Origin of the sequence: Rhizobium rosettiformans (assembly GCF_016806065.1) — a bacterium.
Taxonomy (GTDB): Bacteria; Pseudomonadota; Alphaproteobacteria; order Rhizobiales; family Rhizobiaceae; genus Allorhizobium.
The window spans coordinates 165,513-223,183 of sequence record NZ_CP032405.1; the positions used below are offsets into that span (position 1 = coordinate 165,513).

At 61.6% G+C, this 57,671-nt stretch carries 49 protein-coding genes and 1 tRNA gene (2 of these 50 cut by a window edge); 32 read left to right on the top strand and 18 right to left on the bottom strand.

The window, feature by feature from the left end:
* Positions 1–1,388, bottom strand: partial view of a pyruvate kinase gene (gene pyk / locus D4A92_RS00920; protein ID WP_203017489.1) — the 5' portion only. The gene continues 52 nt to the left of window position 1, outside the view; 1,388 of the gene's 1,440 nt are visible here — the first part of the coding sequence; its start codon is at positions 1,386–1,388; the stop codon falls past the left edge of the window.
* Positions 1,388–1,777 carry a DUF1036 domain-containing protein gene (locus D4A92_RS00925; RefSeq protein ID WP_246754067.1) on the bottom strand — a complete coding sequence of 130 codons (390 nt, stop codon included), beginning with the start codon at positions 1,775–1,777 and terminating at the stop codon, positions 1,388–1,390. The genes pyk and D4A92_RS00925 overlap by 1 nt, the downstream gene beginning before the upstream one ends.
* 302 nt (positions 1,778–2,079) lie before the next feature.
* Between D4A92_RS00925 and D4A92_RS00930 the strand changes: the two genes are divergently transcribed.
* The 3 genes from D4A92_RS00930 (at position 2,080) to D4A92_RS00940 (ending at position 3,578) form a co-directional block, all read left to right on the top strand.
* Positions 2,080–2,889 carry an N-formylglutamate amidohydrolase gene (locus D4A92_RS00930; protein ID WP_203017493.1) on the top strand — a complete coding sequence of 270 codons (810 nt, stop codon included), beginning with the start codon at positions 2,080–2,082 and terminating at the stop codon, positions 2,887–2,889.
* 11 nt (positions 2,890–2,900) lie between these two features.
* The gene (locus tag D4A92_RS00935) at positions 2,901–3,206 is read left to right on the top strand and encodes a DUF1244 domain-containing protein (protein WP_203017495.1); all 306 of its coding nucleotides are present in this window, start codon (positions 2,901–2,903) and stop codon (positions 3,204–3,206) included.
* A 105-nt stretch (positions 3,207–3,311) separates the two neighbouring features.
* Positions 3,312–3,578, top strand: coding sequence for a DUF2312 domain-containing protein (locus tag D4A92_RS00940; protein ID WP_006726882.1), 267 nt, complete (start codon positions 3,312–3,314; stop codon positions 3,576–3,578).
* Positions 3,579–3,657: 79 nt separating this feature from the next.
* Here the strand turns inward: D4A92_RS00940 and D4A92_RS00945 are convergent, their stop codons facing one another.
* Positions 3,658–5,490 (bottom strand): DUF882 domain-containing protein, encoded by a 1,833-nt coding sequence (locus tag D4A92_RS00945; protein WP_203017497.1) that lies wholly within the window; start codon positions 5,488–5,490, stop codon positions 3,658–3,660.
* A 188-nt stretch (positions 5,491–5,678) separates the two neighbouring features.
* Positions 5,679–7,196, bottom strand: coding sequence for a sigma-54-dependent transcriptional regulator (locus tag D4A92_RS00950; RefSeq protein WP_203017499.1), 1,518 nt, complete (start codon positions 7,194–7,196; stop codon positions 5,679–5,681).
* A gap of 255 nt (positions 7,197–7,451) precedes the next feature.
* Here D4A92_RS00950 and D4A92_RS00955 point away from each other — a divergent pair, with 255 nt between their 5' ends.
* From D4A92_RS00955 to D4A92_RS00965, 3 genes are read left to right on the top strand one after another with little or no spacing between them, the layout of a single operon-like run.
* Entirely contained in the window at positions 7,452–9,299 is a 1,848-nt protein-coding gene (locus D4A92_RS00955) for a M3 family oligoendopeptidase (protein WP_425958568.1), read from the top strand.
* Positions 9,300–9,321: 22 nt separating this feature from the next.
* Positions 9,322–10,485, top strand: a complete 1,164-nt coding sequence (locus tag D4A92_RS00960) for an aminodeoxychorismate synthase component I (protein ID WP_203017503.1) — start codon at positions 9,322–9,324, stop codon at positions 10,483–10,485.
* Positions 10,470–11,093, top strand: coding sequence for an aminotransferase class IV family protein (locus D4A92_RS00965; protein WP_203017505.1), 624 nt, complete (start codon positions 10,470–10,472; stop codon positions 11,091–11,093). The genes D4A92_RS00960 and D4A92_RS00965 overlap by 16 nt, the downstream gene beginning before the upstream one ends.
* Positions 11,094–11,099: 6 nt before the next feature.
* On the opposite strand, the gene D4A92_RS00970 is transcribed toward D4A92_RS00965, so the two are convergent.
* Positions 11,100–11,453, bottom strand: a complete 354-nt coding sequence (locus D4A92_RS00970; RefSeq protein ID WP_246753999.1) for an Atu4866 domain-containing protein — start codon at positions 11,451–11,453, stop codon at positions 11,100–11,102.
* A gap of 11 nt (positions 11,454–11,464) precedes the next feature.
* Positions 11,465–12,187: an SDR family oxidoreductase gene (locus D4A92_RS00975; RefSeq protein ID WP_203017507.1), complete on the bottom strand. Its 723-nt coding sequence runs from the start codon at positions 12,185–12,187 to the stop codon at positions 11,465–11,467.
* Positions 12,188–12,297: 110 nt separating this feature from the next.
* Here D4A92_RS00975 and D4A92_RS00980 point away from each other — a divergent pair, with 110 nt between their 5' ends.
* From D4A92_RS00980 to D4A92_RS01025, 10 genes are all read left to right on the top strand, one after another.
* Positions 12,298–13,182 carry a LysR family transcriptional regulator gene (locus D4A92_RS00980; protein WP_203017509.1) on the top strand — a complete coding sequence of 295 codons (885 nt, stop codon included), beginning with the start codon at positions 12,298–12,300 and terminating at the stop codon, positions 13,180–13,182.
* A gap of 64 nt (positions 13,183–13,246) precedes the next feature.
* The gene (locus D4A92_RS00985; protein WP_203017510.1) at positions 13,247–14,134 is read left to right on the top strand and encodes a heme-dependent oxidative N-demethylase family protein; all 888 of its coding nucleotides are present in this window, start codon (positions 13,247–13,249) and stop codon (positions 14,132–14,134) included.
* Positions 14,135–14,270: 136 nt separating this feature from the next.
* Complete coding sequence (locus D4A92_RS00990) at positions 14,271–15,713, top strand: homospermidine synthase (protein WP_203017512.1); 1,443 nt, start codon at positions 14,271–14,273, stop codon at positions 15,711–15,713.
* 186 nt (positions 15,714–15,899) lie between these two features.
* On the top strand, positions 15,900–16,265 hold the full coding sequence (gene omp10, locus D4A92_RS00995) for an outer membrane lipoprotein Omp10 (protein WP_203017514.1): 366 nt from the start codon (positions 15,900–15,902) through the stop codon (positions 16,263–16,265).
* Between the two features lie 203 nt (positions 16,266–16,468).
* A complete protein-coding gene (locus tag D4A92_RS01000) occupies positions 16,469–18,418 on the top strand; it encodes a 5'-nucleotidase C-terminal domain-containing protein (RefSeq protein ID WP_203017516.1) in 1,950 nt (649 codons plus the stop codon).
* Positions 18,419–18,539: 121 nt separating this feature from the next.
* Positions 18,540–19,574 (top strand): ferrochelatase, encoded by a 1,035-nt coding sequence (gene hemH / locus D4A92_RS01005; protein ID WP_203017517.1) that lies wholly within the window; start codon positions 18,540–18,542, stop codon positions 19,572–19,574.
* A gap of 410 nt (positions 19,575–19,984) precedes the next feature.
* Positions 19,985–20,593, top strand: coding sequence for a hypothetical protein (locus D4A92_RS01010; protein WP_203017518.1), 609 nt, complete (start codon positions 19,985–19,987; stop codon positions 20,591–20,593).
* A gap of 79 nt (positions 20,594–20,672) precedes the next feature.
* Positions 20,673–22,634, top strand: a complete 1,962-nt coding sequence (locus D4A92_RS01015) for a methyl-accepting chemotaxis protein (RefSeq protein ID WP_203017519.1) — start codon at positions 20,673–20,675, stop codon at positions 22,632–22,634.
* Between the two features lie 192 nt (positions 22,635–22,826).
* Positions 22,827–23,828: an SPFH domain-containing protein gene (locus D4A92_RS01020; RefSeq protein WP_203017520.1), complete on the top strand. Its 1,002-nt coding sequence runs from the start codon at positions 22,827–22,829 to the stop codon at positions 23,826–23,828.
* 5 nt (positions 23,829–23,833) lie between these two features.
* The gene (locus D4A92_RS01025) at positions 23,834–24,292 is read left to right on the top strand and encodes an NfeD family protein (protein ID WP_203017521.1); all 459 of its coding nucleotides are present in this window, start codon (positions 23,834–23,836) and stop codon (positions 24,290–24,292) included.
* A gap of 7 nt (positions 24,293–24,299) precedes the next feature.
* On the opposite strand, the gene D4A92_RS01030 is transcribed toward D4A92_RS01025, so the two are convergent.
* Positions 24,300–25,295, bottom strand: coding sequence for a KpsF/GutQ family sugar-phosphate isomerase (locus tag D4A92_RS01030; RefSeq protein WP_203017522.1), 996 nt, complete (start codon positions 25,293–25,295; stop codon positions 24,300–24,302).
* 154 nt (positions 25,296–25,449) lie between these two features.
* On the opposite strand from D4A92_RS01030, the gene D4A92_RS01035 reads away from it, so the two are divergent.
* Entirely contained in the window at positions 25,450–26,985 is a 1,536-nt protein-coding gene (locus D4A92_RS01035; RefSeq protein WP_203017523.1) for an outer membrane beta-barrel protein, read from the top strand.
* Between the two features lie 23 nt (positions 26,986–27,008).
* On the opposite strand, the gene galU is transcribed toward D4A92_RS01035, so the two are convergent.
* A complete protein-coding gene (gene galU, locus D4A92_RS01040; RefSeq protein ID WP_203017524.1) occupies positions 27,009–27,896 on the bottom strand; it encodes a UTP--glucose-1-phosphate uridylyltransferase GalU in 888 nt (295 codons plus the stop codon).
* A gap of 195 nt (positions 27,897–28,091) precedes the next feature.
* Between galU and D4A92_RS01045 the strand changes: the two genes are divergently transcribed.
* Both D4A92_RS01045 and D4A92_RS01050 read left to right on the top strand, forming a co-directional pair.
* Complete coding sequence (locus tag D4A92_RS01045; RefSeq protein ID WP_203017525.1) at positions 28,092–29,303, top strand: lytic murein transglycosylase; 1,212 nt, start codon at positions 28,092–28,094, stop codon at positions 29,301–29,303.
* Between the two features lie 111 nt (positions 29,304–29,414).
* The gene (locus D4A92_RS01050) at positions 29,415–30,635 is read left to right on the top strand and encodes an SGNH/GDSL hydrolase family protein (protein WP_203017526.1); all 1,221 of its coding nucleotides are present in this window, start codon (positions 29,415–29,417) and stop codon (positions 30,633–30,635) included.
* A 70-nt stretch (positions 30,636–30,705) separates the two neighbouring features.
* On the opposite strand, the gene D4A92_RS01055 is transcribed toward D4A92_RS01050, so the two are convergent.
* Genes D4A92_RS01055 through gltB form a run of 4 tightly spaced genes read right to left on the bottom strand, consistent with a single transcriptional unit; the run spans position 30,706 to position 37,629 of the window.
* Positions 30,706–32,160 carry a glutamate synthase subunit beta gene (locus tag D4A92_RS01055; protein WP_203017527.1) on the bottom strand — a complete coding sequence of 485 codons (1,455 nt, stop codon included), beginning with the start codon at positions 32,158–32,160 and terminating at the stop codon, positions 30,706–30,708.
* A 24-nt stretch (positions 32,161–32,184) separates the two neighbouring features.
* Complete coding sequence (locus D4A92_RS01060; RefSeq protein ID WP_348649885.1) at positions 32,185–32,571, bottom strand: type II toxin-antitoxin system VapC family toxin; 387 nt, start codon at positions 32,569–32,571, stop codon at positions 32,185–32,187.
* A gap of 8 nt (positions 32,572–32,579) precedes the next feature.
* Positions 32,580–32,852 (bottom strand): antitoxin, encoded by a 273-nt coding sequence (locus D4A92_RS01065; protein ID WP_203017528.1) that lies wholly within the window; start codon positions 32,850–32,852, stop codon positions 32,580–32,582.
* A gap of 58 nt (positions 32,853–32,910) precedes the next feature.
* Positions 32,911–37,629 (bottom strand): glutamate synthase large subunit, encoded by a 4,719-nt coding sequence (gltB, locus tag D4A92_RS01070; protein ID WP_203017529.1) that lies wholly within the window; start codon positions 37,627–37,629, stop codon positions 32,911–32,913.
* 413 nt (positions 37,630–38,042) lie between these two features.
* Between gltB and D4A92_RS01075 the strand changes: the two genes are divergently transcribed.
* The 5 genes from D4A92_RS01075 (at position 38,043) to D4A92_RS01095 (ending at position 41,900) form a co-directional block, all read left to right on the top strand.
* A complete protein-coding gene (locus tag D4A92_RS01075) occupies positions 38,043–39,089 on the top strand; it encodes a threonine aldolase family protein (RefSeq protein ID WP_203017531.1) in 1,047 nt (348 codons plus the stop codon).
* Positions 39,090–39,234: 145 nt separating this feature from the next.
* On the top strand, positions 39,235–39,537 hold the full coding sequence (locus D4A92_RS01080; protein ID WP_203017533.1) for a BufA1 family periplasmic bufferin-type metallophore: 303 nt from the start codon (positions 39,235–39,237) through the stop codon (positions 39,535–39,537).
* 101 nt (positions 39,538–39,638) lie between these two features.
* Entirely contained in the window at positions 39,639–40,523 is an 885-nt protein-coding gene (bufB, locus tag D4A92_RS01085) for an MNIO family bufferin maturase (RefSeq protein WP_203019780.1), read from the top strand.
* The gene (locus tag D4A92_RS01090; protein WP_246754000.1) at positions 40,513–41,292 is read left to right on the top strand and encodes an HvfC/BufC N-terminal domain-containing protein; all 780 of its coding nucleotides are present in this window, start codon (positions 40,513–40,515) and stop codon (positions 41,290–41,292) included. Before bufB ends, D4A92_RS01090 begins: the two co-directional genes overlap by 11 nt.
* 8 nt (positions 41,293–41,300) lie before the next feature.
* Positions 41,301–41,900, top strand: coding sequence for a DoxX family protein (locus D4A92_RS01095; RefSeq protein ID WP_203017537.1), 600 nt, complete (start codon positions 41,301–41,303; stop codon positions 41,898–41,900).
* A 27-nt stretch (positions 41,901–41,927) separates the two neighbouring features.
* Here D4A92_RS01095 and D4A92_RS01100 read toward each other — a convergent pair whose 3' ends face one another.
* On the bottom strand, positions 41,928–42,398 hold the full coding sequence (locus D4A92_RS01100; RefSeq protein ID WP_203017539.1) for an Hsp20 family protein: 471 nt from the start codon (positions 42,396–42,398) through the stop codon (positions 41,928–41,930).
* A 399-nt stretch (positions 42,399–42,797) separates the two neighbouring features.
* Here D4A92_RS01100 and D4A92_RS01105 point away from each other — a divergent pair, with 399 nt between their 5' ends.
* A complete protein-coding gene (locus D4A92_RS01105; RefSeq protein ID WP_203017541.1) occupies positions 42,798–43,790 on the top strand; it encodes an alpha/beta fold hydrolase in 993 nt (330 codons plus the stop codon).
* Between the two features lie 10 nt (positions 43,791–43,800).
* Here D4A92_RS01105 and hisN read toward each other — a convergent pair whose 3' ends face one another.
* Together hisN and D4A92_RS01115 are read right to left on the bottom strand one after the other, a co-directional pair.
* Positions 43,801–44,577 carry a histidinol-phosphatase gene (gene hisN / locus D4A92_RS01110; RefSeq protein WP_203017543.1) on the bottom strand — a complete coding sequence of 259 codons (777 nt, stop codon included), beginning with the start codon at positions 44,575–44,577 and terminating at the stop codon, positions 43,801–43,803.
* A 326-nt stretch (positions 44,578–44,903) separates the two neighbouring features.
* Complete coding sequence (locus D4A92_RS01115; RefSeq protein WP_203017544.1) at positions 44,904–45,779, bottom strand: N-formylglutamate amidohydrolase; 876 nt, start codon at positions 45,777–45,779, stop codon at positions 44,904–44,906.
* Between the two features lie 198 nt (positions 45,780–45,977).
* Here D4A92_RS01115 and cpdR1 point away from each other — a divergent pair, with 198 nt between their 5' ends.
* Positions 45,978–46,340: a response regulator CpdR1 gene (cpdR1, locus tag D4A92_RS01120; protein ID WP_006726917.1), complete on the top strand. Its 363-nt coding sequence runs from the start codon at positions 45,978–45,980 to the stop codon at positions 46,338–46,340.
* Between the two features lie 95 nt (positions 46,341–46,435).
* Positions 46,436–46,510: transfer RNA gene (locus D4A92_RS01125), tRNA-Val, on the top strand.
* Positions 46,511–46,659: 149 nt separating this feature from the next.
* Here D4A92_RS01125 and D4A92_RS01130 read toward each other — a convergent pair.
* The 3 genes from D4A92_RS01130 to D4A92_RS01140 all read right to left on the bottom strand — a co-directional run bounded on the left by D4A92_RS01130 (position 46,660) and on the right by D4A92_RS01140 (position 48,112).
* Positions 46,660–46,878: a hypothetical protein gene (locus D4A92_RS01130; protein ID WP_203017545.1), complete on the bottom strand. Its 219-nt coding sequence runs from the start codon at positions 46,876–46,878 to the stop codon at positions 46,660–46,662.
* Between the two features lie 111 nt (positions 46,879–46,989).
* Positions 46,990–47,415: a hypothetical protein gene (locus D4A92_RS01135; protein ID WP_203017546.1), complete on the bottom strand. Its 426-nt coding sequence runs from the start codon at positions 47,413–47,415 to the stop codon at positions 46,990–46,992.
* Between the two features lies 1 nt (position 47,416).
* Positions 47,417–48,112 carry a fumarylacetoacetate hydrolase family protein gene (locus tag D4A92_RS01140; protein WP_348649892.1) on the bottom strand — a complete coding sequence of 232 codons (696 nt, stop codon included), beginning with the start codon at positions 48,110–48,112 and terminating at the stop codon, positions 47,417–47,419.
* A gap of 259 nt (positions 48,113–48,371) precedes the next feature.
* Here D4A92_RS01140 and D4A92_RS01145 point away from each other — a divergent pair, with 259 nt between their 5' ends.
* From D4A92_RS01145 to D4A92_RS01165, 5 genes are all read left to right on the top strand, one after another.
* Positions 48,372–49,799: a mannose-1-phosphate guanylyltransferase/mannose-6-phosphate isomerase gene (locus tag D4A92_RS01145; protein ID WP_203017548.1), complete on the top strand. Its 1,428-nt coding sequence runs from the start codon at positions 48,372–48,374 to the stop codon at positions 49,797–49,799.
* Positions 49,800–49,931: 132 nt separating this feature from the next.
* On the top strand, positions 49,932–53,276 hold the full coding sequence (locus tag D4A92_RS01150) for a DUF2126 domain-containing protein (protein WP_203017549.1): 3,345 nt from the start codon (positions 49,932–49,934) through the stop codon (positions 53,274–53,276).
* A gap of 4 nt (positions 53,277–53,280) precedes the next feature.
* Positions 53,281–55,695: a circularly permuted type 2 ATP-grasp protein gene (locus tag D4A92_RS01155; protein ID WP_203017550.1), complete on the top strand. Its 2,415-nt coding sequence runs from the start codon at positions 53,281–53,283 to the stop codon at positions 55,693–55,695.
* A 4-nt stretch (positions 55,696–55,699) separates the two neighbouring features.
* Positions 55,700–56,581, top strand: a complete 882-nt coding sequence (locus tag D4A92_RS01160; RefSeq protein ID WP_203017552.1) for a transglutaminase family protein — start codon at positions 55,700–55,702, stop codon at positions 56,579–56,581.
* A 93-nt stretch (positions 56,582–56,674) separates the two neighbouring features.
* A protein-coding gene (locus tag D4A92_RS01165; protein ID WP_210346540.1) for a TadE/TadG family type IV pilus assembly protein crosses the window boundary here: on the top strand, positions 56,675–57,671 show its 5' portion. Its footprint extends 269 nt past the window's final position; the window shows 997 of its 1,266 coding nt (coding positions 1–997); its start codon is at positions 56,675–56,677; its stop codon lies beyond the right edge, outside the window.

The window sequence follows — 57,671 nt, forward strand, 5'->3', positions numbered from 1 at the left end:
GTCGAACCGGGTGTGCCGAGCGGCACGCCGGCCGACATGATGATGCGGTCACCCGGCTTGCCGAAACCTTCTTCGACGACGATGCGGCAGGCACGGTTGACCATGTCGTCGAGATCCGTCGGCTCAGAGGAAACGACACAGTGCAGGCCCCAGACGACCGACAGGCGACGCGCGGTGTGGATGACCGGCGAAAGCGCGATGATCGGCACTTCGGGACGCTCGCGCGAGGCGCGCAGACCGGTATTGCCCGATGACGTGTAGCAGACGATCGCCTGCAGACGCAGCGTCTCGGCGATCTGGCGGGCAGCCAGCGAGATGGCGTCGGCGCCGGTCGCTTCCGGCTGGGCGCGCTGGGCATAGATGATGCCCGGATAGTGAGGCTCGCGCTCGACAGTGTGGGCGATGGACGCCATGGTGGCGACAGCCTCGACCGGATACTGGCCGGAGGCAGACTCAGCCGACAGCATGATGGCGTCGGCGCCTTCGAAGACGGCGGTCGCGACGTCAGAGACTTCGGCGCGGGTTGGGACCGGTGCCGTGATCATCGATTCCAGCATCTGGGTGGCCACGACAACCGGCTTGCCTTCGCGACGGCAGGCGCGGATCAGCTGCTTCTGGATGCCGGGCACGCGCTCGAGCGGCATTTCAACGCCAAGGTCACCACGGGCGACCATCAGAGCGTCGGAGAGCGCGATGATCTCGTCGATGCGCTCGATCGCCTGCGGCTTTTCGATCTTCGACATCAGGCCAACGCGGCCCTTGGCGATCTTGCGGACTTCCGCCAGATCTTCCGGGCGCTGAATGAAGGAGAGTGCCACCCAGTCGACATCATTGGTGGCGAGCACGGCATCAAGGTCGGCGCGGTCCTTGTCGGTGAGAACACCGGTCGCGAGAATGGTGTCGGGCAGGCTCACACCCTTGCGGTCAGAGATCTTCGTGCCCGAAACGACTTCCGTTACGATCGTCTTGCCGTCGCATTTGACAGCCTTCAGATGCAGCTTGCCGTCATCGATGAGCAAACGGTCACCAACTTTGACCGATTCGAGAATTTCAGGATGCGGCAGGTAGACGCGGCTTGCATCACCGGGCGCTTCGTTGCTGTCCAGCGTGAAGGTCTGGCCGGGCTTCAGCTCGACAGTCGTTTCGGCAAACTTGCCCACACGCAGTTTCGGACCCTGCAGGTCGGCAAGGATACCGATCGGGCGACCACAGGCGGCCTCGACGTTACGAATGCGCTGGATGAGCGTCCGCAGCATCTCATGGCTCGAATGGCTCATGTTGATGCGGAAAAGATCGGCCCCTGCTTCGTGCAGTTTCCGGATCATCGCCTCATCGGAAGAGGCGGGACCAAGCGTGGCGAGGATCTTTACTTTGCGGTTTCGCTTCATCAGTTCTGGCTTTCCTGGGTGCCCGACGTATCAGACAGCTGGACCATCCAGCTCCCCTGCCTGCCGGTGTCGTATTCCTTGAATCCCATCTGCTGATAGCCGCGTGCGAAGCAGTCCTTCACACCAACGATCTTGAACTCGTTTTCGGCGACACACATGTTGATGTCACCGGTCCAGCGACCACCGCGAGCGGCATCCTCAGCATAGAGATAATAATAGCGCGACTGGAGTTCGCCCTCGATGAGGGATGCACAGGTGCCGGCAGGGACCTGCCACCAGCCTTCCGTGATCCAGCCCTCTTCTGCCCGGTAGCCGACTGCGACCCCGACCAAGTTCTGCGTGCCGTTGCAGACACGAAACTCGGCTTGGGCAGCAGAGGCTGCCAGCATGGGCGAAAATAGCGCACCCGCGATCAGGAGGGGCTTCAGAAAACGTGCCGCAGCACGGTCAAAAGTCTGTCTGATCGGGTGATGCACGATTGCCGCCGGAACTCCAAAAATGCGCATGGGATGCCTTCTTGCGATGCTGACCAGAGAATGTCAACGCAACTCTAATCGATTATATTTTCTGCCTTTGGCCAGTCTCAAAACCTATATGTTCGATCTTGGCACAAACGTGACAGCCATGAAAGCTTGCGCTCCCCCATTCCCCATGCGATCAAGCGCTTGTACCAGACGATGGCTTCAAACTGATGAATGTTTCCCCCGTTTTCGAGATTTTGGATGGCCGTTTAGACGCCGGCCTGGTGCTCCTCGCCGACCACGCGACGAATATCGTGCCCGAGCCCTATGGCAGACTTGGCCTGCCCGATAGCGCCTTCGGCCGTCACATTGCCTATGACATCGGTATCGAGCCGCTGACGCGGCAGCTGGCCGCCCGCCTCGGCGTCCCCGCCGTCATGTCGCGCTTCTCCCGCCTGCTGATCGATCCGAATCGCGGCGAGGATGACCCGACGATTATCATGCGCATCTCTGACGGCGCCATCGTGCCAGGGAACCATCCGATCACGTCAGAGGAATGGCAGCACCGCATCGAGACCTATCATCGGCCCTACCACGGTGCGGTCTCCGATGTGATCGCCAAGGTCGCCGAAGCGTCGGGCAAGGCGCCGCTCGTTCTCTCGCTGCATTCCTATACCCCAGCCTGGAAGGGCGTGCCTCGCCCATGGCATGCGGCCGTCCTTTGGGACACAGATGGACGGGCTGTCCGCCCCCTGATTGACGGACTGGAAGCCGCAGGAGACATTCTGGTCGGCGACAACGAACCCTATGACGGCGCCCTGAAGGGCGACACCATGTATCGCCATTGCATGATCACGGGAATTCCGCATGCGCTTCTCGAAGTGCGGCAGGATCTGATTGCAGATGAGGCCGGCGTCACCGCCTGGGCCGATCGCCTCGCACCGATCTTCGAACGCCTCAATGCCGACCCGAAGCTGCACGAGTATGAAATCCACGCCTCGCGGACCGGCCCCTACCCCGCGCAGCCCATCACGCCCTGAAGGAGGACAGCATGACGCTCCCCACAAAGGACCAGCAGACCGAACTCGAAGCGGCCGCCTTTCGCCGGCTCGTATCCCATCTGCGCAATCGCCCCGACGTCCAGAACATCGATATGATGAACCTCGCCGGCTTTTGCAGAAACTGTCTGTCGAACTGGTATCTCGACGCCGCCAAGGAAAGCGGTATCGACCTCACCAAGGACGAAAGCCGCGAGATCGTCTACGGCATGCCCTATGACGCTTGGAAGTCGCTCCATCAGCGCGAAGCAAGCGCCGAGCAGCGTCAAGCATTCGAAAGGAACCGCCCGAAGGAATGACGCGCTCCACAAGCTTTGGGACTTGACGCGGACGCTGCTTCGCGGCACGTGGACGCCACGAAAACCATCCCGAGAATGCCATCCCCGCAATGAAGGAGATTGCCCATGACTGATGCCGCTCACGGCGTCGCCCGCGACCAGCTCCGTGCCTTTGTCGAACGCATCGAGCGCCTGGAAGAAGAAAAGAAGACCATCGCCGACGACATCAAGGATGTCTACGGCGAAGCCAAGTCCATGGGCTTCGACACGAAGATCCTCAAGAAGGTCATCGCGCTTCGCAAGAAAGACGACCAGGAGCGAATGGAAGAGGATCTTATCCTCGACACCTACCTGCACGCGCTCGGCATGATCGAAAGCCCGCCGGAAGGCTGAGGCAGACGCATCGCGACCTACAAAAAAACCCGCCGATCCGGCGGGTTTCTTTTTGTCTGCAATCTGGAAAAGCCTGGGATCAGGGAGCTCCGAAGCGGCTCGGATCGACCGTGGTGGCATCGAGGCGGAACCCGTCAGGAACAGCGGTCGGGGGTGCCACGAGCGAACGCGACACGACGCGCGGGGCCTTCACCGGCTTGGCGACGGATTCAAACTTGCCCTGGTTTAGCGCCCACTGCTCGATCATGTTCTTGGTGAGCTGGGTGCCACCATACATGGCCATGTGTGCGCGCTCTGCATCTTCCTGTCCCGGACGACCGCCCTTCTTCGGCACGACTGCATCGGCGTCTGCCACTGGCTCGGACGGTGCATCGAACATGTCGCCGAACTGTGCGGTCGACTCGACGCTGGCTTCCTGCTGTGGCGGGATCGACGCCATTTCGACAGGCTTTGCAGCCGGCGCCGGTGCGGCACGAAGCTCGGCCTGAGCGGGCGCGCTCGACGGGATCGGTGCGGCCATTTCCGGCATGGTGCTGTCTTCCAGGGCGGCAGCGGCCTCAGGCGACAGGATCGCCTGTTCGACTTCATCCACTTCCGCTTCGGCTTCCGCCTGGGCGGAGGCGAGCAGCGCCTCGGCGACCTGCGGACGGGCTGCTGGCACAGGAACAGTCATACCATCCGCAAGCATCATCGCATTTGCCGTATTCGGATCAATCGAGGCCGTCATGACGCCTTCCGCTACGCCAGCCTGCGGCCGTGCCTGCAGGAGCGTCGGAACCGGTACGTTCAGGGCCGCAAGGTCGGGGAATTCATTCGCCGCCGGTGTGGGCACGCCGCTTGCCACCTGTTGCAGCGCATCTTCGGCGGCGTTGCGCGGTGGCTGATAAAGCGCAACGGCAAGGCTGTTGTCGGCCGGACGCAGCGAGGGTCGCGCCTGGGGAACTGGCGCATCCGCAGCGTCGACGCCAGGAAGCGTATTGGCGACCATCACAGGCTCGGACGCCGTCACGACGGGTTCCTGGCGCGGCGCGGCCGGAGCTGGCTGCGCCGTGGCCGGACGAGCGGCGGGTTGCGGCACATCCTCAACCTCATCCTCGTCGCCACCGCCGAACAGCATGGCAAGAAAGTTGCGCGGACGCCCGCGGGTCTTTTCCTCGGCGATCATGACGGTATTGCCGGACGCGACGCGGCGCTTGTATTCGGCCAGCGCCTGCTGGTAGCCCGGCAGCGGCTTGCCGTCGGAGGGAATATGGACGGTCTTGCCGTCAGGGAAGAGACGCACGAGATCCTGACGGTTCATGCGCGGCCAGGCACGCACACCGGCAACGTCCATGTGAACGAAAGGCGAGCCGGAATTCGGATAAAAGCCAACGCCGCCAGCCTGCATCTTCACGCCGATTTCGCGCAGCGTCTTCAGGGGAACACCGGGGATGTAGAAATCCATCGCCGTGCCGCGCATGTGCTGGCTTTCCTTCGCCACACCCTGGGAGCGCGAACGCAGCATGTTGTTCGTCGCAGGCGAACGATAGGCTGAGACGACCTTGATGTATCCCTTGGCACGCGACTGGCGATAAACTTCCCAGACAAGATCGAAGAGGCGCGGGTCCATCTTCGTCGGCTCGTTGCGGCGCCAGTCACGGAGAATATAATTGAGTTGTTTCAGACCCTTAGGGTCATAGCGGCCATTACGCTTGAAGGTGATCGATGCCTTCTCGCCGGTATGAACGAATTCAATGTTGAGCGTACGGGTCTCAGCACGCGCAGCGGCGGCATTTCCAAACAGGAAGCAGAAGCTCATGAGAAGGGCGGCAAAAAGCGAAGACAACAGCCGGTTCACCGGCTGCGCAGACGCAAGCCGGATTTTGCGCTCGTTTTGTCCATAGAGCGCGCTGATGTCCTGCGATGCCTGCAATGCAATCCCCGTCCGAAAGACTACGTCCCACGCCAACCGAAATGAACGTCAAATGCGGTCATACCATGGCAAATTTGCCACATCCGCACAAGCTGTCACTTTATGGTGAACGCTTGCCTAACAAATGCTTAGCTCCTTGGTAGGCGATTAAGCTTACCCCAGAGTTAACATCGAACGGTTGAGGCAAATCAAGCAGCATCCTTCTGCGGATCGTCGGGATCGATTCCGTAATCCTTGAGCTTGCGGTAGAGCGTCGACCGCCCGATACCGAGCTTTCGGGCGACCTGGCTCATCTGGCCCCGATAGAACTTCAGCGCGAAGCGGATCAGTTCCTCCTCGATCTCCGCCAGCTTGCGCACATTGCCGGCCTCGTCGGTACTGACGATGACATTGCCGGAGGCCGACCCATTGAAACCTGTGGATGGAGCCGACGGACCGCCGCTGAAGCTTGCTGCACGCTCGGCAAGAGCGGCCTGAACCTTGGCGATCGGGCTCGGCTCATACACAGCGGCCTGCGCCTCGCTGCCGACAGTCGCGCCTCGATGACTGGTGACCTGCGCTACAATCTGCGGGAATTCGCTTTCCTTGAGGCTTGTGCCCTCGGCCAGAACAACAGCGCGGAAGATCGCGTTCTCGAGCTGCCTCGTATTGCCGGGCCAGTCGAAGGAAGTCAGCAGGGCAAGTGCGGAAGATTCGACCTGCAGGGTCCGCGGCAGGCGCTGCTCGAGCGAAAAGCGCTCGACAAAGGCCCGGATCAGATGCGGGATATCCTCCTTGCGGCGCCGCAGGGCCGCAATGGTGATCGGAAAGACGTTGACGCGATAATAGAGGTCCTCGCGGAAGCGCCCGGCCTTGACCTCCTCGATCAGGTCCTTGTTGGTTGCCAGAACCAGCCGCACATTGGCCTTCAGGGGCTTCGCCTGTCCGCTACGATGCACCTCGCCGGACTGGACGACTTCGAGCAGGCGCATCTGGCCGACTGGCGGCAACTCGCTGATTTCCTCGATGAAGAGCGTGCCACCTTCGGCCTCGGCCACCTTGCCCGTCTGGGTTTCGCTGCCGAACAGCACGTCTTCGATCTGCGCAGGCGTGATGGCATTGCAATTGACCGAAACGAAGGGACGGGACGACCGATCGCTGGCGGCATGGATGGCGCGTGCCACGAGCTCCTTGCCGACGCCTGCTTCGCCTTCGAGCATCACGGGGATCATCGATTGTGCTGCACGGCGGCCGAGCTCCACGACGCGAGACATGGCCGCACTGGCCGCAACGACGTCGGAAAAGCTGACCGAACCGCTGCGGGCCCGGCGCGGCGTACGGCCCTGCTGGCTGGTGCGATGGATCTTCAAAGCCGATTCGATCGCACCGATCAGCCGCTCCTGGGCGATCGGCTTGACGAGGAAGTCGAAAGCACCCGCACGCACGGCGTTGAGCGCGGTTTCGGTCGCGCCTTCCGTCGTACAGACAATGACAGGCACGCCCGCATTGATCTCGGCAAGCATCGGGATGACGCTGGGATTTAGGCCGTCTGCGGCTGTCACGTCCAGCACCACGACACCGATCTGCTCGGCGTGACGGCGGAAGAGTTCGACACCCGCAGGCGCGGTGTCGGCGACATGAACGGCATGGCCGTGCGCTTCGATCGCAGCCTTCATGCTGCGGCGCTCGGCGGCATCTTCATCGATGAGTAGAATCTGTGCGGTCAACTTGCGCTCCCCGAGGCTGTTTCGGCGCGTTCGCGCTCCTGGGTTATCGCGGGCAGACTGGCAGAAAGGCCTGAAGATGTTCTTGGGAGAAAACCTAACATTTTAACGGTCCTTAACCGTTTATGGCACAATCCACAGCGGCACTGCGGCAATCGGCTCGCTCTGGTCGCCCTACACCGGCACACCCGGCTGCTTGCCCATCGGCAGACGACTGACTACATCTCCCGAACGAACGAGAGAAAGGACGTCACCATGATGATCGACCGCCGCCCAGCCTTAAGCTCCCTCACCCAGGCCTCCGCGAGCAGGGATCAAAACCTCGGCGACCTTCCCGTCTGGAAACTCGAAGACCTCTATCCCGGCCAGACCTCGTCGGAATTTCTCGGTGCCGTCGAGAAGGCCGGCGCCGATGCGCTTGCCTTTGAGACGAAGTGGAAGGGCAAGCTTGCAGCATCTCTCGAAACCGTCGGGGAAGGCTCGCTGGCCGAAGCGCTGCGGGAGATGGAAGCACTGGAAGACCTGCTCGGTCGCATCGCCTCCTATGCCGGCCTCACTTATTATTCCGACATGACCAATCCGGCGAATGGCAAGTTCTTCGGTGATATCCAGGCGAAGCTGACGGACATGTCGTCCCGCCTTCTCTTCTTCCCGCTGGAACTCAACCGCCTGCCCGACGACGCTGTCGATGCGGCCATGGACCGCGATCAGGCTCTCGGCCACTTCCGCCCCTGGATCGTCGACCTGCGCAAGGACAAGCCCTTCCAGCTCGACGACCGCTTCGAACAGCTTTTCCTTGAGAAGTCGCAGACGGGTGCTGCGGCCTTCAACCGCCTGTTCGACGAGACGCTTGCCGCACTTCGTTTCAAGGTCGGCGAGGACGAGATGCCGCTCGAACCGACGCTGACGCTTCTTCAGGATGCCGACCCGGCCAAGCGCAAGCTCGCTGCCGAAGCCCTGTCGAAGACCTTCAAGGACAATATCCGCATCTTCACTCTGGTGACCAACACGCTCGCCAAGGACAAGGACATCTCCGACCGCTGGCGCGGCTTCGAGGACATCGCCGATAGTCGCCACCTCGCCAACCGGGTCGAGCGCGAAGTCGTCGATGCGCTGGCCGAAGCGGTCCGCGAAGCCTATCCGCGCCTGTCACATCGCTATTACAAGATGAAGGCGAAGTGGCTCGGCATGGACCAGATGAATTTCTGGGACCGCAATGCGCCGCTTGCCGAAACGCCTGACAGACTGATCTCCTGGGATGAAGCCAAGGACATGGTGCTGTCAGCCTATGGCGGCTTTGCGCCCGAAATGGCCGAGATCGCCGGCCGCTTTTTCGACGGCGGCTGGATCGATGCGCCTGCCCGCCCCGGCAAGGCCCCTGGCGCCTTCGCCCATCCGACAGTGCCTTCGGCTCACCCCTACGTTCTGGTGAATTACCTCGGCAAGCCGCGCGATGTCATGACGCTCGCCCATGAACTGGGCCACGGCGTGCACCAGGTGCTGGCCGGCGGCCAGGGTGCGCTGATGTGCCAGACCCCGCTGACGCTCGCAGAAACCGCGTCCGTCTTCGGCGAAATGCTGACCTTCCGCGCGCTTCTGGACAAGACGACCGATAAACGCGAACGAAAGGCCATGCTCGCCCAGAAGGTCGAGGACATGATCAACACGGTCGTACGCCAGATCGCCTTCTACCAGTTTGAGCGTAAGATCCACACCGCCCGCAAGGAGGGCGAATTGACGGCCGAGAAGATCGGCGAATTGTGGCTTTCCGTGCAGCAGGAAAGCCTGGGGCCGGCGATCAAGATCTCGGAAGGCTATGAGAACTGGTGGGCCTATATCCCCCATTTCATCCACTCGCCATTCTACGTCTATGCCTATGCCTTCGGCGACTGCCTGGTGAACTCGCTCTATGCCGTCTACCAGAACGCCGACCAGGGCTTCCAGGACAAGTATTTCGAGCTCCTGAAGGCTGGCGGCACCAAACATCACTCCGAGCTGCTCGCCCCCTTCGGCCTCGATGCCACCGATCCGTCGTTCTGGGCCAAGGGTCTGTCGATGATCGAGGGGCTTATCGACGAGCTGGAAGCGCTAGATAAGGCGGCCTGAACAGCGGAGCTGCCGACATCCCATGCGTGACCACGCGCCCTATGCGCTCTTCCGCGACGACCGCGCGGGGACAAGCCTCGTCTTTGCCGAACCGGAGACGCTTGTCGTCGCCCGGACGGCAGACGAGGTCGAGCCTGCGCTCGCCAGATTGGAGGCAGCCCGGAAGGCCGGCAAGTGGCTGGCGGGCTATCTGTCCTATGAGGCCGGCTTCGTATTCGAACCGAAGCTGAGGCCGCTTGTTGAGGACGGGCGCGAAACACCGCTGATCGCGATGGGGGTCTTCGACGCTCCCGCATCAGTCGAGCACCCGCTGGCACAGGCGCCCTCCAATATTCCAAACGCGCCGCTCTTGAGCGACCCGCGCGCGGGCTGGGATCTTGAAAACTATCGCCGCCGCTTCGACCGCCTGCATCATCACTTGCGCAAGGGCGACTGCTATCAGGCAAACCTGACCATGCCCGTAGAGGCCCGCTGGGATGGCGACCCCCGCGCCGCCTTCTGGTCGCTCGTCGGTCGCCAGCCAGTGCATTATGGCGCGCTGATCGACTACGGCACCGGCCCTGTTATCCTGTCCCGCTCGCCCGAACTCTTCTTCTCTGTCGACGAGGATGGCTGGATAGAAACCCGCCCGATGAAGGGCACGGCACGGCGCGGGGCAAGCCCCGAGGAGGACGAGGCAATCATAGAAGCGATGCTTGCCGACGAGAAGACCCAGGCCGAAAACAGGATGATCGTCGACCTCCTGCGCAACGACGTTTCCGTCATCACGGAGGTCGGCACACTCTCGGTCCCCAAGCTCTTCGCCATCGAGACCTATCCGACCGTGCATCAAATGGTCAGCTATGTACGCGCCAGGCTCTTGCCCGAAATCGGCCTGCCCGAGATCATGGCCGCCCTCTTTCCCTGCGGCTCGGTGACCGGCGCCCCGAAAATGTGGGCCATGCGCATCCTGCATGAACTCGAAGCCGGCCCGCGCGACGTCTATTGCGGGGCAATCGGCTGGTGCGACCCGGCAGGCCCCATGCGTTTTTCAGTGGCAATCCGCACCATCTCCCTTTTCAACGAGGGGCGCGCCGTCTTCAATGTCGGCGGCGGCATCGTCTTCGATTCGAAGGCTGAGGCCGAATACGAGGAATGCCTGCTGAAGGCGCGTTTTGCCCTGGGTGATCAATGGATTTCTCGCTGATCGAGACGATGCGCTGGCAGCCGGACGCAGGTTTCCTGCGGCTCGACCAGCATCTGCGCCGTCTCTCCCGCTCTGCCGATGCGCTGGGTTTCCGCCAGCCGCAGGACGCAAAAGGCAAACTCGAGAGGGAAGTGTCCGGCGATACACCACTGCGCGTGCGCCTCGTCATGACCTATCGCGGCAAGATGGAGGTGACGGCGACGCCCTTCGAGCCGATCCCGGAAGAAACGGTCTGGCGCCTGAAGATCGCAAAGACAAAGCTGCAGTCCGAAGACAGCCTCTTCCGCCACAAGACCACCCGTCGCGAACCCTACGAGGCCGCGCGCGCCGAGTTTTCCAAGGATGAGGCCGACGAGTTGATCCTACTCAACGAGCGGGGCGAGGTCTGCGAAGGCACGATCACCAACATTTTCGCCGAAGCCGCCGACGGCATGCTGCTGACCCCGCCACTCACCAGCGGCCTTCTGCCGGGCGTTCTGCGCGCCGAACTGATCCGGGAGCGCAAGGCGCGTGGCGAAGTGCTGAAACTCGACGACCTTCGCCAGCGCAAGCTTTTTGTCGGCAACTCCCTGCGCGGCCTGATCCGCGCAGAACTGGTGGAAGGCTAAGCCCGGTTACTTTCGTCGGTAAAAGATCATGCCCCCGTGGTGCAGCACATCCTGGCTGACGAAGGTACCGTCGGCTGTAAAGCCCGTATCGTCCCAATAGTCGATGTGATTGCCGGTGACGACATATCGTCCCTGATAGGCGCTCTCTCTGGGTCCTCGGGCCTCATCGTAACGGCCATTCGGCAGGAGTTCGTGCCGGATCCTGCCGTCTTCGGTAACCCACATGCCGACGTAAGGATGGGACTGCTCGGTCTTCGATGTTTGATCCATGTTTTCTTCTGCCAGAACGTTGAGGGGATAAACCGGCGCCGTCGCCAGTGCGATGACGGTGCCAAGAGCAATGGGGTGAAAACGCTTCATCCTGGCCTCCATCAGTAAGGCGAACGCACAGGGCGCACGACGATTTCGCTGACATCGACGTCGTCAGGCTGTTCCATCGCGTAGCGGACAGCCCGGCCGATGGCGTCGGGTGTCAAAGCGATGGCACGAAAGCCTTTCATCGCTTCGGCAGCCACGGGATCCGAGATCGTGTCGGCCAGTTCGCTCTCGACGACGCCGGGATGGATGCAGGTGACACGCAGCCTGTCGTTCTCCTGGCGAAGACCATCGGAGATCGCCCGGACCGCAAACTTCGTGGCGCAGTAGACGGCCGCCGTCGGCGAGACCGTCAGCGCGCCGATCGAGGCGATGTTGACGATATGCCCGGAACCCCGCTCGGTCATTTCTGGCAGCACGGCTGCGACCCCGTAGAGGACACCCTTGATGTTGACGTCCACCATGCGGTCCCATTCGTCGACCTTCAGCGACGACATCAGCGAAAGCGGCATGACGCCTGCATTGTTGACGATCGCATCGACGCGTCCGTATTCCTCCCGAGCGGCCCCGGCAAAGGCTGCCACATTGGCGCGATCGGTGACATCGAGGCTGCGCGTCATCACCCGACCGCCGGCCCAGCGGATCTCATCCGCCACCTTTTCCAGCCTGTCGACGCGACGCGCACCAAGAACCACCGTTGCTCCGGCTTTCGCCAATTCGTGGGCGATGCCCACCCCGATCCCGCTCGATGCACCGGTAACCAAGACGACTTTATCCATGACGTTTCCTTTCTTGCTTCGCGCCAGATGCGCTTGTCAGGAAGATAAGGCTGCGTCATTGTCGCGATTAGCAGCTAAAAACTTTCTTCGTTGGGAAGAGAAACTAACCAATGCCGTACGATCTGAACGCACTTGCCGTCTTCGCCCTGGTTGCGGAGGAGAAAAATTTCCGCGCGGCAGCGGATCGCATCGGGGTCACCCGATCGGCCGTGAGCCAGTCGATCCGCAAGCTCGAAGAAACACTCGGCATCGCCCTCCTGGCCCGCACCACCCGCAGCGTCGCCCTCACTGAAGCCGGCGAACGCCTGTATGCTCAGATCGCCCCCTCGCTGGTCGAGATGACCGACGCTCTGGAGGCCGCGTCCAATCTGCAGAGAAGACCGCGCGGACAGCTCAATCTCGCGGTCTCGTCAATTGCGGAAAGCTTTCTCTCCGGACCTCTGCTCGCTCGCTTCGCCAGGCAACATCCCGAGGTCAAACTGCATGTGACGGTCACCGACGAGGAGTTCGACATCGTCGCCGAAGGCTATGATGCCGGTGTCAGGCTCGGTGAGGTCATTGCACAGGACATGATCGCCGTACCCGTCTCAGGGGACCTGAGACAACTGGCGGTCGCTTCCCCGGCCTATCTCGAAGAATTCGGAACGCCGGCCCATCCGCGCGAGCTCGCAAACCATCGCTGCATCGGTTGGCGAACCAGCCCGCGCGTCGCACCCTATCGTTGGGAATTCGCTGAGAACGGAAAGGAATTTTCGGTGGCGGTCACCGAGAGCATCACCACCACCGAGATGATCCTGATGGTGAAGCTCGCGGTCGCCGGTGCGGGCATCACCTTCGGCATGGAGGATTCGTTCGCGGAACCGCTCGCGCGCGGCGAACTGGTCGCCGTCCTCGAGGACTACTGTCCGACCTTCCCCGGCTTCTACCTCTATTATCCAAGCCGCAGAAACATGGCCCCGAAACTGCGCGCCCTTGTGGATTACCTCAAGCGGTGACCGACAGCGCATTCATGCCTGGCCGAGATTGACACGGACGGCGATCCGCTGGAGCTTGAACCCCATGCCCTTCACCCATACGCCCTATGCTGGCGCCACCCGCCCCTTCACCATCGGCCTGTCGGCGCTCGACCCTCAGCGCTGGATCGAGCCCGACGCGGCGCTCGGCCAGTACCTCGCCGAAAAGCAGGAGCTTGCGAGAACTCGGTTGACCGACATCTTCCGCGGCACCGATGACAGCCTGGAGGCCCAGCGGGAGTGTCTTGCGGCTCTCGTTGCTCATCTCGAAGAGAGTCAACCCGGGCTCTATCGCCGAAAACATCAGACCATCCACGTCGCTGGTCACACGGTCGATCTTGCGGACGACACCCTCCCCCCACTGCTCCGCGCCGGAATGTTGGTGCAGGACGATCTGGTGATCATGATGAAGCGCGAGGCCGGCTGGTCCATCGCCGCTGCCCATCTCTCATTCCCATCCTCCTGGTCGCTTGCGGAGAAATTCGACCGGCCGATGGAGGCGGTCCACGAGCATGTACCGGGGTTCCAGGGCGGCACGCGAAACGCGGTCATGATCAACCGTATCTTCGACAATCTCGCGCCCGGCCTGCCCGCAGAGCGCTTCAACTGGTCGATCAACTGGAAGGAAAAGCTCTTTCACCCGGAAACCGGCCGCAACGATGCCGCGAAACCGGACGAGGCCGTGGTGCGCGTCGAGCGCCAGACACTGACGAAACTGCCCGTGACAGGCGCGATCGTCTTCACGATCCGCATCTATCTGGATCCGGTCACGGCGTTCAGGAACCACCCGGACGGTCCGAGGCTCCGCGCAGCCCTGGCCGAGCAGTTGGAGGGCCTCGCCGGCGATCAGCTTAGATACAAGGGGCTCGACATCCAGCGTGACCGGCTCGTCGCTCACCTGCGGCAAGATACAGCACTCGAAAATCAGCGGTGAGGCCCGTCGCCCACAGGGGCCCACCCTTTATTGTGTCAGATTTTTGTGATCTAGAACCGCCAGTATCGCTCCGGCCGCAAAAGACAGGTCGGAAACATGGCCCAGGCATAATGACCGGGCCTCCAAGGAGACGGAAATGAGCGAAATGACCTACCCGGTTTATGGCGAGATCACCGGCCCGATCGTGATGATCGGTTTCGGCTCGATCGGCCGCGGCACCCTGCCGCTGATCGAACGCCACTTCAAGTTCGACAAGAGCCGGATGGTCGTCATCGACCCGCGCAACGACGAAGCAGACCTGCTGGCCAAGCATGGCATCAAGCACATCCAGGCGCACGTCACCAAGGAAAACTACAAGAAGCTTCTGAAGCCTCTCCTCACCGAAGGCGAAGGCCAGGGCTTCTGCGTCAACCTGTCGGTCGACACCGGCTCGCTCGACCTGATGAAGCTCTGCCGCAAGCTCGACGTGCTCTACATCGACACCGTCGTTGAGCCCTGGCTCGGCTTCTACTTCGACAAGAGCATGAAGAATTCCGAGCGCACCAACTATGCGCTGCGCGAAACCGTGCGCCAGGAAAAGGCGAAGAATCCGGGCGGCACGACGGCCGTTTCCACCTGCGGCGCAAACCCGGGCATGGTCTCCTGGTTCGTCAAGCAGGGCCTGGTCAACCTCGCCCATGAAATCGGCCTGAAATTCGACGAGCCTGATCAGAACGATCGTGACGGCTGGGCCAAGCTGATGAAGAAGGTTGGCGTCAAGGGCGTGCACATCGCCGAGCGCGACACCCAGCGCACCAAGAACCCGAAGCCGCTCAACGTCTTCTGGAACACATGGTCGGCCGAAGGCTTCATCTCGGAAGGCTTGCAGCCCTCCGAACTCGGCTGGGGCACCCATGAAAACTGGATGCCGAAAAACGCCAAGAAGCACAAGAAGGGCTGCAAGGCCGCGATTTATCTGGAGCAGCCGGGCGCCAACACCCGCGTTCGCACCTGGTGCCCGACGCCAGGTCCGCAATACGGCTTCCTCGTCACCCACAACGAGTCGATCTCGATTGCCGACTACTTCACCGTCGAGAAGGATGGCGAAGTCGTCTACCGCCCGACCTGCCACTATGCCTACCATCCGGCCAACGACGCCGTGCTGTCGCTGCATGAGATGTTCGGCAATGGCGGCACGCAGCAGCCGGTGCTGCACGTCCTGAACGAAGACGAACTGGTTGACGGCGTCGACGAACTTGGCGTGCTGCTCTACGGCCACGAGAAGAACGCCTACTGGTACGGTTCGCGCCTGTCGCTCGAAGAAACCCGCCGCATCGCGCCCTATCAGAACGCAACCGGCCTGCAGGTAACCTCGGCCGTGCTCGCCGGCATGGTCTGGGCACTCGAGAACCCGAAGGCCGGCATCGTCGAAGCCGACGAGATGGATTACAAGCGCTGCCTGGAAGTGCAATCGCCCTATCTCGGCCCGGTCGAAGGCCACTATACCGACTGGACCCCGCTCGACGGTCGCCCGGGTCTCTTCCCGGAAGACCTCGACGAAAAGGATCCGTGGCAGTTCCGGAACATCCTGGTCCGCTAAACGGTTTCAGGAATGAACTTAAGGCCCGTCGCCTGCGGCGGGCCTTTCTCGTTGCAAGCAAGGACGGGATAACCCCGGCAATACAAGGCTTTCGCCTTGCTTTGGCCGAGGCTTCGCGGCATGTTCTCGACGACAACGCAAACGGTGGGCGGCCGGACCGAACCGCCGAGATGGTGGGAGACAAGAATGAAAATCAGATCCCTGGTAGCTGTAACGGCGATGAGCCTTGCCCTTTCGTCCTGCTATTCCAGCCCTCCTCCCCGCCAGTTGCCTGCCGTTCAGCAGGGCCCGTCGATCGAAGGCGCCTGGGTTGATCCGAACGGCATCTCCTCGACCTTCCAGGGCGGCACCTTCACCACGCGGACGACCGACACCAACCAGATCCTCGCATCCGGCACCTATACGCTCGTCAACGATCGCCTTGTCGAGATCAACATGACGTCGCTGGTTCGCAACACGCAGCAGAAGGTGAATTGCGCCCTCGTGACGCCGTCGCAGCTCAATTGCACCTCCGACAGCGGCGCCCAGTTCTCGCTCGCCCGACGCGGCTGAGCCGGCGCCAGGACATGCTGATCAAGGAGCGGCCCAAGCGGCCGCTTCTTTCGTTTCTGGCCCCTGCGAACATGCGGACATCAAGCGAATTTTGCTTGCCCTCTCCCGGTCTAGATGAAAACATCCGCCATCCGAATTCTGGCGCGTGACTGTCATCAATCCGTGCCAGACTGTGGGTGATCGATTGCAACAGGAGAGATAAGATGTTCAGACATTTGAAGATTGGCCTTTTCAGCGCCTCGGTGCTGGCCCTGACCGCCGGAACCGCTCTGGCCGATTTCGAACTTAACATCCTGCACATCAATGACCTGCATTCCCGCATCGAAGCCATCAGCAAATCCGATTCCACCTGCTCGGCAGATGATGCTGCCAAGAACGAATGCTTCGGCGGCATTGCCCGCGTGAAGGCCGCAATCGACGCCCGTCGTGCCGAACTTGAGGGCAAGAACGTACTGACACTCGACGCTGGCGACCAGTTCCAGGGCTCCTTGTTCTACACCACCTACAAGAGCGCCCCGATTGCCGAGTTCATGAACGCCATCGGCTTCGATGCCATGGCCATCGGCAACCACGAATTCGATGACGGCCCGGAAGAGCTCGCAAAGTTCATCGATGCTCTGCAGTTCCCGCTGATCTCCGGCAATACGCTCGCCGGCCTCAACTCTCCGGTCGCCGACAAGTTCAAGCCCTACATCGTCAAGGAGTTCGGCGAGGAGAAGGTCGCAATCGTTTCGGTCCTCGCAACCGACACGGACGAGACCTCCTCGCCTGGTGACACGATCCTTTTTGCCGACGAGATCACCTATCTGAAGGAAGCCGTGGCCGAAATCGAAGGACAGGGCATCGACAAGATCGTGCTGCTCTCGCATGTCGGCTACGTCAAGGATCAGGAAATCGCGGCAGCCGTTGACGGCATCGACGTGATCGTCGGCGGCCATAGCCACACGCTTTTGTCCAACACCGACGAGAAGGCCGCCGGCCCTTACCCGACCATGGTCAAGAACCCGGCCGGCCAAGATGTTCCGATCGTCCAGGCCTATGCCTATTCCAAGTATCTCGGCGACCTGACGGTCGTTTTCGATGATGCCGGCGTCGTCAAGACCGCGACTGGCGAACCGAAGCTGCTCGACGCCTCCGTGACCCCGGATGAAGGCTTCGTCGCCAAGGTGGCCGAACTCGGCGGCCCGATCGAGGAGTTGAAGCTGAAGGAAATTGGCGAGACTGCCGAGGCCATCGACGGCTCGCGTGAAACCTGCCGTGCGGTCGAATGCACCATGGGCAATCTCGTGGCCGATGCCATGGTGGACCGCCTGAGCGATCAGGGTGTTACCATTGCTATTCAGAATGGCGGCGGCCTGCGCGCGTCGATCGACGCCGGCACCGTCACCATGGGCGAAGTCCTGACGGTTCTGCCCTTCCAGAACACGCTTGCCTCCTTCCAGCTGAAGGGCTCCGACATCGTGGCCGCGCTTGAAAATGGCGTTGGCCAGGTCGAGGAAGGGGCTGGCCGTTTCCCGCAAGTGTCCGGTTTGAAGTTCACCGCTGATCTGAGCAAGCCGGCCGGCAGCCGCATCTCCTCCGTCGAGGTCAAGGAAGGTGACGCCTTCGTCGCGATCGACCCCGAGAAGGTCTATGGCGTGGCCACCAACAACTATATGCGCACTGGTGGTGATGGCTATGGCGTCTTCGAGAGCGGCGGCCAGAACGCCTACGATTTCGGCCCGGGCCTCGAGACCGTGGTGGCCGACTACATCGCCAAGAACAGCCCCTACACGCCTTACACCGACGGTCGCATCACCGTGATCTCGGCGACGGCTACGGCAGCGGACGAGACTGCCGCGCCGCAGGCCGACGCGAGCGCACCGGCTGCAACCGCAACGGAAGCACCGACCGCTGAGGCTCCAGCTGCAACCGAGGCGCCGGCGGCTGCAGAGGCGCCCGCTGCGGCAGAAGCTCCAGCGGCAACCGCTACGGATACGGCCATGACGACTGCCGCGACCGTCTATAAGGTCGTGGCTGGCGACAGCCTTTGGAAGATTGCTCAGGCCACCTATGGCGACGGCATGATGTGGAGCAAGATTGCCGAGGCGAATGCTCTGCGCAATCCGAATGTCATCTCGATCGGCCGGGAATTGCAGCTTCCGCCGCAGTAAGACCGTTTGACGCATGCCAAAAGCCGGTCCGGGCTTCCCCGGGCCGGCTTTTGCTTTTATCAGATGATCTCAACTGGCCTTCGCCACGTAACGGTCGAGATCTCATCACCAGGATATCAAGATGAATGTACTGCCTGCCCATTGGCCCTCCGACCATCCGCCCGTCAATTTCGGCAAGGTCGGCGTGCTGCTCGTCAACCTCGGAACGCCCGATGGCACGGACTACAAGTCCATGCGCCGCTATCTCGAGGAATTCCTGACGGACAAGCGCGTCATCGAGTGGTCGCGGTGGTTCTGGTACCCGATCCTCTACGGGATCGTCCTCAATCGTCGTCCACAGAAGGTCGGCAAGGCCTATGAGGAGATCTGGAACAAGGATCTCGATGAGAGCTATCTGCGCACATACACGCGCAGCCAGGGCGAAAAGCTCGCGGTTGCCTTGAAGGATCTGCCGAATGTGCATGTCGACTGGGCCATGCGCTACGGCCAGCCGGCGATCCAGGCGAAGATGAACGAGATGCAGAAGGCGGGTTGCGAGAAGATTCTCGTCTATCCGCTCTACCCGCACTATGCGGCGGCAACCACGGCGACCGTCAACGACGAAGCCTTCAAGGCGCTGTTGAAGATGCGCTGGCAGCCGGCGCTTCGTACGGTCCCGCAATATGCCGACGATCCTGTTTATATCGAGGCGCTGGCCAATTCGATCAACCAGCATCTGGCGACGCTGGACTGGGAACCGGAACTGGTCATTACCTCCTATCACGGCATCCCGAAGTCCTACTTCATGAAGGGCGATCCCTATCACTGCCAGTGTCACAAGACGACGCGTCTCTTGCGCGAGCACCTCGGATGGGAGAAGGAAAAGCTGATGGTCACCTTCCAGTCCCGTTTCGGGCCTGAGGAATGGCTGCAGCCCTATACCGACAAGACGGTCGAAAAGCTCGCTCAGGAAGGCGTGAAACGCATCGCCATCATGAACCCCGGCTTCGTCTCCGACTGCCTGGAGACGCTGGAAGAAATCGCCGGTGAAGCGGGCGAGGACTTCCTGCACAATGGCGGCGAGAAGTTCACCCACATTCCCTGCCTCAACGACAGCGATGATGGCATGCGCGTGATCGAGAACGTTGTGCGCCGGGAACTCCAGGGCTGGGCCTGAAGCTCAATAGGCTAAGTGACATACGAGATGATGAAGGGGGCTGCCGGAAGGCGGTCCCCTTTTCCTTTGTATCCATGTCTCTTCGCATAGCCGTGCCCTCTAGAGGGGCATTTGAGCTACGTCAGCGACACAACCGAGACGATGAACACGCATGGCGAGCCGATGAGAAAAAGCCCAATTTTCGGTACACATGCTCAATTTTAGTGCATCTTTTCATTTGCTTAGCGCGCCGGAGTTCCGAAGTAGCACAACCGCAGAGACAACCTCAAGCTGCCCACCCGCGCAGATCTAGAATGGGAAAAATTCCCTAAATGGTTGGATTTCAATATAATTTTAGATAGGCGATTTCTTATATTAAGGTTCCATTTAGTAATGATCCCTAGAATTAGGGGGAGTTGAAGGAGACCACCATGAAATTCGTCACGACCGCATTGGCATCGACATTCCTCGTCGCGTCGCTCGCCACTGCCCATGCAGAACCGGCACAGCCTGATGTCGCCAAGCTCGTCTCGCCAGAGCTGATCAAGCAGATCCAGGAATTTATTTCCGCCGAGATCGTCACCGTATCGGTCGAAGCGCAAAACGCCCGGCTGACCGAGCTCTCCCAGGAGAAGATCGACGAGCTGGACAATCAATGGAAGGCCGAGCGCGAAGCGACCGACAAGCCGCTGATTGCCGCCACGCTCTCCAACCCGCTCTCCGTCTATCTCGCCCGCATCCAGGGCAAGTCGCTCGGCCTCTATCCCGAAATCTTCGTCATGGACCAGAACGGCCTGAACGTCGGCCAGAGCTCGATCACCAGCGACTTCTGGCAGGGCGACGAGGCGAAGTTCCAGAAGACATATGACGTCTCGGAGGACGCGATCTTCATCGATGAAGCCGAGTGGGACGACGACATGAAGATCTGGCGAAACCAGGTGAGCCTGACGCTGGTCGACAGCGCCAAGAAGAAGATCGGCGCCGTCACCGTCGAACTCAACCTGACGGAACTCGAGCGCCGGGCGCTAGCCGGCAGCTGATCCGTCGACACGGCTCCATGATGGCGGCCGTCCTGTAAACCATGATCCAATTCGACCCCGACCGGGACAGGATTTTACCATGCTCAAGAATTTATCCGTAAGCGCCAAAGGCTTCCTCGCTTTCGGACTCCTTGCCGCTATCGCGATCGCAGCCTCCACCTTCATGCACAACCGCGCCATCACGGCGAGTGAGCAGGTCGCGGAAACCGCAACGATGAATCGCGCCCTGGAGGTCATCGAAGAATTCTCCGCCGACCTTTACATCGCGGACCTCCAACTGAAAACCTTCCTGTTGACTGGCAACCGCGATTACGCGGATGGCGCAAAGGAGGTCGCTGCGGAAATGGGCGCAGACCGTCCCAATATCGAAGCGATGCTCTCGACGTCTGCTCCCGGTGAGCTCTCGAAGTTCAAGGAGGCGATCAACGCCTTTGAGACTTGGAAGACGAACTTCATGGAACGGCAGATTCTCTTGATGCGAGACCCCGCAACGGTTGAACTGGCCCGCGCCATCGAAGTGACGGGTGAAGGCGAGGCCCTGGTCAAGGCCTTCGAAGCCCGCCTTGGCGAGATCAAGTCTGCTCTTTCGGCGCGCGCCGCCGCAGCCGCTGAAAACCAGACCGCAGCCCTCTCGCTTGTGGTAACGGTCAGCCTCGGCGCATCGATCGTCGTCGGTATCGCTGCCGTTCTGCTCGGCTTCCTCAACTTCCAGCTCGTTTCCCGTCCGCTCGGCAAGCTCGCCGACAACACGACGCGCCTCGCCAATGGCGACCTCGACGTCACGATCGATCAGGGTGGCAAGGACGAAATCGGCCGCATGGCCGCAGCGATGCAGATCTTCCGTGAGGCGGCCGTGGCCAACAAGCGGCTGGAAGCAGAGGCCGACGGTAACCGTCGTCAGGCAGAGGCCGATCGCATTGCGACCCAGCAGCGCGCTGAAGCGGATGCAGCTGAACGTCTTCGCATCGCTACGTCGGGTCTGGCCGCTGGCCTGAAGCGCCTCGCCTCCGGCGATCTCGCTTTCCAGATCAACGAAGCTTTCGCTCCCGATTTCGAGGCACTCCGCCACGACTTCAACCAGTCTGTCCGCCAGCTGAACCAGACCATGGCCTCGATCAACAACAGCGTCGCGACCATGGAGACCGGCACACGCGAGATTGCGTCGGGGACCGATCACCTGTCGAAGCGCACCGAACAGCAGGCCGCCGCCCTTGAGCAGACGGCAGCCGCAGTCGAAGAGATCACCGCCAACGTCGTCAATTCGACCAAGCGGACAGAAGAGGCCCGCGGTGTGGCGGCCCATGCCAACACCTCTGCCAACCAATCCTCTGAAGTCGTGTCCCGCGCCGAAGAAGCCATGCGCCGGATTGAAAACTCGTCGCAGCAGATCTCGAATATCATCGGCGTCATCGACGAAATCGCCTTCCAGACCAACCTTCTGGCGCTCAATGCCGGTGTTGAAGCAGCACGCGCCGGGGAAGCCGGCAAGGGCTTCGCCGTCGTCGCCCAGGAAGTCCGTGAACTCGCCCAGCGCTCTGCCAATGCTGCGAAGGAGATCAAGGCCCTCATCCAGAACTCGTCGACCGAGGTTGCTGGCGGCGTGGATCTCGTTCGCAAGACCGGCGAAGCACTGCGCACCATCGGTGGCTTCATCACCGAGATGAACACCCACATGGATGCGATTGCCCTTTCCGCCAAGGAACAGGCAACCGGCCTCTCGGAAGTCAACCATGCGGTAAACTCGATGGACCAGACGACCCAGCAGAATGCTGCCATGGTCGAGGAATCCAACGCTGCCTCGGCAGCACTTGCGAGCGAAGCCGCCAAGCTACGCGAGTTGATCTCGCACTTCAGCATCGACGGCGTGCAGCAGACCCAGGCATCAGCACTCCGCGAAACCGCCCGTGTCATGGCCCAGCCTTCGGTATCGGCAAGCCGCTCTCCTGCACCACGCGCCGCCGAAGTCGCCCGGCATGCCGCCCCCGCACCACGCAGCCATGGCAACGCGGCAGTGGCCCAGGACAACTGGGAAGAGTTCTAAGCTCAGGTCGATCAGCCTGAAAATCGAGGCGGCGGGAGAGATCCCGCCGCTTTTCCGTTTCTTGCGGCCCCTGCCAGCCTCCACGGCAAACCATGCCCGTGTGTGACCGCCATCCTTTGCATTTACCCTGTCCCGCCACGATGTTAGACCAAGGGGGCGCAATCTTCGTTTGCACCAATGCTGGAGGAATTCATGCCCGTCACCGGTCCGGACATCGTCGTCATCGCACTCGTACTGCTCGTGATCCTGGTCCTCTTTGCCGGTATCAAGACCGTTCCGCAGGGCTTCCGCTACACGATTGAGCGTTTCGGCCGCTACACACGCACCCTTGAGCCGGGCCTCAACCTGATCATCCCGTTCTTCGAGCGGATCGGTTCGAAGATGAACGTCATGGAGCAGGTGCTCGACGTGCCAACCCAGGAAGTCATCACCAAGGACAATGCCTCGGTCTCTGCCGATGCGGTCGCCTTCTATCAGGTGCTGAACGCCGCGGAAGCTGCCTATCAGGTGTCGAACCTGGAAAATGCCATCCTGAACCTGACGATGACCAATATCCGCTCGGTCATGGGCTCGATGGACCTCGATGAACTGCTCTCCAACCGCGAGGTGATCAACGATCGCCTGCTGCGCGTCGTCGATGAGGCGGTCCGCCCCTGGGGCATCAAGGTCACCCGCGTCGAGATCAAGGATATTCAGCCACCGGCCGATCTGGTGGATGCCATGGGTCGCCAGATGAAGGCGGAGCGTGAGAAGCGCGCCCAGGTCCTCGAAGCAGAAGGCTTCCGCAATGCCCAGATCCTGAGGGCCGAGGGCGCCAAACAGGCCGCCATCCTTCAGGCCGAAGGTGAGCGCGAGGCCGCCTATCGCGAGGCCGAAGCCCGTGAGCGTCTGGCCGAAGCCGAAGCCAAGGCCACCCGCCTCGTCTCGGAAGCGATCGCCGCCGGCGACGTCAACGCCATCAACTACTTCGTCGCCCAGAAATACACCGAGGCCATGGCCGCGATCGGCACCGCCAGTAATTCCAAGGTGGTTCTGATGCCGATGGAGGCGACTTCCCTAATCGGCTCGCTCGGCGGCATCGGCGCGATTGCTCGCGAAGTCTTCGGCGACGACAAGCGCCCTGCCCCGCCGCGCCCAGCCGCAGCACCCCGCACCACGCCGCCGATCAGCTCCTTCAACCCGAACGGCGAGTGACCACCATGCTGGCGCGCATCATCGCCGAACTCGGTCCCTGGAGCTGGTGGGTCCTCGGCATGCTGCTGCTTGCGGCCGAACTCGTCATGCCCGGCGTCTTCCTGGTCTGGATCGGCCTTGGCGCCATCCTGACAGGTGTTTTGTCTCTGCTGCTTTGGGATGCGGGCTTCTGGTCGTGGCAAATCCAGTCGCTGGTCTTTGCGGCAAGTGCCGTCGCCTTCACGCTCGCCGGACGCCGTCTCTTCACTCGCCTCGAGTCGTCCAGCGACGAACCGCTCCTCAATCAGCGTGGTGCAAGCCTCGTCGGCCGCACCGCCGTGCTGGCAGAGCCCATCCGCGAGGGCCGCGGCCGCATCCGGCTGGATGACACCTTCTGGCTGGTCTCCGGCCCGGACCTGCCCGGTGGCGCTCGCGTGCGGATTGTTTCCAGCGATGGTCGCGATCTGACAGTAGAAGAGGCTTGAGTCCCCCTCAGGCGACCCCGATCCTGAGCAGATCGTGGAAGTGAATGAGGCCGACGGGCGTGTTCTCGTCATCGACGACGATCAGTGCACCAATGCCATGTTTGTTGATCATCGCCGCGGCGGTCGTCGCGAGGGCATCGCCCTTGATGACCTTCGGATTGCGGGTCATCACGTCATCGACGTTCAGGATCGACAGATCCCGCGCGAGATTGCGGGCCATGTCGCCTTCCGTCACGATGCCGCAGAGCTTGCCGGCTTCATCCACGATCCCCACACAGCCGAAATGCTTGTGCGACAGGGTCTTGACCGCCTCGGGCATGGGCGTACCGAGCGCCACCAGCGGCAGGCGATCGCCGGTATGCATGATGTCGCGCACATGGGTGAGTGCCGCGCCGAGCTTGCCGCCCGGATGGAAGGTGCGAAAGTCCGACGGCGAAAACCCGCGCGCTTCGAGAAGCGCAATCGCAATCGCGTCGCCGACCGCAAGCTGCAGCACAGCCGAGGTCGTCGGCGCCAGCCCGTGCGGGCAGGCCTCCTGAACCTTCGGCATCAGAAGCACGACATCGGCATTGCGGGCGAGCGTGGAGCTTTCACCCGCAGTGATGGCAATCAGCGGGATCGAGAAACGGCGGGAGAAGCTGAGAATACCCTGCAGTTCGGTCGTTTCGCCACCCCAGGAGATCGCCAGGATCGCATCATCCTGCGCGATCATGCCGAGATCGCCGTGATTGGCTTCCGATGGGTGGACAAAGAAGGCGGGCGTGCCGGTCGAGGCGAAGGTGGCCGCGATTTTCGAACCGATATGGCCACTCTTGCCGACACCGGTGACAATCACGCGACCGCCGATCCCGCCGATCGTTTTGACCGCATTGCAGAAGGGAGCGGCGAGCGGCCCGGCCAAGGCCTCTTCGAGGACACGTAGCCCCTCCCGCTCGGTCGAGATGACGCGAAGAGCGGATTCGGTGGCACTGGCTTCAACGAGATTGACTGCGCGCTTGATCATGGCGTCCCATACTGCGTTTGTCGGCTGCTGTAAATTCTTGTGGCGCATGCCGCCCCTGCGGCAAAGCGTGCCCGGTCGCCAAAGACCGCCGAAACCAATCATTAACCACCAGGCTTTACGATTGGGTAAGCATTACAGATCGCCAGGCGCAAGCATGACTTCAGTCGAAAATCGGAACACGCGCGGCGCAGGCCGCCTGGGACTGCGCGCTTTCGCCAGCGCCCTTGCGCTGTCGGCGCTCGTGCATCCCTCGCTGCTCGCCGCCCAAGAGACACGCCCCACGGCGCAATCCTCTCAAGGCATGTCGGCAAGCGGCAGGCAGCCACTGGGGATCGGCCCGGAAGGCATTGCGACGCGCGCGAGCGAGATGTCGACATCAGCCCCCGCAGTGGCGACCGATCCGACCACGACAGCCACGATCGCGCCGAACAGCTTCGCCATGGAACCGCTTGCGGATCCCGATGCCGTGCCGCTGGACGACGACATCGGTCGCCAGAACCTGCGCGAGACCCGGCTCGACGACCCGACGGCCGCCCGCATTCGCCGCGATGCACTGGACGCCGAAGACGGCACCGGCATTCGCCTCGGCAGCATGATCCTGCGGCCGTCGATCAGCCAGAAATTGGGGACCGAGCGGGAAAAATCCGGCGGTGTCAAAGCCAACCGCACATTCTCCGAAACCGGGCTGAAGGGTACTTTGACCTCGGACTGGTCGAGACATGAGCTGAATGTCGGAGCCGAAGGGGCCTGGCAGGAAACGCTGTCTGGTGCGGACAACGACAAGCCCCGTGCCAATATCGACGCGCGCCTGCGTCTCGATCTGGCCGATGACACCATTGCCACACTTTCCGGCTCCTACAGTTTCAGCCGCGAGGATAGCGACGATCCGAACGCCGTATCAGGCGCCAGGGTCCAGTCCGGCGTCAATCAGTTCGGGACCGGCCTGTCTATCGAGCGGGACTTCGGTATGATCCGCGGCTCGATCGCGGGCGATATCACGCGATTTCAGTATTCCGATGCCAAGCTTTCCAATGGCGGCATCCTCGAACGCAGCGATCGCGACCGCAATCGCTACACCGTCAGCAGCCGTCTAGGATACGAAATATCGCCTGCTCTCACGCCCTTCATAGAAGGCACGATCGGGCGGATCGACTATGACGAAGCGGAGGATTCGTCAGGGTACCGGCGCTCGGCGGATCTCTATGGCGCAAAAGCGGGGGTGGCCGTCGATCTGGGAGAGAAGCTGCGCGGCGAAATCGCCCTGGGTTACGAGCACCAGACCTTCGAGGACGCGCGCCTGGCGGAACTGTCAGCGATGACGGTGGATGGCAACATCTTCTGGTCACCGCGCGACGGCACCAACATCGATCTCTCGCTGGACACGAGCATCGATCCATCGACCACGGCCGGTGTCAACGGTGCAACGATCCACCGGGTCACTGCCGCCCTCTCCCACGACCTGCGCACGAACCTCGTCGCACGCCTGACCGGCGGGACAACCTTCACGAATTACGACGGAAACGCGAGTGCGAGCGATACGACGGCCTATCTCGCGGGCGCCGGCCTGACCTGGAAGGTAAACCGCTATCTCGATGCGACGGCAGATCTCGCTTACGAGCGAACGAACTACAAGACCGGCACCGACAACAGCACGGTGACGGCATTGGTGGGCCTGACCGCCAAGCGCTGAGCCTGGCGGTCAGGGATTTCATTTTACTTCAGTGCGGCCAGCAGTGCCTTCAAATTGTCCTCGATGGCCGGACGAATGTCGGATCGCTCGATGGCAAAGGCGACGTTTGCCAGGATGAAGCCGTCCTTGGAACCGCAGTCGAAGGTCTGCCCCCTGAAGTGGTAACCGGCGAAATCTTGGTTCTGGGCAAGCTTCAGCATGCCGTCGGTTAGCTGGATCTCGTTGCCGGCGCCACGCTCCTGGGTCGACAGGATCTCGAAGATTTCCGGCTGCAGGATGTAGCGACCGTTGATGAAGAAGTTGGAGGGCGCAGTCCCCTTGGCAGGCTTCTCGACCATTTGCGTAATCTTGAAGCCGCCTTCGAGCGCGTCACCGACGCCAACGATGCCGTATTTGTGGGCCTGATCCGGCGCGCATTCCTCGACCGCCACAATGTTGCCGCCGGTCTTTTCATAAAGTTCGACCATGCCCTTGAGGCAAGCCTTTTCGCCGCGCATAATCATGTCAGGCAGCAGAAGCGCGAAGGGTTCGTGCCCTACGATGTCGCGAGCACACCAGACGGCGTGTCCGAGGCCCAGCGGCTCCTGTTGTCGCGTGAAACTGGTTTGACCGGCGGTCGGCTGGAGTGAGTCGAGAAGCGAAAGTTCAGCGTTCTTGTTGCGGGCCTTCAGGGTCTGTTCGAGTTCGAACTGAATGTCGAAATAGTCCTCGATGACCGCTTTCCCACGGCCGGTCACGAAGACGAAGTGCTCGATCCCGGCTTCGATGGCCTCGTCAACCACATACTGGATGACCGGCTTGTCGACGACGGTAAGCATTTCTTTCGGAACCGCCTTGGTGGCGGGAAGAAAACGCGTACCGAGACCGGCGACGGGAAAAACGGCTTTACGGAGCTTTTTAGTCTGAACCACTCATTCCTCCTCGAGGATCTAAATCGATTAACGTCTTCATAACGCGGTCACGCCCAGTAACATACAATTGCTTCAAAATGGCAAAGGCAAAGCTTGGTCGGACAACGTGGTAAAGGGTTTGTTGACTGAACAGCATTAACCTGTGGTGAACAGCCTTGTTCCGGCTGCCAACTCAAGAATGCACGGGAGATGCCCATGAAAAGACACCGCCCCAGCCTGCTCGGCGCCATCGCGCTGACGCTGACGACAGCGCTCATCCCCATGGAAGCCTTCGCGGACGCCGGTTTCCAGAAGTGGATCCGCGACTTTTATCCCGTCGCCGCCAAGGAAGGCATCACCGAGCGGACCTATCGCCAGGCATTCAACGGCGTGACCGAACCAGACCAGTTTGTACTGGAAAAGGCTGCTTACCAGCCAGAGTTCAGGTCCCAGATCTGGGACTATCTGGATAGCCGCGTGAACCCTTACACGGTCAAGGTGGGCCAGGAGATGTTGGCCAAGCACGGGCGCCTGCTGACAGCCTTGGAAAACCACTTCGGCGTCGACAAGCACGTGCTGCTGGCGATCTGGTCGATGGAATCAAACTACGGCGCCGCCTTGGAGCGTCCCGATCGACTGCACAACGTGCCGCGTTCCCTGGCGACACTGGCTTATGCGGACAAGAGACGGGCAAAATACGCCCGTACCCAGTTGGTTGCCGCCTTGAAGATGCTGCAGAACGGTGACGTGACCAACAAAAACCTGATGGGTTCCTGGGCCGGGGCGATGGGCCATACCCAGTTCATTCCGACGAGCTACCTACTTTACGGCATTGACGCCGACGGCAACGGTAGCAAGGACATCTGGCATTCGATCCCGGACGCACTCGCCACCGCCGCCAATCTGCTTGCCAAGAATGACTGGCAGACCGGCCGCACCTGGGGCTACGAGATCGCCGTCCCGAGAGGGGGCCACAAATATGCGGGCCAGACCAAGACGGTTGCGCAGTGGCAGGCGCTGGGCTTCGCCCGTCCATCCGGCAAGGGTTTCAGGAACGGCAGCGAACGCGCCGAACTCAAGATGCTCGGTGGCGCCAACGGGCCGGGCTTCCTGATGACCAAGAACTTCTTCGTCATCAAGCGCTACAACGCCGCCGATAGCTACGCCCTTGGTGTCGGATTGCTGGCGGACGAGATTGCCGGCTATGGCGGCATGCAGCAGCGCTGGCCGCGCCCCGACGGTTCGCTCGACGTCAAGGAAAAGTTCGAGCTCCAGACCCGTCTTCAGGCGCTTGGCTATTACGATGGCAAGATCGACGGCAATTTCGGCTCTGGCTCGAAGGCGGCAATCACCGCCATCCAGCAGCGGCTCGGCATGTCCGTGGACGGCCAGCCTTCACGCGTCCTGCTCGATAAGCTGCGCAACTGATCCGGGGTCCGCAGCAAGCGCACCTGTTGACTTGGTATCCGCCGCGCTCCACAAACAGGAGAGCGCGGCGGATGCATTTTGAGCCCGCCGCTTTCGCCCATGGAGTGTGACTTGACGAGCCCGCGCGGAACCTTCGCCCGCCTCATGACGCTCGGTCTGGCGCTGACAGTCGTCGCGACCGCATTCATTACGACGTCTGCCGAAGCCCAGCAGCCGGAACGCCGCCGCACTCTCCTCGACCTGCTCTTCGGCGAACGCCAGCCGGCCTATGTCCCGCCACAGAACGTGCAGCGGCCGCGCGAAACCAATACCCGCAAGAAGACCAGTGGCAGCGTGACCACGATCAATACCCGGCCGCAATCCACCCGCGCGGTCGCCGCCCCCCCGCCGCCGCCCAAGCTCGACAATGCAAAGACAGTCCTCGTCCTCGGCGACTTCGTGGCAAGCGCACTCGGCGACGGATTGAAGACCGCCTTCGAGGACTCACCCGGCGTTGTTGTAGAGAACCGCACCAATGGATCCTCCGGACTGGTGCGTGACGATTTCTACGATTGGCCGGGCCAGTTGCCGGCACTCGTCAGCGATGTAAAACCGAGCGTCGTGGTCATCCAGATCGGCGCCAACGACCGTCAGCAACTGGTAACGCCGACAGGCCGCCTCGACTTCCGGACTGATCCCTGGTTCGCCGCCTATAGTGACCGGGTCGCACGCCTGGCCAGCGTGGCGGCAGAAACCCGCGTGCCCGTCATCTGGGTCGGGCTGCCAGCTTTCCGCCCGCAAAACATGACGGCGGACGCCCTGCGCCTCAACACCATCTATCGATCGAGCATCGAGAAGGTGAACGGCGAATTCGTCGACATCTGGGAAGGCTTCGTCGATCAGGAAGGACGCTTCATCGTCACCGGCTCCGACATCAATGGCCAGCCGGTGCGCCTGCGCGGCAATGACGGCATCGGCTTTACCGGCCCCGGCAAACGCAAGCTCGCCTTCTATGTCGAAAAATCCGTGCGCCGCTATCTCGGCGACATGACGAGCCCGGATATCGTCCGCCTCGACGCCAGCAATCTGCCCGAGCTGGTGACCCTGTCGCCATCGGAGAACAAGGCGATCGTCACCACCCCGCCGATCGATCTTTTCGATCCGGAGCTCGACGGCGCTGACGAACTGCTTGGCGGAACCGTGCCGGCCTCCTCGACCTTCCTCACGCCGCGCGACCAGCTCGTAAAGAACGGCCGCCTGCCGGATCCGCCGGTTGGTCGGGTGGACTATGTGAAGCGGCAGGCGGAGGTGGCGCCGACAGCCTCTCCCGCGCCGACCACGGCGACACCCTGATCCAGTCAATACGTCCAAAACAAAAGGGGCCGCTCGAAAGCGGCCCCTAATCGTTTGGCAAACCGTAGGCTCAGCGCGGCAGCACGCTCTCACCCATCAGCGCCTCGTCGATGGCGCGAGCGGCCTGGCGTCCTTCGCGGATCGCCCAGACGACCAGCGACTGGCCGCGACGGGCGTCACCTGCGACCCAGACCTTGTCGATCGAAGAACGGTAGTCCTTGTCGTTGGCAACGACATTGGTCGAGCCGCGACGGTCGGTGTTGAGTTCGAGCTTGCCGTCGAGATCCTTCAGCACGCTGTCGGTGAACGGGCCGGAGAAACCGATGGCGATGAAGGCGAGATCGGCCTTGATGATGAACTCGGTGCCGGGGATCGGCTTGCGGCGCTCATCGACCTGGCAGCACTTCACGCCGGTCAACACGCCGTCTTCGCCGACGAATTCAAGCGTTGCCACCTGGAATTCACGGTTGGCGCCTTCAGCCTGGCTGGACGAGGTGCGCATCTTGGTCGCCCAGAAGGGCCAGACAGCGAGCTTGTCTTCCGTCTGCGGCGGACGCGGACGGATGTCGAGCTGGGTCACCTTGACGGCGCCTTGGCGGAAGGCCGTGCCGACGCAGTCAGACGCCGTGTCGCCGCCACCGACGACGACGACATGCTTGCCGCCGGCAAGGATCGGATCGGCGGGCCAGCCGACGCTGTCGATGTTTTCGCGGCCGACGCGCCGGTTCTGTTGCACGAGATAGGGCATGGCATCATGCACGCCATGGAACTCGACGCCGGGAATGCCAGCCTCGCGCGGCGTTTCCGAACCACCGCAATAGAGGACTGCGTCGTAATCCGCGCGCAGCTTCTCGACGGTCACGTCGACGCCGACATTGACGCCGCAATGGAAAGTGACATTTTCGCCCTGCATCTGCTCGACGCGACGATCGATGAAGTTCTTCTCCATCTTGAAGTCCGGAATGCCGTAGCGCAGCAGACCACCAGGCTTGGTTTCGCGCTCGTAGACATGCACCTCGTGGCCGGCGCGGCCGAGCTGCTGGGCGGCGGCGAGACCAGAGGGACCGGAGCCGATGATCGCGACCTTCTTGCCGGTGTGGATCGTTGCCGGCTGCGGCACGATGAAGCCGAGTTCATAGGCCTTGTCGGCAATCGCCTGCTCGACGGTCTTGATGGCGACCGGCGTGTCCTCGAGGTTCAGCGTGCAGGCTTCCTCGCAAGGAGCCGGGCAAACACGACCGGTGAATTCCGGGAAATTGTTCGTCGAGTGGAGGTTGCGGATCGCCTCCTCCCACTTGTTGTTGTAGACGAGGTCGTTCCAATCAGGGATCTGATTATGCACCGGACAGCCGGTCGGACCGTGGCAATAGGGAATGCCGCAATCCATGCAGCGCGCCGCCTGCTTCGTCACCTCGGCATCCGACATGGGGATCGTGAATTCGCGGAAATGGCGGATGCGGTCGGAGGCCGGCTGATACTTCGCCACCTGCCGGTCGATTTCCATGAAACCTGTAACCTTGCCCATGTCTACTTTCCTCAATCTCCGCCGCTATCGCAGCCAGTTCTCGATCTGCAATCCCGGAACCCGGGAAAACTCACTTTCGTTGTTCGTCACCAGCACAGCGTCCAGCGCCAGCGCATGTGCCGCGATCCAAAGGTCATTTGGACCTATATTTTTGCCCTGCCGCAGCGCCAGCCGGACATCGGCATACCGTTGGTCTGTCGGCAGTTGAAGGGGCGCCACATAGAGGCGCCGCGTTACCGCTGACACCTTCTGTGATAGCTCCTCGGAGCCATTCTTCTTCACGCCGTACCAGATCTCACCATGGGTGATGATGCTGATGAAGGCGTTCTCCTCGCCAACCTCGAGAAGCCGTTCGAGCACCTTTCCACGCGGATCCCTCACGATCGCCGAAACGATGTTGGTATCGAGCATGTACCGCATCAGATCTCGACCTCGCCGAGCGGTGCCAGATCATCGTCATTCTCAACGAAATCCTCTCCGCTCCAGGCTTCCGCCTGCTTGAGATACTCGATCAACCCGGCAGTCACTGCCGTCCGCATCAGGATTGAACCATCCGGTTGCCGCACCATGATGGCGCGATCACCTTCAAGATCGAATTCCTTCGGGATGCGAACAGCCCGGCTTCGACCATTCTTGAAGATGGCGACTGCAACCTCGCCACCTTCACCAGCGTCTTTCAAATGCTCGTTCATATCGGACCCCACGTTTGTGATATGCTGACAGCATATCACAACATTTGGACCTGTAGAACTATTCCGCAGCCACGCCCATGCGCATACGTTCCATCTCCTCAAGCGCACGGCGGTATTCCACCGGCATGACCTTGCGGAACTTCGGACGATACTCGGCCCAGCTGTCGAGGATCTGCTTGGCACGGTTCGAGCCCGTATAGTGCAGATGGTTCGAGATCAGCTGGTAGAGGCGCTCCTCGTCGTGGCGGGTCATGTCGCCCGACACGTCAACAAGGCCCTTGTGCATGAGGTCGCCGCCGTGGTGGTGCAGCTTCTCCAGCATGTCGTCCTCTTCCGGAACCGGCTCGAGTTCAACCATGGCCATGTTGCAGCGCTTTGCGAAATCGCCGCTCTCGTCGAGCACGTAAGCCACACCGCCCGACATGCCGGCTGCGAAGTTGCGGCCGGTTTCACCGAGCACGACGACCACGCCGCCCGTCATGTATTCGCAGCCGTGGTCACCCACGCCCTCGACGACGGCAATCGCACCCGAGTTACGCACAGCGAAACGTTCGCCGGCCACACCACGGAAATAGCATTCGCCGGAGATCGCGCCGTAAAGCACGGTATTGCCGACGATGATCGAGTTCTCCGCGATGATACGGGCATTCTCCGGCGGGCGCACCACGATGCGGCCACCCGAAAGGCCCTTGCCGACATAGTCGTTGCCATCGCCCACGAGATCGAAGGTGATACCGCGCGCGAGGAATGCGCCGAAGGACTGACCGGCCGTGCCGTTCAGCGTGACATGGATGGTGTCATCCTTCAGCCCCTTGTGGCCGTAGCGCTTGGCGACTTCGCCAGAGAGCATGGCACCGGCCGAGCGGTCGACATTCTTGATATCGACGTCGAAGACGACAGGCTGCTTGGCCTCCAGCGCCGGCATCGCCTTCTCGATCAGCTTGCGATCGAGAATGTCGATGATCGGATGGTTCTGACGCTCGGTCCAGTAGGTGGCGGACTTCGGCGCATCGACCTTGTGGAAGATCTTCGAGAAATCGAGCCCCTTGGCCTTCCAGTGGGCGAGCATCTCGTCCTTTTCCAGAAGCTCGGAAGCACCGATGATCTCGTCGAGCTTGGTCACGCCAAGCGACGCCAGGATCTCGCGCACTTCTTCAGCCACGAAGAAGAAGTAGTTGATCACGTGCTCGGGCGTGCCCTTGAAGCGCTTGCGCAGAACCGGATCCTGGGTGGCGACGCCAACCGGGCAGGTATTGAGATGGCACTTGCGCATCATGATGCAGCCGGCCGCAATCAGCGGAGCCGTCGCAAAGCCGAATTCGTCGGCACCCAGCAGCGCGCCGATAATGACGTCACGGCCGGTCTTCAGACCACCGTCGACCTGCAGGGCGATGCGTGAACGCAGACCGTTGAGGACCAGCGTCTGCTGTGTCTCGGCAAGACCGATTTCCCATGGCGAACCGGCGTGCTTCAGCGAGGTGAGCGGCGATGCACCCGTGCCGCCATCGAAGCCCGAGACCGTGATATGGTCGGCGCGTGCCTTGGCAACGCCAGCGGCAACCGTGCCGACGCCGACTTCCGAGACCAGCTTGACCGAGACATCGGCTTCCGGGTTGACGTTCTTCAGGTCGTAGATCAGCTGGGCCAGATCTTCGATCGAGTAGATGTCATGATGCGGCGGCGGCGAAATGAGGCCAACGCCCGGCGTCGAATGACGGGTCTTGGCAACCGTCGCATCGACCTTGTGGCCGGGCAGCTGGCCGCCCTCGCCGGGCTTTGCACCCTGGGCGACCTTGATCTGCAATACGTCGGCATTGACCAGGTATTCGGTGGTCACACCGAAGCGGCCTGATGCGATCTGCTTGATCGCCGAACGCTCTGGGTTCGAGGAACCGTCAGCGAGCGGGAGGTAACGATCGCTTTCCTCGCCACCTTCACCTGTGTTCGACTTGCCGCCGATCTTGTTCATGGCAATCGCGAGCGTGGTATGCGCCTCGCGGCTGATCGAGCCGAAGGACATGGCACCCGTCGAGAAGCGCTTGACGATATCGACAGCAGGCTCGACCTCGTCGATCGATACAGGCTTGCGTCCGAGGTCTTCGGCCTTCTTGATCTTGAACAGGCCACGGATGGTGTTCATCCTGAGATTGCTGTCATTCACCATTTCGGCGAATTCGCGGTATCGGTCCTGGCTGTTGCCGCGTACGGCATGCTGCAGCGACGCGATCGAATCAGGGCTCCAGGCATGGTTTTCGCCACGCATGCGGTAGGCATATTCACCGCCGACATCGAGCGTGCTGGCGAGAACCGGATCCTTGCCGAAGGCCGAGAGGTGACGAGTGACCGTTTCCTCGGCGATCTCCTCGAGGCCGATGCCCTCGATGGTCGTCGCGGTGCCGAAGAAATACTTGTCGACCAGCGCCGATGAAAGACCAATCGCGTCGAAGATCTGCGCTCCGCAATAGGACTGGTAGGTCGAGATGCCCATCTTGGACATGACCTTCAGAATGCCCTTACCCACAGCCTTGATGTAGCGATAGACGACTTCGTCTTCAGACACTTCCTTGGGGAATTCGCCATGCTTGTGCATGTCGAGCAGCGTGTCGAAGGCGAGATAGGGGTTGATCGCCTCGGCGCCGAAGCCCGCGAGACAGCAGAAATGATGCACTTCGCGCGGCTCGCCGGATTCGACCACGAGACCGACCGAGGTGCGCAAACCCTTGCGGATCAGGTGGTGATGGACGGCAGCGGTCGCGAGCAGCGCCGGGATGGCGATCCGGTCCGGGCCAATCTGACGGTCGGAAAGCACGATGATGTTGTAGCCGCCGCGCACGGCCGCTTCCGCCCGCTCGCACAACCGATCGAGCATTTCCGGCATGCCTTCGGCACCACGGCTGACATCATAGGTGAAGTCGAGCGTCTTGGTATCGAAGCGATCCTCGACATGACCGATCGAGCGGATCTTTTCCAGATCGCCATTGGTCAGGATCGGCTGACGCACTTCCATGCGCTTGGCATTCGCCATGCCTTCATGGTCGAGGATGTTCGGGCGCGGACCGATGAACGAGACGAGGCTCATGACGAGCTCCTCGCGGATCGGATCGATCGGCGGGTTGGTAACCTGAGCGAAGTTCTGCTTGAAATAGGTGTAGAGCAGCTTCGACTTCGTCGACATCGCCGAGATCGGCGTATCGGTCCCCATCGAACCAATCGCTTCCTGGCCAGTCGTCGCCATCGGCGACATCAGGAGCTTGGTGTCTTCGGTGGTGTAGCCGAAGGCCTGCTGACGATCGAGGAGCGACACGTCGCGGCGAAGCGCGCGCGGCTCTACCGGCTTCAGGTCTTCGAGGATCAGCTGGGTGCGATCCAGCCACTCGCGATACGGATGGCTCTTGGCAAGGCTCGACTTCACCTCTTCGTCCGAGATGATGCGACCTTCCGCCATGTCGATCAAGAGCATCTTGCCCGGCTGCAAACGCCACTTCTTGACGATGCGCTCTTCCGGCACCGGCAGAGTACCGGCTTCGGAAGCCAGGATGACGCGATCGTCGTCAGTCACCAGATAACGGGCCGGACGCAGGCCGTTGCGGTCGAGCGTCGCGCCGATCTGGCGACCATCGGTGAAGCAGACGGCAGCGGGGCCATCCCACGGCTCCATGAGAGCGGCGTGATACTCGTAGAAGGCCTTCCGTTCAGGGCTCATCAGCTGGTTGCCTGCCCAGGCTTCCGGGATCAGCATCATCACGGCATGCGCGAGAGAATAACCGCCGCGCTGCAGGAACTCGAGCGCGTTGTCGAAACAGGCAGTGTCCGACTGGCCTTCGTAGGAGATCGGCCAGAGCTTGGAGATGTCATCACCGAACAGCGGCGAGGACACGGACGCCTGACGCGCCGCCATCCAGTTGACGTTGCCGCGCAGCGTGTTGATTTCGCCGTTATGGGCGACCATGCGGTAGGGGTGCGCAAGCTTCCACGACGGGAAGGTGTTGGTCGAGAAGCGCTGGTGCACGAGGGCAACGGCCGACTCGAAGCGCGGATCGGCCAGATCCTTGTAATAGGCGCCAACCTGATAGGCGAGGAACATGCCCTTGTAGACGATCGTCGAGGACGACAGCGACACGGGATAGAAGCCGGTTTCCTGGCCGCCATACTGATCGTAGATGCGGTTGGAGATCACCTTGCGCAGCAGGAACAGGCGACGCTCGAAGGCGTCCTGGGTTGCGGCATCACGACCAGCACCGATGAAGACCTGGATCTGCCGCGGCTCGGTTGCAGCAATCTCGGGCGCTTTGGACAGCGACGAGTTGTCGACCGGCACGTCGCGATAGCCGAGCAAGCGCTGACCTTCGGACTGACAGACCTCGGCGATCACCTGCTTGAAATGCGCGATCTGCTGTTCGTCCTGCGGGAAGAAGAAGTGACCGACGGCATACTCGCCCGCCTTCGGCAGCGTGACACCCTGGGCGGCCATCTCTTCGCGGAAGAAGCGGTCGGGGATCTGCACGAGAATGCCCGCGCCATCACCCATCAAGGGATCTGCGCCGACGGCGCCGCGATGGGTGAGGTTTTCGAGGATGAACAACCCGTCCTTGACGATCTGATGCGACTTCTGCCCCTTCATATGGGCGATGAAGCCAACGCCACAGGCGTCATGCTCGTTGCGAGGATCGTAGAGACCCTGTTTCAGAGGCAGACCGGTGCGCGCGATCGCCGTCTCGGCGACCGCTTCCGCACTGGCGGACCGCATGATCTCTTCGGATGACGGAATCTTCGTCATGACCTTTACCTCCGTTGAAGCCGGACTGGCCGGGCTGATTGGACCCATCTCAGGCACTGATGGGCGCCAGCGACGACCATCCAATCCTACGCGGATCGACTGACCACCCCATGACGCCCGAAAACACATCGCCTTCGAAACCGGAATTAGGTCAACTAGTCTGACCTAATTTCTGCTGTTCCTATGACAGAAAGTAAACGCTCATGCAAGAGTTGCCCAGGAAAATTAACCGGACAAAGGATGCGAAATTACGACACAGGGGCAACGGGCGAAATTTTATTACGCCAATTGCCATGGCTGCATCACCTTATTGCGGAGTTGACACGCTTTATCCGCGTTACGGCCGGGCCACATTGATAGCCATGCGGAAAGAGATAAAGTCCCTGGCATCACTCCCGCCTCAGGATAATGCCATGCACTTCGCTTCAGACAACTGGTCCGGCGCCCATCCCAGGATCGCCGAAAGCCTCACCCGCCATGCCCAGGGCTTCGCCTCCGCCTATGGCACGAGCGACCTGGACAAGGCAGTGGAAGACCAGTTCAGCACCATTTTTGAACGCGAGGTTGCGGTCTTCTTCGTGGCAACCGGCACCGCTGCCAATTCGCTGGCGCTCGCCAGCGTCGCCAAGGCCGGAGGCGTCAGCTTCTGTCACGCCGATGCACACGTCAACGCCGACGAAGGCGGCGCGCCGGAATTCCTGACCGGCGGTACACGGCTATTCGGCGTGGAGGGCGCAGAAGGCAGGATCGACCCACAGGCACTGGAGGCCGCGATAGCCCGTTTCGAGCCGGCGTCTCCCCATCACGGCCGCGCTATGGCCGTCACCGTGACCCAGGCGACCGAAGTCGGCACGGTCTACACGCTCGAAGAGCTCGACAGGATCGCGGCGATCGCGAAGGCGCGTGACCTGCCGCTGCACATGGATGGCGCGCGATTCGCCAATGCCCTCGTCGCACTTGATGCAACGCCGGCAGAGATGACCTGGAAGCGCGGGGTCGACATTCTCTCCTTCGGCGGCACCAAGAACGGCTGCTGGTGTGCCGAAGCCATCGTCTTCTTCGATCCCGAAATGGCGGCCGACATGCCCTTCATCCGCAAGCGTTCCGCCCAGCTCTTTTCCAAGAGCCGCTTCATCTCGGCCCAGCTCGAGGCCTATCTCGACGGCAACCTCTGGCTGGATCTCGCGGGCCATTCGAATGCCATGGCCGACCGCCTGCGATCGGGTCTCGCAGCGAAGAACACCGCTCGCCTTGCCTGGGACACCACAGCGAACGAGGTCTTTGCCGTCATCGAAAAATCCTCTGCCGAACGTGCCCGTGCCAAGGGGGCGAAATTCCATGAATGGCAGCCCCCGCACGGATGGCTTCCCTTGCCGGCCGAGAACGAGGTCCTAGTTAGACTGGTGACCAGCTTTGCAACGACAGTAGAAGACGTAGATCAATTCTTAGAAGTCGTCTGAGCCCAAGGTTTCTTACAAATAAATCGCGCACGTTTTACACAAAAAACCTTGATTTTTCAAAGACACAACTCCTCGACATGATGCGTTTGCCAGCCCCGTTGAGGGCTTCAACGACACCACGCATCACGATCCGAGGAGACATTTCATGACCAAGACCGCCATCAATACGGCCGCCCTCGCCGCCGCCGTCACCATGGCCATCGGCAGCGCCGCCCTTCTGTCCGGCCCAGCCGTCGCCCAGGAAAAGGAACGCTGCTTCGGCGTTTCCATGGCCGGCAAGAACGATTGCGCCGCCGGCCCCGGCACCACCTGCGCCGGCACATCCAAGGTCGATTATCAGGGCAATGCCTGGACCTATGTCGCCAAGGGCACCTGCACCGCGATGGCGCTTCCGGATGGCCGTATGGGCTCGCTCGAAGCCCTCGACCGCGACCTTCCGAAGGCTTGAGACAGCACGGCACCTGCGGCTCGTCCGCAGGTGCCGCCCCGCTTTCCTTTCCAGGACGAACGCTTGAGGAGCCGGCAGTGTCTGTCCACCCCGCCTTAGAGATCACCAACCGTCACGGCACTGCCGCCCGCCTCCCCTGCCGTGCAGGCGCAGGCTTCAAGCCTCAGCATGCCGACGCAATTCTCGCGGATGATTTCCGCATAGGCTTTCTCGAAGTGCATGCCGAAAACTACATGGGCGCCGGCGGGCATCCACACCGCATGCTAACCCGCATGCGCGAGGACTTCCCGCTTTCGATCCACGGCGTCGGCCTCTCGATCGGCAGCCCGACCGGCCTGGACCCGGAGCATCTCGCACGCCTCAAGACGGTCGTCGACCGCTACCAGCCGGAACAGGTGTCGGAACATCTCGCCTGGTCCACCCATGAAAGCCACTTCTTCAACGATCTCTTGCCCGTACCTTATGACGCAGCGACGCTGAACAGGGTCTGCGACCACATCGACCAGGTACAGGAGACGCTAGGACGCCGGATCCTGCTCGAGAACCCGTCGACCTATCTCGGCTTTGAAGCCTCCACCATGAGCGAGACGGACTTTATTCGGGCGATTGCGCGCCGCACTGGCTGCGGCCTTTTGCTCGACATCAACAATGTTCATGTGTCGGCCACCAATCACGGTTACGGCGCCCGCGACTATCTCGCCGATTTCCCACTCCTCTGCGTCGAGGAGATTCATCTGGCCGGCCATGCGGCAGATATCGACGATGCCGGTCTCCCGCTGCTGATCGACAGCCATGACCGCCCCGTCAACGATCTCGTCTGGGATCTCTACGCCCATGTCATCGGCAAGCTCGGCCCCCTGCCGACTCTCATCGAATGGGACAATGAAGTGCCCGACTGGTCCGTCCTCAAACGCGAGGCGCAACTGGCCGAGGCGATTCTCGACCGCCATGTCGCGGCCGATCTGGGACTTCGCCATGCGTCCTGACCCAGTCTCCAGCGGCGCCTTCGCTGAAGCGCTTTTCGCACCGGATCTGCCTTCTCCGGAAGGGTTGACGGGTCGCGAAGAGACGCGACCGCAACGCCGCTTCTCGGTCTACCGCAACAATGTCACCGTCTCGCTGGTCGATGCTCTCGCTTCAATCTTTCCGACGGTCCAGAACCTTGTTGGCGAAGACTTTTTTCGCGCCATGGCCCGATTCTATGTGGCCGCCCATCCGCCCACCTCTCCCCTGCTCTTCACCTATGGCGAGAGCTTTCCCGCGTTTCTCGAGTCCTTCCCGCCGGCGGCGGACCTGCCCTTTCTTGCAGATGTCGCCCGTGTCGAGCGGCTCTGGCTCGATGCCTATCATGCAGAGGACGTCGCCCCCTTCGATCCGGCAGCGCTTGCACAAATCCCGGCTGAGGAACTGGCAAACATACGCTTTCGGCCTCAGCCAGCGACGCGCATGAGCCGCCTCGGTCACGCCGCCGGCACCATATGCCGCCTTGACCGGGCCGGCATGCCGCTGGACGGCGTGAACCCGCTTCGAGAAGAAGCCGTGCTCGTCACCCGTCCGGCCTTCGATGTTTCGATCGAAATCCTGCCCTTGGGCGGGGCTACCTTCTTTGAAAGACTTCTCAGCGGCCATGCGCTCGGCGACGCCTGTCTCGCGGCCGGAGAGGAAGCCGCCGACATCCCTGCCCTTATCGGCCTTGCCCTCACTTCGGGCGCATTTGCCACGATCGACCTTCTCCCGGAAAGCGAAAGACCATGACATCTGCCATGACATCTGCCATCACAATCATCGAATACTACCGCCGCACGATCCGTCGGATGGAGCCCATGCTCGACCGTTGGCTGCTCGGGCTCTTCGCGCGCTTCGTCTTCCTGGCAGTGCTGGTGCCCTATTACGTCAACTCGGCCCTGACCAAGTTCGACGGCCCCTTCTCGATTGCCGATAGCGCCTACTACCAGATCGCCCTGCCGGCCGTAGACGCAGCCGGCGGCGATGTCTCGGCCGTATCCTTCTTCCCCTGGGGGCTGATGGTCTTCGTCGGCTCCTATGGCGAAATCATTCTGCCGTTGCTGCTCGTCGCCGGCCTTTTCACCCGCATGGCCGCCCTTGGCATGATCGCCTTCATCGTGGTGCAGAGCTTGACCGACATCCTCGTCCACAATGTCGATGCCGGCACGATCGGCGCCTTGTTCGACCGTTTTCCCGACAGCGTCATCCTCGATCAGCGCCTGCTCTGGATCTTCCCGCTCGCCTATCTCGCCGTAAAGGGCGCGGGGATGCTTTCGCTCGACAAGCTGCTCTGCACGATCTGGACCCAACGGATGGCAGGACATGAAAAAAGCGGCCGGCTTTCGCCGACCGCCTGACCAGGGGCCAGATCGTCTGGGAAACGATCAGTTCACATGCGCCTCGATCGCCTTGGGCGCGCTGCCGAGGGGTTCTGCGGCAATCGAGATCCGGCGCGGCTTCATCGCTTCGGGTATGTTGCGCAGCAGATCGATGTGCAGCAGGCCGTTCTTCAGCGAGGCTGCAGTGACTTCCACATGATCGGCCAGCTGGAAGCGGCGCTCGAAGGCGCGCTTGGCAATGCCGCGATAAAGGAATTCGCTCTGCTCGACCTTCTCGTCTTCGGCCTTCTCACCCTTGACGGTGAGCACATGGGCATGCGCCTCGATTGAAAGCTCGCTTTCGTCGAAGCCGGCAACGGCCATGGTGATCCGGTAGAGGTTCTCGCCGGTGCGTTCGATGTTATAGGGCGGATAGCTCTGGGCCTGCTCCGGCTGACCGAGGCTGTCCAGCATGGTGAACAGACGATCGAAACCGACGGTGGAACGGTAGAGCGGGGAAAAATCGACGTGACGCATTGTGTCCTCCTTGAAGCGACGTTGGCGTTCTCTTGAGGCCGCTGGCATCCCGCTTGGGGCGATGCTGGCGGCGGTCCGCGGACCCTTCTGGCGTCCGCAGAACCGATGTGGGAAATGCCTAGATCGAATTCAAGATCTTCCGTTCAAGCGCCGCTCATCCCGCGATGAACTGCGGGTGAACGCCTGGTTCAAGCCGGGTTCAAGCATACTCATCTAGGTTTGGATCATCGGTTGTCTCGACCGACCGGGCCGGAGATATCGTCCCTTCCACTTCGGCCGGACTTCGCCGGAACCGCAGCCCTCCGTCTGCGGTTCCGGCTTTTTTCTTTGACTTGCGACCGGGCTGCGGCCTATCCCCAAGAGACGAGACGCGACTTCAACCGACAGGCAGTTGCAGGCATGGACGCCATTCTTCACGCCACCCCCGGAAACCCGATTCCCGGCACGCCGCAGGTCGGCTACTTCGAGGGCCATCGCGGCATCCGCCTGCGCTACGCGGTCTTCCGGTCGAGTGCCCCGAAGATCAAGGGCACGATCGTCCTGTTGCATGGACGAAACGAGAGCATCGAAAAGTATTTCGAGACGATCCGCGAACTCAATGAAAGCGGCTTCTGGGTCGCGACCTATGATTTTCGCGGCCAGGGCGGATCAGAACGGCTGCTGAAGAAGGATCCGCGCCGAGGACATGTCGGCCGCTTCGACCATTATGTCCGCGACCTCGAGATCTTCCTCGAACAGATCGTGCTGCCCGACACCCGTCTGCCCTTCTTCCTGCTCGCCCACTCCACCGGTGGCCTGATCGCCTTGAAGGCGGCTCCACGTCTTTCCAACCGCATCGAGCGCATGGTGCTGGCGGCCCCCTTCGTCGGCCTCGGCGGCCAGAAGACATCGCCGGAGAATATCCGCCGGATTGCGACCCTCGCAAGCTTCACCGGTTTCGGCGGCATTTCGCTGACGAAGGACGAGCCCTTGAAACCCTTCGAGGGAAATCCGCTGACATCGGATGCCCTGCGCTTTGCCCGCAACCAGCGGCTCATGCTCGACCATCCGGAACTGGCACTTGGCCCACCCACGGCGCGCTGGCTCTACGAGAGCCAGAAGGCGATCGACTCCATCCGCAAGCCGGGCCATCTCGCATCGATCACGGTGCCGACGGTGATCATCGCGCCCGGCAATGACCCGATCGTGCCGTATCACTATCAGGAGTCCATGGCGCAATATTTCCGCGCCGGCCAGCTAGTGCCGGTCCCCGGCGCACGCCACGAAATCTTGCAAGAGCAGGATCGCTACCGCAAACAGGCGCTAGCCGCGATCTTTGCCTTCATGCCGGGCGGCGAGCCCGACGCGGCAGATCCCGCCGAAGAACTGACAGTCTCCACCCTGGAGGCCTGAGCGACCGAGCTTAGCCGCGCTTCAACATGTCCATGGCCTCAGCATGCACGGCCCTGGATCCGGCCGCAATGATCGAACCGCCAGCCTCCGGTCGCCCGCCGTCCCAGGTGGTGATCACGCCGCCCGCCTGCTCGATGATCGGGATCAGCGCCCCAACGTCATAAGGCTTCAAGACTGTCTCGATGACGAGATCGATATGACCGGCAGCGAGCAGGCAATAGGCATAGCAATCGACGCCGTAGCGGAAGAGCTTGACCTTGTCCTGCACCGCCTCGAAACGCTCGACTTCCCAATCCTTGAAGAGATGCGGCGAAGTGGTGAAGAGGATCGCGTTTTCGAGCGATCCGCAATCGCGGACGGCATTCTGCCGCTCGCCGTCAGGACCAAAATACCAGGAGCGCTCGCCATCGGCATAGTAGCGCTCACCGGTAAACGGCTGCTCCATCAGCCCCATGACCGACCTACCCTTCTCCTGAAAGCCGATCAGCGTGCCCCAGACGGGAACGCCGGAAATGAAGGCCCGTGTGCCGTCGATCGGATCGATGACCCAGAGATGATCGCTATCCATGCGGATATTCTCGTGCTCTTCACCGAGAATGCCATGGGTCGGAAATTCTGCTTCGATCAGCTTGCGGATCGCGATTTCGGCCGCCTGGTCGCCTTCGGTGACCGGGTCGAAACCGGCTTTCTCCTTGTTGACCACGGACAGGCCCGAGCGAAAGCGCGGAAGGGTCTCGGCCCTGGCGGCATCGGCCAAGCGAAAGAAGAAATCACGATCAGGGCGCATGGGAAAATCCGTCGTCTGGAGGGAGTTCCGTCTTAATGCCAGTCGCGGGGAAAGAAAACCACCGTCGACCGCCTTCTTCGACCTCACCGGACGCCCGCGAACAGGCCCCAGAGCACCGAATTGCGTAAATTTTGGCCTTGCTCAAAAAAGCACCAAGATTCATCTTGACAATGGTGCACCGCAACATCTAACGTCTCAATCACAGTCTTCTGACTGTAAATACCCTCCTTGGGTGTTTCCTCCCTAGACTTAACCGCGCCACGAGCGCGGTTTTTTTTGCCCGGCACAGAGCGCCGAGAGCCGCAACATCCGGGAATGGGAAAAACTTACTCGGCAGCGAGGGCCCGGTCGCCGGCATAGTCGGCGACGAAGTCTGCCATCTGCTCCATGAACACCGCGAGCGAGCCGGCCAGCGCATCGAAGTCCGAGCGCTTTTCGAGCGTCGTCTCGTCGATATAGATCGAGCGGTTGACCTCGATCTGCAGAGCGTGCAGCCCACGGGCCGGACGGCCGTAATGCTCGGTGATGAAGCCCCCTGCATACGGCTTGTTGCGCACGGCCGTAAAGCCGAGATCCTCGAAGAACTGCAAAGCGGCCTGACTGAGCTCGGCGGAAGCACTCGTCCCGTAACGGTCGCCGACGATGAAATCGGGCTTCAGGCCGCTCCCGGCCACCCGAATATTGCCGGGCATGGAATGGCAGTCGATCAACACGCCGAAACCGAACATCGCATGGGTCCGGGCAATCAGCCGGCGCAGACAGACATGATAGGGCTTGTAACAACTCTCGATCCGCTCCATGGCGACCGACAGCGGCATGCGGCGCTCGTAGATCTCCATATTCTCGGCAACGATGCGCGGGATCGTGCCGAGCCCACCCGCGACACGCGCGGAATTGCTGTTGGCAAAGGGCGGTAGCGGATCGGAAAACATCCGGGGATCGAGCTCGTAGGGCTCGCGGTTGACGTCGACATAGGCGCGGGGGAAATGCGCAACGAGCATCGGCGCGCCGAATCCGGGCGCAGCCGAGAACAGCTCGTCGACATAATGATCCTCTGACCGGCGAATCGAAATTTCGTCGAGTCGCGACTCGCCGAGGAAGGTCGTCGGATAGTGACGGCCGCTATGCGGGGAATTATAGACGAATGGAATGGTCTGGATCGCGGGCTCTCGAACCTCAAACAGCTCGATTTCGTTGGTCATCCGCTTCCCAGGGCCTCTTCTTTACCAAGTCACAAACTTGTTGCGTCTCTCATGTTGCCAGTCGCCCGGTGCAAAGTCCATACTCCCGGAAATGGCGGAGCAGGCTCACTTTTTCGTTGTTCACCGGTTCTTTACTGAGCCGAACCTAAAGTGAGCGGCTGCAAGCTTACCCATGCAATCGAGTACAGCGGTCCCTAAATGACTCAGAAAATCCTTCTCGCCGAAGATGACAACGACATGCGCCGGTTCCTGGTAAAGGCGCTCGAAAAGGCAGGCTACAAGGTCTCCTCCTTCGACAACGGCGCCTCAGCCTATGACCGCCTGCGGGAAGAACCCTTCTCCCTTCTCCTCACCGACATCGTGATGCCGGAAATGGACGGCATCGAGCTCGCGCGCCGCGCCACCGAACTCGATCCGGACCTGAAGGTCATGTTCATCACCGGCTTTGCAGCCGTTGCCTTGAACGCCGACTCGAAGGCGCCGAAAGACGCAAAGGTCCTGTCCAAGCCTTTCCACCTTCGCGATCTCGTCGACGAAGTGAACAAACTCCTTGCTGCGTAAGGCCTGCCGAAGGGGTTGAAAAAATCTCTTCACAAAACTGCAAAATGCCTATTGACGGGCGAACAGGTTTTGTGGTCTTAAGCCGCTCATCGGATGGGCGTGTAGCTCAGCGGGAGAGCACTACGTTGACATCGTAGGGGTCACAGGTTCAATCCCTGTCACGCCCACCATTCGAATTCTTTCAAGGGCTTGCCGGAAACGGCGAGCCCTTTTTGGTTTCTGGTTTGCAATCCGCTTGGAATCGCGAATCATAAGGCTTGGTCATCTGTCGGCAAAAACTGGAGCGTCTCACCGTATAGAAATAGGCAGCGCAGCAAATTCATTTTTTAGAATAGTACGCTGTTCGCACCGTATCGATACATTCGGCATACGTTTGAAGAATCCAAGTCCTGTCCGCCTTGGTCCATCCTGCCTTCAGATTATCTGGATCGCTCGCTGAAACGCTTTTCTGTTCAACTGCAGCGATTGTCGCAAAGAGTTTGAAGGCAACCTCCTCTGGTGAATTTTCACCAAGATGAACTACGTTCTTATCAGCCATTCGTTCATTCCTTCTTTGGTTGCAAGCTAGAAGGAACACGCTTTTCACGATTTTAGCAACAGTCGAAGGGACGGCATACGGCAATTTACTTGGCTACCCGGCTCTGAACGCTCACCCCTTCACCACCGAAACCGCTTCCCCCGCATAAACCACCACATAGCCGCCCATTGGCTTCAGCATCCGCGCCCGCGCCTCAAGCTCCCCGAGATAAGGCGCCTCTCGACAGATCGCGGCCGCCTCCGGCTCCACCAGCACCGTCAGCTGCGGCCCCTGCGCATACATCATCATCCGGCTCAACCTAGGCTCCCATTCGTCCCCGAGCGTCGGATCGGTGCGCCACAGGCAGTAAAAGTCGCGGCAGGTCGAAGGCCTGACATCATAGGCGTCGCAGCCGCCGCCGGGCAGACAGTGGCGACACGGCTCATTCGCCGGTTTGTCAAATTCTGCGATATCGGGAAGGATGCAGCAGAGCGAACAACTGCCGCAATCGCGGCCCGGCACCAGCGCCGGGCCCTGCCCTTGCCCCGGCAAAGTCATCTCATGCCGCCGGACCGATGGCGACGGAGATCGGCGAGAGCCCTTCGACCGCGCCTTCAAGCCGGTCGCCCGGCTGCAGCGCGCCGACGCCAGACGGCGTGCCGGTGAAGATCAGGTCGCCGGGCGTCAGGTGATAGTAACGCGACAGATGGCTGATCATCTCCGGCACCGACCAGACCATTTCGTTGAGATGGCCTTCCTGGCGCGGGCTGCCATTGACCACAAGCGAGATGCGCTGTGCATCTGGCACAAATTCAGCGGCCGGGGTGATCGCACCGATCACGGCCGACTCCTCGAAGGCTTTCGCAATGTCCCAGGGACGCTGTTTTTCCTTCATGGCGTTCTGCAGATCGCGCCTCGTCATGTCGAGCCCGACGGCATAGCCGAACACCGCCTTCATCGCGTCATCGGTCGAGACCCGGAAGACCGGCTTTCCGATGGCAATCACGAGTTCGATCTCGTGGTGATAATCTGCCGTGCCGGGCGGATAGGCGATCGCGCCTCCATCAAGAACGAGACCCGTTGCAGGCTTGGTGAAGTAGAAGGGCGCGACGCGATCGACGGTGTTGCCGAGCTCGGCGGCATGGGCGGCGTAATTTCGCCCGACACAGAAGATCCGGTGAATGGGAAAGCCCTCCGCCATGCCATGAACTGGGATAAGCGGGGCGGTCGGAACGGAAAACAGCGGACGGGTCACGGACAAGGACATTCTCTCTGGATTGATGAGGCTCGGGCCCGCCAAGACTGCCAGCGGGGATCACCAGCATAACCGTCTGAACGCGGCAATGCATCCGGCTTGATTGGCAAGGTTGAATGATCGGCCGGGCTTGGAACCAACCGCCAAACATGTAACAAAACCGCCGCAGCTGCGTTCACCTGCCCGTGAGGCATAAGTGCTCGCTCCGACATCAGCCGGGACGGATCCGCCCCGGCAAGACATCGAAAGGCATAAGAACATGAGCAACAAGATCGTGCCGGTCATCATGGCCGGCGGCAAGGGAACAAGGCTTTGGCCTCTGTCGCGCGCAGCCGCTGCGAAGCAGTTCATCCGGTTCCTCGGCGATGAGACCTTGCTGCAGAAGACGCTGGCCCGCGTCTCCGACGCGACGATCTACGACGCCCCTGTCATTGTGACCAACGAGGACTTCCGCTTCCTCGTCGCCGAACAGGCCCGCGAGATCGGCGTTTCGCTTGATGGCATCATCCTGGAGCCGGAGGCGCGCAACACCGCGGCTGCCGTCGCGGCCGCTGCGCTCATCGTCGGTGAGCGCCATGGCAGCGAAACGCTGATCCAGATCTTGCCATCGGACCACGAGATCACCGTCGACGATACCTATCGCGGCTGCGTGCAAAAGGCGGCCCATGCGGCGCGGGACGGCAAGATCGTCACCTTCGGCATCACCCCCACCGAGCCCGCAACCGGCTATGGCTATATCGAGATCGGCGACGACCTCGGCAATGGCGTAAACGAGGTCGCACGCTTCGTCGAAAAGCCGAAGGCCGAGGTCGCCGAAAAGATGCTGGCGAGCGGCAACTATGCCTGGAACTCTGGCATGTTTGTCTTCTCCGCCGGCCAGATGATTGCTGAGCTCGAGACGCTGGCGCCGGATGTTCTCGCAGCCGTCCGGACCTCGATCGAAAAGGCCAAGGGCGATCTCGACTTCACACGCCTCGACGCGGAGAGCTTTGCGGCAAGCCCGAGCATCTCGATCGACTATGCCGTCATGGAAAAGACGCCGAACGCCGCCGTCGTGCCGGCTCCGATCGTCTGGTCCGACCTCGGCAGCTGGGATGCGATCTGGAAGCTCGCGGAAGGCGATCAAAACGGCAATGTGGTCAATGGCAATGCCACGGTCTCTGATACGACCAATTCCCTGATCATGTCGCGCAACGCGCATCTCGCCGTCCAGGGCATGGAAGGCGTCGCCGTGATCGCTTCGGAAGATGCCGTCTATGTCGGCCGCCTCGACCGGGCCCAGGATGTCGGCAATCTCGTCAAGATGCTCGCAGCGGACAAGAAGACGGCGCATCTCACCGAAAACCACCCGACGGCCCTTCGCCCCTGGGGTGGCTATACCTCGATCCTCAATGGCGATCGCTTCCAGGTGAAGCGTCTCTTCGTGCACCCGGAAAAAAAGCTTTCGCTGCAGAAGCATCACCACCGCGCCGAACACTGGGTCTGCGTCAAGGGCACGGCCGAGGTGACGATCGACGACAAGGTGACCGTCTTGCACGAGAACCAGTCGATCTACATCCCGCAAGGGTCCGTCCACCGCCTCGCCAATCCCGGCAAGATCCGCCTCGAAGTGATCGAGGTCCAGACCGGCTCATATCTAGGCGAGGACGACATCATCCGCCTGGTCGACGAATTCGGCAGAAGCTGAGTTCAGGTCATACACCGCATCTGCGCGGCCCGGCGGCTTCCACCGTCCGGGCCGCTTGCTTTATGGCGCTGCATTGCACAAGATCGACGCAAGCCGGAAAAAACGGCAGGGCGAACAGCGAAGCGGTAAAGAATGGCGATCAAGGCAAGCATCTATCATCTCACCCACTACAAGTATGACAACCCGGTCCAGCTCGGACCGCAGATCATCCGGCTGAAGCCTGCCGCCCATTCCCGCACCAAGGTTCTCTCCCATTCACTGAAGGTCACGCCCGAAAACCACTTCGTCAATCTTCAGCAGGACCCCTACGGCAACTACCTCGCCCGCTTCGTCTTCCCGGAACCGGTCAGCGAATTCAAGATCGAGGTCGACCTCGTCGCCGACATGACGGTCTACAACCCGTTCGACTTCTTCACCGAGGAGATCGCGGTCAAATGGCCCTTCGACTATCCGGAAGATCTTCGCGACGACCTCAAGATCTACATGACGCCGGAACCCTCGTCCCCGGCGCTCGATGCGTTCATGGCGACCGTCGACACGACGCCCGGCCAGGGCACCGTCGACATGGTGGTCGGCTTGAACGCCCGCCTGCAGCATGACGTCGGTTATGTCATCCGCATGGAGCCCGGCGTCCAGACGCCCGAGGAAACGCTGACCTCCGCCCGCGGCTCCTGCCGCGATTCGAGCTGGCTGTTCGTGCAGATCCTGCGCCGCCTCGGTTTTGCCGCCCGTTTCGTCTCCGGTTATCTCATCCAGCTCGCACCGGACCTGAAGGCGCTCGATGGCCCCTCAGGCACCGAGGTCGATTTCACCGACCTGCATGCCTGGACGGAGGTTTACATTCCCGGCGCCGGCTGGATCGGCCTCGACCCGACCTCGGGTCTCTTGACCGGCGAAAGCCACATCCCTCTGGCCGCCACCCCGCATTACAAGAATGCCGCTCCCATCTCCGGCGGCTATGTCGGCCAGGCCAACACCGAATTCGCCTTCGACATGCAGGTGAAACGCGTCGCCGAACATCCGCGCATCACCAAACCGTTCTCGGACGACAGCTGGGATGCCCTGAACGCCCTCGGACAGAAAGTCGATGCCGATCTGGAAGCTCATGACGTGCGGCTCACCATGGGCGGCGAGCCGACCTTCGTGTCGATCGATGACTTCCAGTCCGCCGAATGGAACACGGATGCCGTCGGCCCGACAAAACGCGACCTCGCCGACCAGTTGATCCGCCGTCTGCGCGAGCGCTTCGCCCCGGGCGGTTTCCTGCATTACGGTCAGGGCAAGTGGTATCCGGGCGAAAGCCTGCCGCGCTGGACCTTCTCGCTCTACTGGCGCAAGGACGGCAAGCCGATCTGGCATGATCCGGCGCTGATTGCCGCCGAACACAAGGACACCGGCGTCACCCACGAACAGGCCGAAGCGCTGATGGCCGGGATTGCGGCCGAGCTCGACATCGAAACCGACATGATCATCCCGGCTTATGAGGATCCGGCCGAGTGGATCATCAAGGAAGGCAGCCTGCCGGAAAATGTCGATCCCTCGAATTCCAAGCTTGAAAGCGCAGAAGAGCGCGCCCGAATCGCCAAGGTCTTCGAGCGCGGCCTGACCAAGCCGACCGGCTATATCCTGCCGGTCCAGGCCTGGAACGCCAAGGCAGGTGGCCGTCGCTGGGTGAGCGAGAAGTGGCGCACCCGTCGCGGCAAGATTTTCCTCATCCCCGGCGACAGCCCGATCGGCTTTCGCATGCCGCTCGGCACCCTGCCTTACGTGCCGCCGTCGCAATATCCCTATATCCACACCACGGACCCCTCGATCCCACGCACACCCCTGCCGGATTTCGGCCCGCAGATCCGCGAAGGACGCGCCATGCCCGAGGCCTCCCGCAGAACCGGCGAGGCTCAGCAAGACCGAAACGAGCAGAACATTACGGGCTCTGCCGGCGACATCAGAGGGGCCGTGCGCACCGCGATGAGCGTCGAACCCCGCGACGGCCGCCTCTGCGTCTTCATGCCACCGGTAGAAGCCATCGAGGACTATCTGGAACTGGTAGCAGCGGCCGAAACGGCCGCCCGTGGGCTTGGCTTGCCGGTGCACATCGAAGGCTATGCGCCGCCGCAGGACGAGCGCATCAACGTTATCCGCGTTGCACCGGACCCAGGTGTCATCGAGGTCAACATCCATCCGGCATCCAGCTGGGACGACTGCGTCGCCACCACCAATGCCATCTATGAGGAAGCCCGCCAGACCCGACTCGGCGCCGACAAGTTCATGGTCGATGGCCGCCACACCGGCACCGGCGGTGGCAACCATGTGGTGGTCGGCGGCGCCAATCCCGGCGACAGTCCCTTCCTCCGACGTCCCGATCTTTTGAAGAGCCTGATCCTGCACTGGCAGCGCCACCCGGCGCTCTCCTACATGTTCTCGGGCATGTTCATCGGCCCGACCAGCCAGGCGCCGCGCTTCGACGAAGCCCGTCACGACAGCCTTTACGAGCTGGAAATCGCCATGGCCCAGGTGCCAATGCCGGCCAGCGGCGCTGCTGCCCCCCTGCCCTGGCTCGTCGACCGGCTGTTCCGCAATCTTCTGATCGATGTCACCGGCAACACCCACCGCTCGGAAATCTGCATCGACAAGCTGTTCTCTCCCGATGGCCCGACAGGACGCCTCGGCCTCGTCGAGTTCCGCGGTTTCGAGATGCCGCCGAATGCGCGCATGTCCCTTGCCCAGCAATTGCTGGTCCGTGCACTGATTGCCCGCTTCTGGAAGAACCCGATCGGCGGCCGTTTCGTCCGCTGGGGCACCAGCCTGCACGATCGTTTCATGCTGCCGCATTACCTCTGGCTCGATTTCCTCGAAGTGCTGGCGGATCTCCGGGAAAACGGCTTCGACTTCAAGCCGGAATGGTTTGCCGCCCAGCTCGAATTCCGCTTCCCCTTCGTTGGCGAAGTCACCTACGAGGGCTCGAAGCTCGAGCTGCGCCAGGCGCTGGAGCCCTGGCATGTCATGGGCGAGGAAGGGGCTATCGGCGGCACCGTCCGGTATGTCGACTCATCCGTCGAGCGCCTGCAGGTGCAGCTGGAGACAGCCAATCCGGAACGCTTCGTCGTGGCCTGTAACGGGCGCCAGGTGCCGCTGCGCAAATCCGACGTCAATGGCGTGGCCGTCGGCGGCGTGCGTTACAAGGCCTGGCAGCCGGCCTCCGGTCTGCATCCGGTCCTGCCCGTCAACACACCGCTAACATTCGACATCTATGATACATGGTCTGCCCGGTCGATCGGGGGCTGCGTTTACCACGTCGCCCATCCCGGCGGCCGGACCTACGACACTTTCCCTGTGAATGGGAATGAAGCGGAAGCCCGTCGGCTTGCACGTTTCGAGCCTTGGGGCCATACAGCCGGCTCCTATCCCCTATGGCCCGAAACCGTGTCGCCGGAATTCCCGCACACTTTGGACCTGAGACGACCGCAAGGTATCTGATCTGATGGCACAGAAGACGGCAGCGGAGCTATCCCCGCCAGAAGCGCCGAAAAGCGAGGCCCGCACGGCCGGCTATCGCGCGCTGGCCGGCGCTGCCGACGAAATGATCGACACACAAGGCAATGTTCGGCCCGTCTGGCAAGCCCTGGTCTCGGCCATCGACACCATGCCGGAGCACGATCTGCACGAGCGCTTTGCCCGTGCCGATCGCTACCTGCGCGACGCCGGTGTCTTCTACCGTGCTTATGGTTCTGGAGGATCGAGCGAGCGGGCCTGGCCCTTCTCCCATATCCCGGTGATGATATCGGAAGCCGAGTGGCAGGTGCTGGCCGAGGGACTGGTCCAGCGCGCAAACCTCCTGGAAGCGGTTGTCGCCGACATCTATTCGGAAAACCGGCTGGTCCAGGAAGGCTTCCTGCCGCCGCAACTGATCGCCTCGAACCCGGAATTCCTGCGCCCGCTCGTCGGCATCAAACCGGCCGGCGGCCATTACCTGCACTTCTGTTCCTTCGAAATCGGCCGCGGGCCAGACGGCAACTGGTGGGTGCTTGCAGACCGCACCCAGGCGCCCTCGGGTGCGGGCTTTGCGCTAGAAAATCGTGTTGCGACCGCCCGCGCCTTCTCCGATGTCTATGCCGAGACCCACGTCCATCGCCTTGCCTCCTTCTTCGGCGCCTTCCGCAAGGCGCTGCAGGCGCGCACCCGTGGTTCGGACGAGCGCATCGCGGTCCTGTCTCCGGGCCCGGCCAACGAGACCTATTTCGAACACGCCTATATCGCCCGCTATCTCGGCATCATGTTGCTCGAAGGTGAGGATCTCACCATCGTCAACGGCAAGGTCATGGTGCGCACTGTCGCCGGTCTCAAGCCCGTCAGCGTCCTATGGCGCCGCCTCGATGCCGCCTTCGCCGATCCTCTGGAGCTCGATCAGAACTCCTATATCGGCACGCCCGGCATGGTGGATGCCCTGCGCAACGGCTCGGTCACCTTCGTCAATGCGCTCGGCTCCGGGATCCTCGAAACCCGTGCGCTTCTCGCTTTCATGCCGACCCTCTCCCGCCACCTGCTCGGCGAGGAACTGAAGCTGCCCTCGATCGCCACCTGGTGGTGCGGCCAGAAGGCCGAGCGCGAGCATGTGGCCGCCCATCTCGACCGCATGGTGATCGGCTCGGCTTTCTCGCGCCTGCCTTTCTTCGATGATGGCGGACGCTCTGTCATGGGGTCGCGTTACAAGGACCCGCAGGGCAAAACCACTGCCGCATGGCTGGAGGCAGAAGCCGGCAACCTCGTTGGCCAGGAAGTCGTGACGCTCTCGACCACGCCTGCCATGATCGACGGCCAGCTCACGCCGCGGCCGATGTCGCTGCGCGTCTTCGCCGCCCGCACGGAAGACGGCTGGCAGATCATGCCCGGCGGCTTTGCCCGGATCGGCAGCGGTTCGGATGTCTCGGCGATTGCCATGCAGTCCGGCGGCAGTGCGGCCGATGTCTGGATCGTCTCCGACAAGCCCGTTGACCGCACCTCACTTTTGCCGGCGGAAGAGACCTTCACCCGCAACATGCCCGGCAGCCTGCCGAGCAGAGCCGCCGACAACCTCTTCTGGCTCGGTCGCTACATCGAGCGGGCCGAAGGTGTGCTGCGCATCCTGCGCGCCTGGCATGCGCGCTATGCCGAAAGCGCCAATCCGGACCAGCCGCTGCTCGCCTTCGTCAGTGAATATCTCTCGAACATCGATGTCGACACCAAGTCCGGCGTGCCGGAAAGCCTGCTGCGCAACATCGACAGCGCCGTCTATTCTGCCAGCAACATACGCGACCGCTTCTCGCCGGATGGGTGGCTTGCGCTGAACGACCTGTCGAAGACGGCCAAGCGCTTCCATGAGAAGGTGAAGCCCGGCGACGACGCGGCGCACGCCATGACCATCCTCTTGCGCAAGCTCGCGGGCTTTGCCGGTCTCGTTCATGAAAACATGTACCGCTTCACCGGCTGGCGCTTCCTGACCATTGGTCGCCTTCTGGAGCGCGGCCTGCACATGACACGCCTGCTTGGTCACATGACCGGTCCCGATGCTCCCGACGGCTCGCTCGACATGCTGCTTGAGATCGGCGACAACGTCATGACCCATCGCCGCCGCTACAATGTCTCGACCGCGCGCCTGACGGTGACCGACCTTCTGGCGCTCGATCCGCTCAATCCGCGCTCGATCCTCTTCCAGCTGAACGAGATACGCATCGAGGTAGAGCAACTGCCGAACGCCATGGTCAACGGCCAGATGTCGACCCTTTTCCGCGAGGCGATGCGCCTGCATTCGGGGCTTGCCGTCATGACGCCGGAAGCCATGTCGGCCGATGTCTACACCAATCTGGAGCGCGAATTGGAGAAGTTCTCCGATATCCTCGCCCAGACCTATCTGAGCTGACGCGATGCTCTACGACCTCTCGCTCCATATCGGTTACCGCTACGAGGTTCCGGCAACGGGCGCTCACCACATGTTGCGGCTTCTGCCGCTCTCGCTTCCCGACCGCCAGCGACTTATAGCGGGTGCGATCACGGTCACCCCGGAGCCGGACGAGATCTCGACGTTCAACGACTTCTTCCGCCATCCGACGAGCCACGCCATCCTGCGTGGTCCGCATGAGAAGCTCGACATCCGCATGCAGGCGCGGGTGATGGTTCAGGCTCAGCCTATGGCTGCCGACTTCTCGCCGTTGCTCGACCGCCTGCCGCAGGAGATCGCCGAAACCTGGTCGCTCGATGCGGAATCGCCGCATCATTTCCTCGGCACAAGCCCACGGTTGCCCCGGGACAAGGCGATCGCGACCTATGTGCGCGGCATGCTGAAACCGAGCATGACCGTGCGCCAGATCGCCGAAACGCTTTGCAGCCGCATCCACAAGGACTTCAAATACGACGCCGAAGCCACGACCGTTGACACGACACCGGCGGAAGCCTTCGACAAGAAGCGCGGCGTCTGCCAGGACTTCGCCCATGTGATGATCGTGGCACTGCGCAGCCTCGGCATCCCGGCCGGCTATGTCAGTGGCTTCCTGCGCACCATCCCGCCTCCGGGCAAGGAACGCCTGGAGGGTGCAGACGCCATGCATGCCTGGGTGCGGATCTGGTGCGGCAAGCTGACAGGTTGGCTGGAACTAGACCCCACCAACGATATCGCGGCCGGCACCGATCACATCGTGGTCGGCTACGGTCGGGACTATGCCGATGTCGCCCCCGTCATCGGCGTCCTGAAGAGCTATGGTTCGCATCAGACGGATCAGGCCGTGGATGTCATCCCGGTGCGCCAATAGTGCATTCTTCCATCGAATTTTAGCGATCCCATTAAACGGATCGCAATGGGCCACGGTCTATAACCCTCCAAACGCTGATTTTGGATGGACATGATGACTACCCCTGACAGCCCGCGCAAATCCCTCTTCTCACGTCTCTGGCACGATCGCGCCGGCAATTTCGGCCTGGCAACGGCCATCCTGCTCCCCGTCGCAGCCGCCACGGCTGGTGTGGCAATCGACTTGAACCGGATGGTCCAGGTGCGCAGCGCATTGCAGGACTCAGCCGACTCGGCCGTTCTGTCTGCGGCGAACGCCCTGGCGAAGAACGATAAAATGTCCGACGAAGAAGTGCTCGAGTTCGCGCGCAAGTTCATGAAGGCGCAGCTGAACAACGTTCTCCCAGGCGACGCAAGCGACCAGACCGACGAGGAAGCGGCAGAAGATCCGCTGGCTGGCGCGGTCGGAAATGTCGAGCGGAAGCTGGGAACATCGGGCAAGACCGTCGAAGTCAGCCTGTCACCGAGCTACACCTTGGCGACCAATGGCATGACCGCCCTGCTCGGCTGGAAGGAAGTGACCGTCAGCGTCACCGCGACGGCGCAATCCACGCCGGAAAGCGGCGCGGCAGTCTCGATGTATGTCGTGCTGGATCGCTCCGGCTCGATGTCCTTCACCACGGACACGGTCGACACCTCGGTCGCAAGCTGCGTGAACTACAGCGCGTCCAACTGGGCTTACAAGGATGTAAAGCCAGGCAGGACGGGCTACATCAGCCCAACGAAGCCGTGCTACGTCAAGAAGATGCAGGCCTTGAAGACGGCCTCGGCGATCATGATGAACGAGCTCGTGAAAGCCGATCCAAAGGCCGACCTCATCCGTGTTGGCGCGGTGTCCTACAACGAGGTAACCCAGCCCGCCTCTGGCATGGCCTGGGGTGTCACGACCGCAACAAACTACATCACCGCACTGCCATCTGTGCCGACCGGAGGCACCGACGCTTCCGGCGCAATGACGATTGCCTACAACGCGTTGAAGAAGACCAACACTGCCGAGAAAAGCGCGCACGCCACCAAAGGCAATTCCGACTTTACCCGCTACATCGTGTTTA

What these genes read in the sequence shown, in the direction of transcription:
- D4A92_RS00925 (WP_246754067.1), bottom strand. Translation starts at nt 1,777, where the DNA reads ATGCTGGCAGCCTCTGCTGCCCAAGCCGAGTTTCGTGTCTGCAACGGC.
- D4A92_RS00930 (WP_203017493.1), top strand. Translation starts at nt 2,080, where the DNA reads ATGAATGTTTCCCCCGTTTTCGAGATTTTGGATGGCCGTTTAGACGCC.
- D4A92_RS00935 (WP_203017495.1), top strand. Translation starts at nt 2,901, where the DNA reads ATGACGCTCCCCACAAAGGACCAGCAGACCGAACTCGAAGCGGCCGCC.
- D4A92_RS00940 (WP_006726882.1), top strand. Translation starts at nt 3,312, where the DNA reads ATGACTGATGCCGCTCACGGCGTCGCCCGCGACCAGCTCCGTGCCTTT.
- D4A92_RS00955 (WP_425958568.1), top strand. Translation starts at nt 7,452, where the DNA reads ATGATCGACCGCCGCCCAGCCTTAAGCTCCCTCACCCAGGCCTCCGCG.
- D4A92_RS00960 (WP_203017503.1), top strand. Translation starts at nt 9,322, where the DNA reads ATGCGTGACCACGCGCCCTATGCGCTCTTCCGCGACGACCGCGCGGGG.
- D4A92_RS00965 (WP_203017505.1), top strand. Translation starts at nt 10,470, where the DNA reads ATGGATTTCTCGCTGATCGAGACGATGCGCTGGCAGCCGGACGCAGGT.
- D4A92_RS00970 (WP_246753999.1), bottom strand. Translation starts at nt 11,453, where the DNA reads ATGAAGCGTTTTCACCCCATTGCTCTTGGCACCGTCATCGCACTGGCG.
- D4A92_RS00975 (WP_203017507.1), bottom strand. Translation starts at nt 12,187, where the DNA reads ATGGATAAAGTCGTCTTGGTTACCGGTGCATCGAGCGGGATCGGGGTG.
- D4A92_RS00980 (WP_203017509.1), top strand. Translation starts at nt 12,298, where the DNA reads ATGCCGTACGATCTGAACGCACTTGCCGTCTTCGCCCTGGTTGCGGAG.
- D4A92_RS00985 (WP_203017510.1), top strand. Translation starts at nt 13,247, where the DNA reads ATGCCCTTCACCCATACGCCCTATGCTGGCGCCACCCGCCCCTTCACC.
- D4A92_RS00990 (WP_203017512.1), top strand. Translation starts at nt 14,271, where the DNA reads ATGAGCGAAATGACCTACCCGGTTTATGGCGAGATCACCGGCCCGATC.
- omp10 (WP_203017514.1), top strand. Translation starts at nt 15,900, where the DNA reads ATGAAAATCAGATCCCTGGTAGCTGTAACGGCGATGAGCCTTGCCCTT.
- D4A92_RS01000 (WP_203017516.1), top strand. Translation starts at nt 16,469, where the DNA reads ATGTTCAGACATTTGAAGATTGGCCTTTTCAGCGCCTCGGTGCTGGCC.
- hemH (WP_203017517.1), top strand. Translation starts at nt 18,540, where the DNA reads ATGAATGTACTGCCTGCCCATTGGCCCTCCGACCATCCGCCCGTCAAT.
- D4A92_RS01010 (WP_203017518.1), top strand. Translation starts at nt 19,985, where the DNA reads ATGAAATTCGTCACGACCGCATTGGCATCGACATTCCTCGTCGCGTCG.
- D4A92_RS01015 (WP_203017519.1), top strand. Translation starts at nt 20,673, where the DNA reads ATGCTCAAGAATTTATCCGTAAGCGCCAAAGGCTTCCTCGCTTTCGGA.
- D4A92_RS01020 (WP_203017520.1), top strand. Translation starts at nt 22,827, where the DNA reads ATGCCCGTCACCGGTCCGGACATCGTCGTCATCGCACTCGTACTGCTC.
- D4A92_RS01025 (WP_203017521.1), top strand. Translation starts at nt 23,834, where the DNA reads ATGCTGGCGCGCATCATCGCCGAACTCGGTCCCTGGAGCTGGTGGGTC.
- D4A92_RS01030 (WP_203017522.1), bottom strand. Translation starts at nt 25,295, where the DNA reads ATGATCAAGCGCGCAGTCAATCTCGTTGAAGCCAGTGCCACCGAATCC.
- D4A92_RS01035 (WP_203017523.1), top strand. Translation starts at nt 25,450, where the DNA reads ATGACTTCAGTCGAAAATCGGAACACGCGCGGCGCAGGCCGCCTGGGA.
- D4A92_RS01045 (WP_203017525.1), top strand. Translation starts at nt 28,092, where the DNA reads ATGAAAAGACACCGCCCCAGCCTGCTCGGCGCCATCGCGCTGACGCTG.
- D4A92_RS01055 (WP_203017527.1), bottom strand. Translation starts at nt 32,160, where the DNA reads ATGGGCAAGGTTACAGGTTTCATGGAAATCGACCGGCAGGTGGCGAAG.
- D4A92_RS01060 (WP_348649885.1), bottom strand. Translation starts at nt 32,571, where the DNA reads ATGCTCGATACCAACATCGTTTCGGCGATCGTGAGGGATCCGCGTGGA.
- D4A92_RS01065 (WP_203017528.1), bottom strand. Translation starts at nt 32,852, where the DNA reads ATGAACGAGCATTTGAAAGACGCTGGTGAAGGTGGCGAGGTTGCAGTC.
- gltB (WP_203017529.1), bottom strand. Translation starts at nt 37,629, where the DNA reads ATGACGAAGATTCCGTCATCCGAAGAGATCATGCGGTCCGCCAGTGCG.
- D4A92_RS01075 (WP_203017531.1), top strand. Translation starts at nt 38,043, where the DNA reads ATGCACTTCGCTTCAGACAACTGGTCCGGCGCCCATCCCAGGATCGCC.
- D4A92_RS01080 (WP_203017533.1), top strand. Translation starts at nt 39,235, where the DNA reads ATGACCAAGACCGCCATCAATACGGCCGCCCTCGCCGCCGCCGTCACC.
- D4A92_RS01090 (WP_246754000.1), top strand. Translation starts at nt 40,513, where the DNA reads ATGCGTCCTGACCCAGTCTCCAGCGGCGCCTTCGCTGAAGCGCTTTTC.
- D4A92_RS01095 (WP_203017537.1), top strand. Translation starts at nt 41,301, where the DNA reads ATGACATCTGCCATCACAATCATCGAATACTACCGCCGCACGATCCGT.
- D4A92_RS01100 (WP_203017539.1), bottom strand. Translation starts at nt 42,398, where the DNA reads ATGCGTCACGTCGATTTTTCCCCGCTCTACCGTTCCACCGTCGGTTTC.
- D4A92_RS01105 (WP_203017541.1), top strand. Translation starts at nt 42,798, where the DNA reads ATGGACGCCATTCTTCACGCCACCCCCGGAAACCCGATTCCCGGCACG.
- hisN (WP_203017543.1), bottom strand. Translation starts at nt 44,577, where the DNA reads ATGCGCCCTGATCGTGATTTCTTCTTTCGCTTGGCCGATGCCGCCAGG.
- D4A92_RS01115 (WP_203017544.1), bottom strand. Translation starts at nt 45,779, where the DNA reads ATGACCAACGAAATCGAGCTGTTTGAGGTTCGAGAGCCCGCGATCCAG.
- cpdR1 (WP_006726917.1), top strand. Translation starts at nt 45,978, where the DNA reads ATGACTCAGAAAATCCTTCTCGCCGAAGATGACAACGACATGCGCCGG.
- D4A92_RS01130 (WP_203017545.1), bottom strand. Translation starts at nt 46,878, where the DNA reads ATGGCTGATAAGAACGTAGTTCATCTTGGTGAAAATTCACCAGAGGAG.
- D4A92_RS01135 (WP_203017546.1), bottom strand. Translation starts at nt 47,415, where the DNA reads ATGACTTTGCCGGGGCAAGGGCAGGGCCCGGCGCTGGTGCCGGGCCGC.
- D4A92_RS01145 (WP_203017548.1), top strand. Translation starts at nt 48,372, where the DNA reads ATGAGCAACAAGATCGTGCCGGTCATCATGGCCGGCGGCAAGGGAACA.
- D4A92_RS01150 (WP_203017549.1), top strand. Translation starts at nt 49,932, where the DNA reads ATGGCGATCAAGGCAAGCATCTATCATCTCACCCACTACAAGTATGAC.
- D4A92_RS01155 (WP_203017550.1), top strand. Translation starts at nt 53,281, where the DNA reads ATGGCACAGAAGACGGCAGCGGAGCTATCCCCGCCAGAAGCGCCGAAA.
- D4A92_RS01160 (WP_203017552.1), top strand. Translation starts at nt 55,700, where the DNA reads ATGCTCTACGACCTCTCGCTCCATATCGGTTACCGCTACGAGGTTCCG.